Origin of the sequence: Veillonella sp. DNF00869 (assembly GCF_001553345.1) — a bacterium.
Taxonomy (GTDB): Bacteria; Bacillota; Negativicutes; order Veillonellales; family Veillonellaceae; genus F0422.
Genome location: NZ_KQ960758.1, coordinates 1,744 through 54,673 on the forward strand (window position 1 = coordinate 1,744; position 52,930 = coordinate 54,673).

General features: G+C 37.3%; 48 protein-coding genes, 3 tRNA genes and 1 riboswitch. Of the genes, 6 read left to right on the plus strand and 45 right to left on the minus strand.

The window, feature by feature from the left end; genetic code table 11:
• The 8 genes from HMPREF3032_RS01425 to HMPREF3032_RS01460 form a co-directional block, all read right to left on the minus strand.
• A partial coding sequence (locus HMPREF3032_RS01425; RefSeq protein ID WP_062401274.1) for an ESPR-type extended signal peptide-containing protein occupies positions 1–4,999 on the minus strand: 4,999 nt, incomplete at its 3' end.
• Positions 5,000–6,699: 1,700 nt separating this feature from the next.
• Positions 6,700–8,100, minus strand: a complete 1,401-nt coding sequence (locus HMPREF3032_RS01430; RefSeq protein WP_062401276.1) for a hypothetical protein — start codon at positions 8,098–8,100, stop codon at positions 6,700–6,702.
• A 1-nt stretch (position 8,101) separates the two neighbouring features.
• Positions 8,102–8,665, minus strand: a complete 564-nt coding sequence (locus tag HMPREF3032_RS01435; protein WP_062401278.1) for a super-infection exclusion protein B — start codon at positions 8,663–8,665, stop codon at positions 8,102–8,104.
• A 218-nt stretch (positions 8,666–8,883) separates the two neighbouring features.
• Positions 8,884–9,753: a GIY-YIG nuclease family protein gene (locus HMPREF3032_RS01440; RefSeq protein ID WP_062401280.1), complete on the minus strand. Its 870-nt coding sequence runs from the start codon at positions 9,751–9,753 to the stop codon at positions 8,884–8,886.
• Complete coding sequence (locus tag HMPREF3032_RS01445; RefSeq protein WP_062401282.1) at positions 9,743–10,036, minus strand: hypothetical protein; 294 nt, start codon at positions 10,034–10,036, stop codon at positions 9,743–9,745. Before HMPREF3032_RS01445 ends, HMPREF3032_RS01440 begins: the two co-directional genes overlap by 11 nt.
• Positions 10,033–11,952 (minus strand): DEAD/DEAH box helicase, encoded by a 1,920-nt coding sequence (locus tag HMPREF3032_RS01450; protein WP_062401284.1) that lies wholly within the window; start codon positions 11,950–11,952, stop codon positions 10,033–10,035. Before HMPREF3032_RS01450 ends, HMPREF3032_RS01445 begins: the two co-directional genes overlap by 4 nt.
• Complete coding sequence (locus HMPREF3032_RS01455; protein ID WP_062401286.1) at positions 11,945–14,659, minus strand: class I SAM-dependent DNA methyltransferase; 2,715 nt, start codon at positions 14,657–14,659, stop codon at positions 11,945–11,947. Before HMPREF3032_RS01455 ends, HMPREF3032_RS01450 begins: the two co-directional genes overlap by 8 nt.
• Positions 14,660–14,708: 49 nt before the next feature.
• Entirely contained in the window at positions 14,709–15,548 is an 840-nt protein-coding gene (locus tag HMPREF3032_RS01460; RefSeq protein ID WP_231723393.1) for a helix-turn-helix domain-containing protein, read from the minus strand.
• 205 nt (positions 15,549–15,753) lie between these two features.
• Here HMPREF3032_RS01460 and HMPREF3032_RS01465 point away from each other — a divergent pair, with 205 nt between their 5' ends.
• The 5 genes from HMPREF3032_RS01465 (at position 15,754) to xerC (ending at position 22,364) form a co-directional block, all read left to right on the plus strand.
• Positions 15,754–15,945, plus strand: coding sequence for a helix-turn-helix domain-containing protein (locus tag HMPREF3032_RS01465; RefSeq protein WP_062401292.1), 192 nt, complete (start codon positions 15,754–15,756; stop codon positions 15,943–15,945).
• Positions 15,946–16,414: 469 nt separating this feature from the next.
• Positions 16,415–16,735, plus strand: a complete 321-nt coding sequence (locus tag HMPREF3032_RS01470; RefSeq protein ID WP_062401294.1) for a hypothetical protein — start codon at positions 16,415–16,417, stop codon at positions 16,733–16,735.
• Positions 16,728–18,581, plus strand: coding sequence for a type IV secretory system conjugative DNA transfer family protein (locus tag HMPREF3032_RS01475; RefSeq protein WP_062401296.1), 1,854 nt, complete (start codon positions 16,728–16,730; stop codon positions 18,579–18,581). The genes HMPREF3032_RS01470 and HMPREF3032_RS01475 overlap by 8 nt, the downstream gene beginning before the upstream one ends.
• A 17-nt stretch (positions 18,582–18,598) precedes the next feature.
• Positions 18,599–21,184: a MobF family relaxase gene (gene mobF, locus HMPREF3032_RS01480; protein ID WP_062401298.1), complete on the plus strand. Its 2,586-nt coding sequence runs from the start codon at positions 18,599–18,601 to the stop codon at positions 21,182–21,184.
• Positions 21,153–22,364 (plus strand): site-specific integrase, encoded by a 1,212-nt coding sequence (gene xerC, locus HMPREF3032_RS01485; RefSeq protein WP_062401300.1) that lies wholly within the window; start codon positions 21,153–21,155, stop codon positions 22,362–22,364. Before mobF ends, xerC begins: the two co-directional genes overlap by 32 nt.
• Positions 22,365–22,381: 17 nt before the next feature.
• Here the strand turns inward: xerC and HMPREF3032_RS01490 are convergent, their stop codons facing one another.
• From HMPREF3032_RS01490 to dat, 37 genes are all read right to left on the minus strand, one after another.
• Positions 22,382–23,482 carry a hypothetical protein gene (locus HMPREF3032_RS01490; RefSeq protein ID WP_231723394.1) on the minus strand — a complete coding sequence of 367 codons (1,101 nt, stop codon included), beginning with the start codon at positions 23,480–23,482 and terminating at the stop codon, positions 22,382–22,384.
• Entirely contained in the window at positions 23,457–24,947 is a 1,491-nt protein-coding gene (locus tag HMPREF3032_RS01495) for a DUF5677 domain-containing protein (protein WP_062401302.1), read from the minus strand. Before HMPREF3032_RS01495 ends, HMPREF3032_RS01490 begins: the two co-directional genes overlap by 26 nt.
• An 86-nt stretch (positions 24,948–25,033) precedes the next feature.
• Positions 25,034–25,110: transfer RNA gene (locus tag HMPREF3032_RS01500), tRNA-Arg, on the minus strand.
• Between the two features lie 106 nt (positions 25,111–25,216).
• A tRNA-Gly gene (locus tag HMPREF3032_RS01505) sits at positions 25,217–25,290 on the minus strand.
• An 11-nt stretch (positions 25,291–25,301) separates the two neighbouring features.
• Positions 25,302–25,378, minus strand: a tRNA-Pro gene (locus tag HMPREF3032_RS01510).
• A gap of 276 nt (positions 25,379–25,654) precedes the next feature.
• Entirely contained in the window at positions 25,655–27,739 is a 2,085-nt protein-coding gene (locus tag HMPREF3032_RS01515; RefSeq protein WP_062401303.1) for a DUF4261 domain-containing protein, read from the minus strand.
• A 78-nt stretch (positions 27,740–27,817) separates the two neighbouring features.
• On the minus strand, positions 27,818–28,042 hold the full coding sequence (locus tag HMPREF3032_RS01520; protein ID WP_062401305.1) for a DUF4911 domain-containing protein: 225 nt from the start codon (positions 28,040–28,042) through the stop codon (positions 27,818–27,820).
• A 27-nt stretch (positions 28,043–28,069) separates the two neighbouring features.
• On the minus strand, positions 28,070–29,302 hold the full coding sequence (locus HMPREF3032_RS01525; protein ID WP_062401307.1) for a peptidase U32 family protein: 1,233 nt from the start codon (positions 29,300–29,302) through the stop codon (positions 28,070–28,072).
• Between the two features lie 3 nt (positions 29,303–29,305).
• The gene (locus tag HMPREF3032_RS01530) at positions 29,306–29,902 is read right to left on the minus strand and encodes an O-methyltransferase (RefSeq protein ID WP_062401309.1); all 597 of its coding nucleotides are present in this window, start codon (positions 29,900–29,902) and stop codon (positions 29,306–29,308) included.
• On the minus strand, positions 29,892–30,899 hold the full coding sequence (gene mltG / locus HMPREF3032_RS01535; RefSeq protein ID WP_009352937.1) for an endolytic transglycosylase MltG: 1,008 nt from the start codon (positions 30,897–30,899) through the stop codon (positions 29,892–29,894). The genes HMPREF3032_RS01530 and mltG overlap by 11 nt, the downstream gene beginning before the upstream one ends.
• Positions 30,900–31,132: 233 nt before the next feature.
• Complete coding sequence (locus HMPREF3032_RS01540) at positions 31,133–31,405, minus strand: DUF1292 domain-containing protein (RefSeq protein WP_009352989.1); 273 nt, start codon at positions 31,403–31,405, stop codon at positions 31,133–31,135.
• 10 nt (positions 31,406–31,415) lie between these two features.
• The gene (gene ruvX, locus HMPREF3032_RS01545) at positions 31,416–31,826 is read right to left on the minus strand and encodes a Holliday junction resolvase RuvX (protein WP_009352972.1); all 411 of its coding nucleotides are present in this window, start codon (positions 31,824–31,826) and stop codon (positions 31,416–31,418) included.
• Complete coding sequence (locus HMPREF3032_RS01550) at positions 31,826–32,086, minus strand: IreB family regulatory phosphoprotein (RefSeq protein WP_009352873.1); 261 nt, start codon at positions 32,084–32,086, stop codon at positions 31,826–31,828. Before HMPREF3032_RS01550 ends, ruvX begins: the two co-directional genes overlap by 1 nt.
• 53 nt (positions 32,087–32,139) lie before the next feature.
• Entirely contained in the window at positions 32,140–34,749 is a 2,610-nt protein-coding gene (gene alaS, locus HMPREF3032_RS01555; RefSeq protein WP_062401311.1) for an alanine--tRNA ligase, read from the minus strand.
• 127 nt (positions 34,750–34,876) lie between these two features.
• Positions 34,877–35,680, minus strand: coding sequence for a metal ABC transporter permease (locus tag HMPREF3032_RS01560; RefSeq protein WP_062401313.1), 804 nt, complete (start codon positions 35,678–35,680; stop codon positions 34,877–34,879).
• A 1-nt stretch (position 35,681) separates the two neighbouring features.
• Positions 35,682–36,392 (minus strand): metal ABC transporter ATP-binding protein, encoded by a 711-nt coding sequence (locus HMPREF3032_RS01565; protein WP_009352919.1) that lies wholly within the window; start codon positions 36,390–36,392, stop codon positions 35,682–35,684.
• Between the two features lie 75 nt (positions 36,393–36,467).
• Positions 36,468–37,316 (minus strand): C40 family peptidase, encoded by an 849-nt coding sequence (locus tag HMPREF3032_RS01570; protein WP_062401315.1) that lies wholly within the window; start codon positions 37,314–37,316, stop codon positions 36,468–36,470.
• Positions 37,317–37,338: 22 nt separating this feature from the next.
• Positions 37,339–38,277, minus strand: a complete 939-nt coding sequence (locus tag HMPREF3032_RS01575; RefSeq protein ID WP_062401317.1) for a glycosyltransferase family 2 protein — start codon at positions 38,275–38,277, stop codon at positions 37,339–37,341.
• Positions 38,278–38,308: 31 nt separating this feature from the next.
• On the minus strand, positions 38,309–39,136 hold the full coding sequence (locus tag HMPREF3032_RS01580; RefSeq protein WP_062401318.1) for a thiamine phosphate synthase: 828 nt from the start codon (positions 39,134–39,136) through the stop codon (positions 38,309–38,311).
• A complete protein-coding gene (thiH, locus tag HMPREF3032_RS01585; protein ID WP_038144363.1) occupies positions 39,123–40,319 on the minus strand; it encodes a 2-iminoacetate synthase ThiH in 1,197 nt (398 codons plus the stop codon). The genes HMPREF3032_RS01580 and thiH overlap by 14 nt, the downstream gene beginning before the upstream one ends.
• Positions 40,320–40,335: 16 nt before the next feature.
• A complete protein-coding gene (locus HMPREF3032_RS01590) occupies positions 40,336–41,127 on the minus strand; it encodes a thiazole synthase (protein ID WP_369813338.1) in 792 nt (263 codons plus the stop codon).
• Between the two features lie 10 nt (positions 41,128–41,137).
• The gene (gene thiF / locus HMPREF3032_RS01595; RefSeq protein ID WP_062401320.1) at positions 41,138–41,713 is read right to left on the minus strand and encodes a sulfur carrier protein ThiS adenylyltransferase ThiF; all 576 of its coding nucleotides are present in this window, start codon (positions 41,711–41,713) and stop codon (positions 41,138–41,140) included.
• Positions 41,714–41,905: a sulfur carrier protein ThiS gene (thiS, locus tag HMPREF3032_RS01600; protein WP_009352953.1), complete on the minus strand. Its 192-nt coding sequence runs from the start codon at positions 41,903–41,905 to the stop codon at positions 41,714–41,716.
• 272 nt (positions 41,906–42,177) lie between these two features.
• A riboswitch (TPP riboswitch) is annotated at positions 42,178–42,277 on the minus strand.
• Between the two features lie 50 nt (positions 42,278–42,327).
• The gene (locus tag HMPREF3032_RS01605) at positions 42,328–42,984 is read right to left on the minus strand and encodes a coenzyme F420-0:L-glutamate ligase (RefSeq protein ID WP_009352865.1); all 657 of its coding nucleotides are present in this window, start codon (positions 42,982–42,984) and stop codon (positions 42,328–42,330) included.
• Between the two features lie 10 nt (positions 42,985–42,994).
• The gene (locus HMPREF3032_RS01610) at positions 42,995–43,534 is read right to left on the minus strand and encodes a hypothetical protein (RefSeq protein ID WP_009352952.1); all 540 of its coding nucleotides are present in this window, start codon (positions 43,532–43,534) and stop codon (positions 42,995–42,997) included.
• Between the two features lie 8 nt (positions 43,535–43,542).
• Positions 43,543–44,361: a glutamate racemase gene (gene murI / locus HMPREF3032_RS01615; RefSeq protein WP_062401321.1), complete on the minus strand. Its 819-nt coding sequence runs from the start codon at positions 44,359–44,361 to the stop codon at positions 43,543–43,545.
• Between the two features lie 3 nt (positions 44,362–44,364).
• Positions 44,365–44,775 (minus strand): acyl-CoA thioesterase, encoded by a 411-nt coding sequence (locus HMPREF3032_RS01620; protein WP_062401323.1) that lies wholly within the window; start codon positions 44,773–44,775, stop codon positions 44,365–44,367.
• Between the two features lie 52 nt (positions 44,776–44,827).
• Positions 44,828–45,172, minus strand: a complete 345-nt coding sequence (locus HMPREF3032_RS01625; RefSeq protein WP_009352977.1) for a YkvA family protein — start codon at positions 45,170–45,172, stop codon at positions 44,828–44,830.
• Positions 45,173–45,189: 17 nt separating this feature from the next.
• Positions 45,190–46,365, minus strand: coding sequence for a hypothetical protein (locus tag HMPREF3032_RS01630; protein WP_062401325.1), 1,176 nt, complete (start codon positions 46,363–46,365; stop codon positions 45,190–45,192).
• Between the two features lie 78 nt (positions 46,366–46,443).
• Positions 46,444–47,214 carry an SDR family NAD(P)-dependent oxidoreductase gene (locus tag HMPREF3032_RS01635; protein WP_009352933.1) on the minus strand — a complete coding sequence of 257 codons (771 nt, stop codon included), beginning with the start codon at positions 47,212–47,214 and terminating at the stop codon, positions 46,444–46,446.
• Between the two features lie 11 nt (positions 47,215–47,225).
• A complete protein-coding gene (locus HMPREF3032_RS01640) occupies positions 47,226–48,002 on the minus strand; it encodes a TSUP family transporter (protein WP_062401327.1) in 777 nt (258 codons plus the stop codon).
• Positions 48,003–48,054: 52 nt separating this feature from the next.
• Positions 48,055–48,318, minus strand: a complete 264-nt coding sequence (locus HMPREF3032_RS01645) for a YerC/YecD family TrpR-related protein (RefSeq protein WP_062401329.1) — start codon at positions 48,316–48,318, stop codon at positions 48,055–48,057.
• Between the two features lie 198 nt (positions 48,319–48,516).
• Entirely contained in the window at positions 48,517–49,326 is an 810-nt protein-coding gene (locus tag HMPREF3032_RS01650) for a MetQ/NlpA family ABC transporter substrate-binding protein (RefSeq protein ID WP_062401331.1), read from the minus strand.
• 10 nt (positions 49,327–49,336) lie between these two features.
• Positions 49,337–49,990, minus strand: a complete 654-nt coding sequence (locus HMPREF3032_RS01655; protein ID WP_062401332.1) for a methionine ABC transporter permease — start codon at positions 49,988–49,990, stop codon at positions 49,337–49,339.
• Positions 49,971–51,017, minus strand: a complete 1,047-nt coding sequence (locus HMPREF3032_RS01660) for a methionine ABC transporter ATP-binding protein (RefSeq protein WP_062401334.1) — start codon at positions 51,015–51,017, stop codon at positions 49,971–49,973. Before HMPREF3032_RS01660 ends, HMPREF3032_RS01655 begins: the two co-directional genes overlap by 20 nt.
• A gap of 282 nt (positions 51,018–51,299) precedes the next feature.
• Positions 51,300–51,821: an ECF transporter S component gene (locus tag HMPREF3032_RS01665; protein WP_009352874.1), complete on the minus strand. Its 522-nt coding sequence runs from the start codon at positions 51,819–51,821 to the stop codon at positions 51,300–51,302.
• On the minus strand, positions 51,821–52,675 hold the full coding sequence (gene dat, locus HMPREF3032_RS01670) for a D-amino-acid transaminase (RefSeq protein WP_009352893.1): 855 nt from the start codon (positions 52,673–52,675) through the stop codon (positions 51,821–51,823). Before dat ends, HMPREF3032_RS01665 begins: the two co-directional genes overlap by 1 nt.
• A 42-nt stretch (positions 52,676–52,717) precedes the next feature.
• On the opposite strand from dat, the gene HMPREF3032_RS07750 reads away from it, so the two are divergent.
• Complete coding sequence (locus HMPREF3032_RS07750; protein ID WP_369813339.1) at positions 52,718–52,888, plus strand: hypothetical protein; 171 nt, start codon at positions 52,718–52,720, stop codon at positions 52,886–52,888.
• The last annotated feature ends 42 nt before the right edge of the window (positions 52,889–52,930 follow it).

Below are 52,930 nucleotides of genomic sequence, written 5' to 3' on the forward strand. Positions count from 1 at the left end.
CATTTAAGCCGTCTTTACCAGTTAAGCCTTTCGGACCAGATGTACCATCTTTGCCATCACGACCATTAGATGCAGTATCACCTACTTTCGCTAATTGAGCTTTTACAGTTTCAGCTAATCCAACTGTAATTGTATCTCCTTTTGCTGTCGTAGTGATTTCGTTATTAGCACCATTCACATGTAATGTACCTGTTGCCAAGGATAATCCTACTTTAGCTGTATTTTGATCCTGCGCATCTTTTGTTACATTACCAGCAAAGTTTAATGTAGCATTACCAGATACAATATTTCCTAAATTAGTAATTGCATCATCTACATATTTTTTATTCGCTGCATCGCCATTATCTTTAGCTTCTCCTACATTAGTGATTTTCATGCCACCGGCATTGATACCATCTTTACCGATTGTAACAGTTTTAGTTTCACCCGCTGCTCCACCTTGGCCTGCTGCAGTATTAGCGATAGATACACCATCTGCATCTAATGTAACTGTAGAGCCTGTTGTACCATTTCCACTGCTGATAGATGTGATATTTTTCAATTCACTAGCAAGTTTTACATTTAATGTGTCTGCTGCAGTACCATCTTTTTTCACAGTAATATTATTTTGACCGTGGATGTTTAAAGTTTCTCCTAATTTACGAGTTACTTTATCTGCTGCTGCATCATCACCAGCAAATACCATACCTTTTTCAACGATACCATCTACTTTTCCTTCTAAAGTTGTTACTTTTCCTGCTGTTTCAGAGATTTTTGTATTTTGTCCAGCATTTGTAGCGTTCAACTTATCAATAGCATCTTTTAAGGTATTTGCCGTTTCATTTGTGCCATCTGCTTTTGTAATACTGAAAGTTGGTCCTACTACTGTGCCATCTGCATTGACTGTAGTGCCACCGATTACATTTGTAGCTAAATTTCCTACAGCTGCTAATTTACCTTTTGTAGCTGCAGATAAATCTAAGGAATATTTACGTACTTTATCTGTACCTAAATCTCCACCAGTAATCGCAAGTCCATCACCTGTTACCGCTACTGTAGTATCGTTAGCATTTACTTTGTATGTCGTTACACCTGCAGTTGCTGTATCTTTTTCAACAGTGGTATTAATACCGTCTGCTACTTTCACAGCATCTTGTGCTGCGCCTTTTGCCAATTCTTTAACTGTAGTTTTTCCTGTATCAGATAAATTGCTTAAGTTTTTATCTGCTGCATTATCAATAGTGCTACGAGTCGCTTTATCTAAACCAAATGTAACTACACCATTATCACCTGTTGTGATTGCTAATCCAGATTTTGGTACATTTGTATCTGCTGCTGTATCTGTAGCTGCAGTGAAGTTAAATCCATCTTGTAATTTAACTGTTTTCTTAGTATCTCCATTACCTGCTTTATAAGCAATACTTGCATCTAAGTTCTTAGCAATTACTTTCGCATCACCAAAGTCGACTGTACCTTTGTCTCCATTAGCTGGAGCTTTTACAGTGACTGTAGTATTGCCATTTTTGATTACTAAATCTTGCGAACCAGTGCCAGCGATTTCTTTCATGCCAGATAGTTTATCAGACAATTTAACAAGTAGACCATTGGCACCATTAGCAGCATCTTTTTCTACACGAATGTTAGTATTCGGCGTGGTAGATGTGTAATTCGCACCACCTTTGACAGTTAATGTTGTATCTAAAGTACGTGCTACACCTTGAGTATCGTCACCAGTGAAAGTAATCGCTTTCGTTTTGAAAGTATTATAATCGGACTGCAAAGTATCTACGACAGATTTTTTAGCAATATCTTTAATGGTAACGCGAGTGGTTTGATCTTGGTTATTACCATTTTGTTGAATCAAAGAAGCTGTACCATCAGTAGTTACTGTATACTCACCTGATTTGATGTGCATCTCAGCTGTTTTATCAATTTTATTATCAAGAGCTGTTTTTACTTTGCCTGAGGTAACAAGTTTGTTATCCTCATTCGCTGCTCCTACAGAACTAGCAACATTCGGTGTAATCGTAACAGCACCATTATTATTATTTACTGTTAAAGCAGCTGCATTCCCGCTAGTTACTGTTTTTACAACATTTGTTACATTCAACGTAACAACACCATTGGAATTAGAAATGCCAATATTGTCGCCTGCTTTTAAAGTGACACGTTTTTTAGTTTGATTATTCACAGTTTGAGGCGCCACATCAGTTGGGTTAGCATCTCCCGCATTTTGTGTACGTAATAACCACTCATTGGATTCTAATGCTTTTAACTGTTTTAAATTAACCGCATCATAATCTCCGATTGCACCAGCAACACCAGTCAAACGACGAGCAAATCCTGAGCCACCAGAAGTCCGTTTTGTACCGATGGCCACAATACCATTACCTTTATCATTGGAGTTATCTTCTCCGATATTATCTAGCAAATATGGTGATACACGAGTTGCTCCTGGATCTGTACTGGAGTTCACTACGTCACTTGCATTAACCTCTGTAGACCACCCAAGAGCTACACTACCTTGGCCCGCCAATACTTTTGCATTCGTGCCAATCGCGACTCCATGTTTTGCATCCACAGCCGCTGTAGTTACACGTCCATTTGTATCTTTTACTTCAGCTACACCCACTACAGCATTGTCACCAAGAGCAATACCAGAAGTGCCATGTGACTGTGCAGATGTACCAATAGCAATCGCATTTTTAGTAGAAGCGATGACATTTTTTGTATCATCACTAGATCCAATACCGATTGCATTTTTACCAGATATATTAACAAAATATCCTAATGCAGTACCATATCCTGCTCCCGCTTCTACTAAATTTCGAGCACCCACACTAATCGCTTGATTCGCATTGACTGTAGAAGTATAACCAATATTTGTACTTCCAGAATTTGTAATAGATAAATCATAACCTACAGCTGTAGATTTTTCTGCTGTTACTACTGCGTTTCTACCAATCGCAACAGCTCCTAATGCTCGTGATTTTGATAGATAACCTACAGAAACACCATCTGCTGTTGTTGATTCTGTATCAATACCAACAGAAACTGCACGCTTCCCTCCTGCTGAAGCACGTAAACCTACCGCTACAGTTTCTATTTCAGAAGCTGTCGTGTTCGTACCTATAGCTACGCCATTATCCTTTAATGCTGATGCACTATTACCAACAGCAATAGCGGAGCTACCTATTGCTTGAGCCCCTACACCCGCTGCAAAAGCATGTGAATTCGTGGCTTTTGCCCCATTACCAATAGCGGTAGAGGCTTCTCCCGTTCCTTGTGCAGAAGTACCCAATGCGATGGCATCGGTATGACTTGCTACAGCTTCTTTACCAATAGCTGTTGCGCCTGATGCCTTACCTTGTGCTCTTGTACCAATGGCAATGGAGCTTTCACCTGTAGCCATTAACTTTTTATCATCAGCAATGCCGTCATCACTGGAACCAATCCCAATAGCATTTTTTCCACTTACACTTAGAGTATAACCAATAGCTGTGGAATATTGACCTCCTGCTTCAGTTTTAACAGTAGAACCAATATTGACAGACTGATTAGCTTTTGTATACGAGTTATAACCTAGAATCGTACTAGCAGAAGCATTATCACTAGCGGTGATATTCATACCAACTGCGGTGGTATATTTCTCCAAAGCCTGTACATTTCTACCCAAGGCTACAGACCCAGCACCTTTAGACTGTGCAGCGGCACCAATGGCAATAGAAGCTTCGCCAGTCGCTTGATTCGTTATATTATTAAATGTACTACCAATACTAATAGAGTTTTTACCAGAAGCTAAGCTTTCACTACCTGCTGCAAATGCATTACTCTCTGTTGCTTTCACTAGGTGACCGATTGCTGTAGAAGACGCTCCTGTGCCTTCCGCAGATGTGCCAATTGCAACCGCATGGTTACTACTTGCTAAAGCCAAATTACCAATCGCTGTGGATCCTAAATTGTTAGCTTGTGCTGCTGTACCAATAGAAATGGCATTTTCACCTGCTGAATTTAATTTTCTACTACTATTTTCACCGCTAGAACCGATGGCAACTGCATTTTTACCCACCGCTCGCACTTCATAACCGATAGCTGTAGCTCTAGCTTGAGTCGCCTGAGCATCTGTACCTATAGATGTAGCATTTTTATCAGATGCTAAGGCTTTATAACCAATGGCTACTGCTTTTTCTGCTGTGGCTTTAGTTTTTTCTTTATTATCGGAAGCTGTATTACCTGCAGGTGTTGGTTCACCACCATCACCGCCACCGATGGCGATAGCATTAGCTGCACTAGCTGTAGCACCACGACCTAAGGCAGTAGCATTACCACCTGTAGCAATAGTACGGACACCAATGGCAACATCGCCCCATTTATCATAATCATTAATAGTTTTACCATTATCAGTATTGATATCATTATTGGGCACACCATTTTCATTATATACATTAGCGCCCGCTAACGACTGCCACCCTACAGCTATGGCACCATTACCATAACCACGAGAACTAACACCGAATGATGTAGCCCCTGTTTTCTTAGCTCGTGATTGTTCACCCATAGCAATGCCATGAAGGTCTGCCTGTGTATTATATCCTACACTTACCCCATAATCGTCTGTAGCTTGAGCAGTACGTCCAATTGCAACGCCAAAAGAATGACCTATGATCTGAGCTCCCTGCCCCATTACTATATTTGAGTTTCCTTGCGCTTTTGCATCTACACCAATAGCAATCCCTGGCTCAACTCTCCTAGCTCCATCGCCTCCAATAGCTGTTCCATCAGAATAGCTGCCTGAGCCGATTGCAATAGTCCCATCGGTTACAGTATTACCTCCAGCCAACGATACTGATGCTCTTGCTGCTGATACATCCGTTACCAAAGCGTCAGACCCCACAGCCATAGCTGCCAAGATACTAGCCACAACGATTTTCTTTTTACCAGAATGGTTCTTTGCCATTTCAGATACAACAATATAACATTGTTTTGACTTACTCCAAATTACCTTAAAAATTTTGTTCATACTAAACTCCTATACACATATGTTGACAACATTTATATAACAAACTAGTGATGCTCACTTACCATACATACTGCTAAGCTGAGCATTTATGGCACAAAAAAAATTGAATGCTTACGTATTTCATAATCAACTTATTAAAATAGATAAACATTCATTATTATTTTATATATATTTACACACCATCCTTTGGGGACACCTCCTCCAGTCTCTCTTTTCACACTAAAAGCCTAACACAAACTACTTTATTAAAAAAATAATTTTTCCATTCTATTATATACTAATTCGGTGCACATTGGAATAGTTTTTTTACAAAATTTATTCTCTTTAGCCAAATTTACAGCTAAAATATCGATGTACCAACATTTTTTGCATCTACTCTTGTAAAAATATAGTAAAACTACATAACCATATCGAATTAATTGGAAATAGATATTTTTTCTCCTCCTACTTTTATAGGTAATTCTATTTCTCAATTATTCTAATTACATATATACGCCTTTATAAGCTTAACTATACCAATACAAGAACATATCACTTACCTTGTATAAAAATTCAATACAAAACTACCAAACTATCTTCAAATACAAAAATTTCAACTATCTTGGACACCTGTTTCTTTTCATTCACCAAGTTTTGCCAATACCGTCAAAGTCAAAGTTCATGACTGCGTCATAAGCATCCTAGATATCTCACCAATAGAACCCTCTAGCCTTATTCGCCACGGAAATAGAGTAGCATTTTTTCTTACACTATGCTATACTACAGGTACAGACAAGAAGAGCCATCAACGTGTGAACGGCGTTAGGCTCATCTCAATGGCAAAAAGAAATGGACCTAACGTGTGAGGTGATCAGACCTCTTTTACGTTAGGCCATTTTATTATTTATTTCAATAAATCAATAAAATGAATTAGTAATTCCAAAGCTAAAATGATCAAATAGAACTTTTCAAACTCGGTCATACTATCACCTCCTCCTATTATAGGAAGAGATGAGCCCAACTCACGTTGATGACTCTTTAATTTTTATTATAGCATAAATCGTGCATACTGTTGATAACATTTAATACTACTTACAATTATAAACAGAAACAAAAGCACCTTGTCGAAACAAAGTGCCAATCTTGGTGATCCAGGAGGGATAGCGGCAAGCTTAGACCTTTAGGAGCCACAGACGACGAGAAGGTCTTAGCGATAGCATCCCTCCCACACAAAAAGGATCCTACATCAAGTAGAATCCTTCGTACTCTGGTGATCCAGGAGGGATACGTAATCGACTTAGTGTGCTAGGAGCATAGCGACGACGCACGCTTAGTCGATACGATGTTCACCCCGAAGCGTAGCGAAGGGCCCTCCAAATGAAAAAGCACCTTGCCGAAGCAAAGTGCTAATACTTGGTGATCCAGGAGGAATAGCGGTAAGCTTAGACCTTTAGGAGCCATAGGCGACGCGAAGGTCTTAGCGATAGCATCCCTCCCACACAAAAAGGATCCTACTTCAAGTAGAATCCTTAGTACTCTGGTGATCCAGGAGGGATTCGAACCCCCGACCCACGGCTTAGAAGAATTAAAGATGAGTTTATATACAATATAAGGGCCATTTGTTGTATATAGTTTACAAATAAACATTATATTAAGTATATATATTCCATCGACTATAAATAGGATATATTTTATTGCAAGCACAACTACATAATTTTCCTTTAAAAAATCCTAAAAAATCCATCTCTAATACATTCTGTTGCCTTATCCTGATCAATTCCCGCTCGATTAAAAATTGAAAAATAAACGATTATCATTAGATGCGTAAAAATATCTGTTCCATCTTCCCACTTAAACTGGTGATGTGTAGCCATATTACGCATATTTTTAAATGATTTTAATTTTTTTAAAAAATCTTCTTTATCATAAGCTTCAAGGCTACCTGGACGATCTTTAGCCACACACTCTAATCCATCTTTATACTTATAATACAAAATCTCCATAATTTCTCTAAAAGATGGCTTGTAATTATTTAGGTTCGACTGAATAATGCTTATAACCTTGTCTTTTATTTTTGCATCAACATCATCTTGATTAATAAATTGCACTAACTTCTTAGCAAATTTTTTAGACTCTTTCTTTAGTTTCTCATTGTCTTCACCTTTATCAGATTGATGATATTCCCATTCGATAGATGCACTGATATCTGTTATTTGAGTATATTTAATATATTTTTTCTCATCACTATTTTCTGACAAAAAACGAAGCTGAGGTGCTTTATTTACATCATTTAACAATGCAAATAAAGATGGAAATTCTTCTTCAATCCTATCTATCTTTATTACATCATAAGCCTCTAATGGTTTAATTTCTGACACTATACGACCCTTATTTACATAGACCTCTGCAATCGCTTTTCTCCAATTATCTCCATTTACATTATACTCATTTGTTAATTGAATTTTATACTCATGAAAGTGTTTTCTAGTTAAAAATGTTAATAATGTTTCCATATAATCATAATACTGAGGTATATTAACGAATTCTTCTTTTTCATTAAACCTATAAATAATTCGGCTATTTATGTTATTTTTTAAATCAGGAATTCCTTTAAAGACAATCTCGCGCTTTACCAATATATCATTAATTACTTGAAACTTCATTCCATTAACTTCTACATCCCAACTTTTTCTATATTCCTCAGGTGAATCATAACTAATGCCTTTAAAGTCCTGATTAATAGCTTTAGCTACGGGATTAATTAGATTAACTTCTCCTCCCCAAAAAATAAGTTCATCAAACTTTAGATTTGTAAATGCTCCAAATTCTTTACTTTCTATAATAAAGCGAGAGGTAAACTTAATTGCACCAATATCGTAGCTTGACATTAATGTATATGAAATTCCTCCTGTTAATTCTATAAAAAGATTCGTTCCATCATCAGTAATACCATTTAACCACTCTGGCATCCCCTGTTGGGGAAAATCTTCAGCCCACTCTTTTAATTTACATATATCTGTTTGTTCCTTAGGAATCAAAGTTATGACAAATCCTCGAGTTGAAAAATAGCACTCTATATTTAATGATGGTATTACAGTAATCCCTGAAAAATATTTTTCCATTTTATCCCTCTATAATATTATGTATCGTAGCTTCTTTCTCAAAATAACTTTCTTCTAAGTTTATTAATACTTTAGAATTACTATTTATAAGTTTAATCACCCACGATTGTAACACATGTGGAACTAACAGCCTATCCATCTCTAATGCATCTGTTAAATAGTATCCATAAATAACCGTTATAATATTTTCATCTTTAAGGCGAACTACTGCCCCATCACCCAATCTCAGTTTTAAAGTATAATTCTCAGATGTATACATCATAAATAGGATCGCCTTTTCATAAGTTGATAAATCTAATATAGTATGCTTGTCCTTATAATATATATTATAAATTAATTTCATTTTTTTATAAAAATATTTTAAAATTAATCCAACTCCTGATATTAAAGAAACTATAAAAATTAGGCCTAGAATATATCCGTACTCTTCTCTAATATTGAAAAGGTATATTTTTTGAAGTATTTCATCTGATAAAAATAATAAACTACCCGAACTAGCACAGATTATATATATAATCCAGTTAGGTAACTTAAATAAATCTTCTAATGAGATATTAAAGTTCATTCTTTCTCCTATTGGCTATTATTATAACTCAGCTATTGTTACTATTAACTAATTATGTTTACATAATTTTTTATACTTAGAAGAATTAAAAATAAGTCTATATACAATACAATAGTTGTTTTTTGTATATAACTTACAAATAAGTACTCCATTAAGTATATATATTCCATAATATATAAGTAGAATATATTTTATTGCAAATGCAACTACATACCGAATCACACTTGTAAATCAATTACCATCTTATTAATAATATCTTGGATACTCTCTAAGTCTATCAGAAACCATTCTTTTATTGTCATTTGACGGCCATTAGGGGCTACTACAGATAAATCCAGTCTTTTATCTGCTAGCACATGATGAATATATTTTTCTACTTTTCTAACATCTATATTTTGAATTTCAAACTGGCATACAAGTTCTACTGGTGCAAACAAATATGTTGATTCATTCGCCGTATTATCTAGCCTTTTTTTTATATTCTTTGCACAACCAATCTTATATAGATCTTTCATGTTTAGAAATTGAGGGTCCTCTCCTGCATATCTTACAACATATATAAATCCTGTAGTAATACTTTTATCAGCTCCCTCCATTGAATTATTATTCGCCTCTGTTACAAAACGACCATTGCGTTTTTTATCATAAAGAGAAGAAATTAAGCTTAATAACTTTACATCATTCTCAGTCCCATTGTCATAAACAATATGAATTTTATCATTCCGATTAGTTGAACTTTCTTTACTATCACCTGTTTTAGGGTCGTAAATCCTGTCAATATAAAGCATTATTCCATTATCAATATAAAAAGAGCCTTGTTTAATTGGATTCGCCTTACTAATTTTATCTCCTGTATGAATATCATCAAATGATTTAATCTGTCTATACCCTCTAGCTACCTCATCTCGAACTTGTGCGAACCTCCATTTATACTCATTAAAGCCCTCACTCATTCTTTTACGTTGGCTAGAACTTGCTTTAACAGCCACTGTTCGTCTATAACGCTCATTACTGAAAAGATTTTGATCCATCTCTAAGTCTGTAAACAAGCTTTCATCTGATAATATATCATCTAAATCATCGTGCATCTTCCTCACCACCTAAGAGATTAAAAATATCATATTCTTTATATTTCATCCATTTATCTGGATTATTCCTGATTCCTTTAAGTCTTGAGTACAACTTACGTTCTTTCATGACTTTTGATTGTGTAGGTTCCGTTCCATGTTCCTTCATCCAATCAATAATTTCTTGAAACTTTTCAATCTCCCCATCTATTACTATATTTTTTTTAGGTTTAATATCTTCAACTAATAAATCAAAAAGGTCATCCTTGAAAATATCTTCTAAAGTCGCAAAGTTTTCAATCATACATTACGCTCCTGTTTTAATTGCGCAAGTTTAGCAAGCGCATAATATAGTCTTACTTCCTCAAGATTCTTACTATCTCGTCTAGGAGACCTTCCATACTCTTGTTGAAAGGATTTTATTTGTGGATACAGTATTCTAAGTTCATCATTAGTGAATTCGAACTTTTTAGCATCAAAAGCACGTGAAATTAACTGTAAAGTTTTTGAGTCCACATCTCTAGAAATAACCTCGTAAGCTGATTGAAAAGGATTGACAGAGTCAATAAGATCAATACTTAAATCTTCAATATTAACAAATTTGTCTGCCATTTTTAGTAGCTGTTTATTATCTTTATCTCTCTCAGCATTAGTTAAGGTAAGATCTACAACAGTATACTGACGAACCTCTTCAACTTCCTGTTGTGTCAAATCGGGATATTTTGTAGCAATCACTCTCGGAATTAGCTGTTTAGTAATAACTTTTGCATCAGCACCTGTTGAAATAGCGGTTTGAAGAAGTTCATCTTGTAATATTGAAGCTTTTATTTCGACTAAATCTTGCTCTATTATCTTTTTGACACGTTCAGTAGAAATCCTTGGTAGTCCACGAATAGATATAACTGGTTTATCTATATTCGGATTTGGTTGATCTTTAGGCTTAAATTTAATAACCGGAGATAAAACACTTTCCATTAATAAACTTGCTGTAATTGCCTTCATGATATTATTAACAGCATACTGCACTTCCTCATTATCTGCATCAGGTTCTGCTATGAGATTAGTAAACATCGCTTCCGTTTTATTAAATGAATCTCTTGTAACACGTCCAATAATTTGTACTACCTCTGTTAAACTTGAACGATATCCAATTGTTAAAGCATACTCTGCGAATGGCCAGTCAAATCCTTCTTTAGCCATCCCTAAGGCAATAATCATATCTAAATCTTCAACTTTATCCATTTGCGCCAAATATCCAGCTACTTTCTCTCTTCCATCCTCTGTAACCAAATCAGCAACTTTAAGGATTCTTCCAGTCTTCGTTTTAATATAGGTAATACCTCGCTCATCCTTTTGTAAGTATGTGCCGAGTACATCCAAAATCTGATCCACTTCTCCATATTTATCTTTAGTTGACTCCCCAGAGTTTACATTAGGAATATGGATAATAGTTTTTTTATCTATAAACTCATCCTTTAGTTCTTCTAAAGCATCTATATATCGACCTCTATAAAACTTATAAGACATAGCAAATGATTTTAAATATTTATAACCTTCTAATTGCTCATAGTAAGTATATGTCACTCTATCAAAAAGTTGCTCATCTGAAGGCTCTAAAATTGGAACTGAGTCACCACGAAAATACGATCCAGTCATAGCAAAAACGTGCGCACTCGAATTTTTAAGAATGTCACGTAATGCAGCCCCTAACACTGAGTTATCTTCCTGGGAAACATGATGAAACTCATCGATAGCAAGTAAACATGAGTCAAAGTCTCCAGCATCTAACTTTTCAGAAGCAAAACGTAATGTTGCATGAGTCGAAATAAGAATATCATCTGACGGGTCTGAAGACTTCATAAAATTGATAAAAGCATCAACTTTGCTCTTTGACGTACCACCTGTTGTTAAATTATTTTCATCTTTCACAATCCAATCCCAGTAGTATCCATATTCAGAAAGATTCGTTGATTTAAAAGACTTTCCTATAGATTTTTCAGGCACTGCAATAATAACCTTTTTTAAACCTTGATTTCTTAATTTATCTAACGCAACAAACATAAGTGCACGAGATTTCCCTGAAGCTGGTGGCGCTTTTACCAGCAAATGCTGTGAATTTCTTTTTTCATACACACGTGCTTGCATATCTCGCATCCCTAAACTATCTGTATTTACGGATGTTTGTTTTTGACCATATGTCACTTCAAATAACTTACTCATTAATTATCTCCTTATAACATTTAAGCAAATAACTTAATCTTTCCTCATCTGATTTGAATGGAGTATCTCTATATGCTCGTTCAACAATCTCATCAAGCTTATGATGTGCATTACGAAGTTCTTCTGGCATTGTATCTCTATGATATAACTCTGCTAGACTTCCACCCAATTCTTCTCTCAAATCAAGAATATTAAAAATTTGTTCCTCTATCATACTCTTACGCTTAGCTGATAATTCTGGAACCGGAAATGTATTGTACACTAAACCTGTTGAATAGCGATAATCCGTTTTTAACTTTCCTCCAACAGCACATACCCAAATCATATGCATCTTTGATTGTAATAAGCCTAATAGCCAAACAGGAGCTCCATAAATCGTTATTACCGCATCTGAAACCATCGCATTATCATCATCTAAAAAATCCATGGGAATATACTCCCTATGTTCAGAAGAAACTCTAGGTATTAAAATTGCTTGTCCAAAAAAATCTTTCGTTTCACCAAATCTCCACGGCATTTTAGCTAGTTCTTGGGTTGGCTTAGATTTAGATGTTAATCTATATGTTTTAACTCGTTCTACCCGTTTCGAAACAATCGGATTGCGTGAAAAAAACTTATAATCTTTTTCGGACATATAAAGAGCATATCTATAGGTGCCACGAATAAATTCCTGACCATTTATATATTTTTTAAATAATGGCTTAATATCTGGGAATAAGGCTATAGCTTCTTCATATTCAGCTATTTCAAAAATTAAGGCCCCCCCATCATAACCACCATTGCCCCTGCTCATCTTAGGTAGACCCGCCAATGAATTTCTACTATTTCGAACTAAAATATTTTCTCCATTCGTTAAATATGGACTAATATTATTCACTATAACTCTTTTATTATTCGCATCAAATAGTTGCTTCTCACTTTTAGCATTCGATAAATTTGATAATCCAACGATGGCTATTGTTACACCCGCATTATTAGCTGCCGAATTCCCCCACTTAAAAGATGTATAAGCAAAGTTTATTGAGGCTTTTGTTAACAATGGTTCCCATATTATAGCAACTTGCTCGCCCTGAAAAATGGAGTTCGTCGTAACAAATGCCAGTTTAGCATTAGCTGAATTAATGAAGTCTACACCTTTAAAAAACCAACCAGCAATATAATCCATTTTGCCAAACCCATCAGCCTCTTTGGTCGCCAACTTAACATCTAATTTTTGATTTTTTGACTGTAAACTTGATCCAATATATGGCGGATTACCTATCAGATAAATTTCACTTGTATCATCGTGATTTACTATTTCATCCCAATCTAAAAGCATTGCATTCCCTTGTGTTATATTACCAACATCTTTTAAAGGGAGGAATGCTGGTTTCCACAAAATTTCTCGTTCAGCCTCTACATTCATCTGGTATTCTGCAATCCATAAGGATAATCTAGCTACTTCATGCGCAAAATCATCTAACTCTATACCATAAAAGTTACTAAGATTAATCTTAGAAGCTTGGAACATATCAAATTCATAATTTTTTTGAAGTTGACGTATAGACTTTAATAGTTTGATTTCTAATCTTCGAATAGATTTATATGTAATAATCAAAAAATTACCTGATCCACATGCGGGATCAAAAAATTTTATTTTTGAAATTCTATCATATAAGTTAATCAAGGCATTCAAATAAATATTTTTATTCTCCCGTCGTGTTCGTTCAGTTATATTTTTTTCTTCATTTTCATTAATTTTAGCAATAATATCCAGATAATCTTTTTCTAGTTCATCTAAAAAAAGAGGTCGTATCACCTTCATGATGTTCTCAACACTAGTATAATGCATTCCAGATACAGATCTTTGCTCTTTGCTAGCCACTGTTTGTATCATGGCACCTAATATATCTGGATTTATCTCATTCCAATTTAATAATTCACCAGCTTCTATAATTAACTTCCTTGTTTGTTTATCAAAAAGCAAAGCCGTATGTGCCTGAGTAAATAGTTTGCCATTTACATAAGGGAATTCTCTCAGCCATTTATCTTGACTCTCTCTATCAGGAATATCCAGACTAGCAAAGATTGTGTTAAATACCTCATTTAAATCTGTTCCATCTTCCTTAGACCTCATTTTTATGGCATTTGTTAAAACACCTTTAGACATAATACCCGTATCTTCAGCAAATAATAAAAAAAGAAGTCGAATCAAAAAAAGATTAAATTCTTTTTCTTTTACAGTTTGATCTTCAAATTGATTTATTTTTCTTAATTCATCATATAATCGTGTAAATCTTTCCGCAGCTTTAATATCTGCTGGGCTCTCTTTTGCGTAATCAGCTTTTTCAATACCATTCCATGGTAAGAAAAATTCAACATATAAAAATAACTCGCTAAAAGCAATGCTTAAAGTATCATTTGTCACCAAATCTTTAGCTGCTAATTCTTTATAGTCTGTAGCGATAATAAAACGAGGCTTAGAATTTCTATTTGTAAGATTGCTCTCAACTTCTACCACTTTAGCAACAGGTGATTGTCCATCTTGTATTACATTGAATGAAACTTTATTTTTTACTTCAAATTCTTTGTTATTCTTAATTCTAGTCAAAGTAGACTTTGGAAAATTATATAAAGCAAGAAAATCATAAAAAAAAGTATTCTTATCTAAAGTATTTATTAATTCCTTTGTCCGATCCTCTATCGTTACAATATCAAACTGTGCCATCATTTTCCCCTAAAATACACCCTATTATAAATTTTCTATTATAGCAATATTATTTGAAATTACTTTTTATACGTCGTAAACGCCTCATTAATAAGCTGCTCCGTTCTTCATCTGATAAATTCAACCATGTGGTTAGATGAGGCATTGCCCCACTAGTTGAACTATAATTTAATCTAACCTTCTCATTAGAAATCGGTTTCCATAGATTCGTCAAATACTGTGGGTCCATACATGGCAAAGCTCCTATAGGTGGCTTAATACTCTCTTCATTCCAGATTAATAAATTAACAAGATACTGTGATTGCATGGCCATCGCACCTACATATTCTTTCATAAATGGAAGTCCTAGTTTCTGCTGCATTTCAAATAAAAATTCTTTCACACTTAATTCATCTGTTAAGAAAAGACATTCATATAATCGTTGATTACTTTTTTCTTTAGAAAATTTAAAGCATAAGAATTGATTTAAAGCATCCTCATCTTTGGGCAAATCCATATTCCAAATTGTTAAGCCAAAAATATAATCTAACCAACCTTCTAATCGCTCTTCCTCTTGATTTTTATTAATAAAAACAAAGCTATAATTAATCATTCCAATTGGACAAAAATAAACGAAATCTTTTTCTAAAAATGGTTTATCGGTTCTGCCTAATAAGAAGTCTATAGTTACATTGAAGTATCCAGCAATAGCTACTAAAGCATCAAAAGAAGGCATTGAAACTCCTTTTGTATACTTAGTTATCGCAACTGGCGCCATACCTAAATTATTTGCTAATTCTTTCTTTTGGAGTCCAAACTCTTTTATTAGCATCTCCAATCTATTAGAAAATTCAGTTTTTGCAGATATATTTACGCTACGAAAATTCATTAAACTATCAAAAAACTTCATAATTTCCCCTTTCTCTTCTATTGCTTTTTTATTTTATATATATTATAATATCCTCAATAAATCTATAATTGCTTATTTGGCAATTAATTTTTATTTTTGTTTTGATTTATTATTTTTAACTTGCCATCTAAAACAGCTAGCATTTATTTTTCTATTATTATATTATATCAAATTTGCAATGTTGATACAACGAAAGGAGGATATCATGAATCTTTATACTGTTCGAGAAGCATCAGAACTTTACTTCAACAAAAATATTAGTGTCAGCCATATCTACAATTTAATTAGAAGTAAAAGTCTAAATTGCATCTATATTGGTCATAAAATTTTAATCCCAGAAGAAGCTTTAGAGAATTACTGCAAAGCAAACTTTAATATTAAACAGGAGAATTTATAATGAAAAGTAACAAACCAACTTACAAAAAGCAACGTGATTATTATGCTATTACACTCCCCAACGGAGAAATTAAATATGTCCGAGACCGTATTAAATATCGGAACAAAATATCACAAAATAAAATTTCTGATCTATGCTGCGAGAGGCGCTAGAGTCTATTACTTTAAATAGTCTTTAGCGCTTTTTATTATCTCTATTTTAACTATATATTCAAACTATTTCCAGAATTCAATGGGAACATAGATACATCACTCCCATCCAACCATATAGTATCTAGCTTTATAGCGGTAACATACCTAAATAAATTTGCCCTATATCTCCACTTGTCGAAAAGTGTGTTCCCATAATAACTTTAGTAACCAAGCTATTTTCTAACTTTATATCCCCTCGCATGCAGTGCGTATGGTGTATGAATGGATTAGCTTGCTATCTATTCGCATTTCTAGTTTACAAACTGTAGGAGGTTAGTATGACCACAGGACGAGCAAATGACTCTATTAAAATATATTGTGATAGCACGTTAAAAAAGCAAATTAAAAATACAGCAAACTTAGAAAATAAAACCACCTCTAATCTAATAAGACAAATTATAGATGAATACTTTCAGCAAAAAGTTTTTCATAAGCCTAATGCTGATACAAATTCATTAAACAAAGATATCTCTAGATTAGAACTCTTTATAACCATGTGTTTTAAAGATTTATTCTATGCTCTAGGTAAAGCTGAAGCATTTGAAGGCATCTGTAAACATGTATATACAGATAAGAAAGGCGGTGAAATCCATGAATAATGTAAATAATCACATTGCCTTTAAGGAGATCCAAAAAGGCAAATTAGTATTAAGCCTTATCAAAAAATACTTATTAAAAGCTATTGGCTTTACCATACTTCTAGAGTTGGTCATTTCTGTATTCTTACTTTCAGCATTCTTAAAAAAATCAGAAACTATTGTTTCCATTCAAAATATTCCTATAACTAGAGTAGTAGCTTTGGAATATATTAATCCGTTAAATACGGATACCACCAATATATCCACAGGAAGCTTTATATCTAGCCATAAATTTGATATTACACTAGATCCACATCAAAAAATTAAATTCAAACTCTACAAAGATATCATTAATGAACTTACAAATAATAGGCTCTTTAATCTAAAAGAACGCTATACTCTATACCTTTGGCTTAGTTTATTAGTTAGTGTATCTAGCTCTATATACTTAGCTTATTATCAATACAAAAAAGATGTTCAAATTTCAAAAAAGGAGATACATATGCGAGGCATGCAGTTATTAACTCAAAATCAAATTGAAACTATATTAAAAGATAAACCACATGTTTTATCTATCGGAAATATTCATATCCCCACAGATACAGAATGTAAACATATCCTCGTCTTCGGTGCTAGCGGATCTGGTAAATCGGTTTTATTAAGCCAGTTCCTGCATCAAATCAATGACTATAGTAGTAAACACCAAGATAAGCGGCATTATATCTTAGTTGATGTTAAACCTGAATTTGTAAGTAAGTTCTCTACACCAGATGACTTTATCTTTTGTCCGTTTGATAAACGATCATTAAATTGGACTATCTTTAATGATATAGATGATATTTCAGATTATGACACTTTCGCTTCTCTGTTATTTGAAAATAAAAATGCCAAAGACCCTTATTGGGGCTTGGCTTCTGCTGCTATATTTGCTGATGGATTAAAATATCTAGCTTTTCAGGGTAAAACTAAAAATAAAAATATTATTGATTTCTTCAATCAACCTATCGAAGATATTAAAGAAAAAATCAATACCTTACCTAGTGAATTAATCACTTCCAATCAGCATTTAAACTCTGCCGAAGGTACTATCAGTTCAATCATATCTACCCTAGTGGCTGGATTACTGCCATTTAAACATTTAAAAGATAAACATGATGGTACCCCAGAGTTCTCTTTTAAGCGTTATATTCGAGAAGAATACAAACGCAGTAATGGAACTATTCCCAATCTATATTTCCTTGTACCTTCCAACAGACAACAAATTATGGCTCCTCTGTTAGCTTTAGCCATGGATATTATGATTAATGAAGCCCTAACATTACCAGAAAGTAAATCTTGTCGTTTATATTTTATAATCGATGAAATTGGCAGTGTAAATAAAATTCAACTACTACCTGATTTAGTCACTAAAGGACGTAGTTATGGCATCAGTATACTAGCACTTACACAAGACCCCGGCTTACTACGAGATAAATATGGACCTCAGGTTATGCTATCCTTCTTAAATAACTTTGGTACGCAGATTGTTTTACGTATCAACGATTCTAGTACCGCTAAAGAGTTGTCAGAGAATTTTGGCTCAGAAGAAAAGTTGGAATATAAAGCCTCTATCCAACTACAAGAAGATGGCAAAAAAACACCTTCCTACTCTAAAGATACCGTTACAAGCGCTTTAATTCTCCCTAGCGAACTCCAAAATTTAAAACCTTTCGAAGGGTATGGGAAAATTGTAGGATTCAATCCGTTTAAACTACTCGTACCTAAAGTTTTCTTTAATCAGAAACATGTAGAAAACTTCATCCCTATAGATAAGGAAACTATTGAAGACTATAACTTAGCCTCAAAGTTCCACAAAATTAAGAAATAAAAGGAGAGTGCTGTAATATGTTGACTACCTCAAATATATCTATGATTCAATCAGGTGAATATTATGGAAAGGATGACTATTACAGTCGAACCTTAACAAAAGAAGATTTCTGGTATGGACATGGCTTATTATCACCATTAGGCGAAGATATTCCAAATCCATACCAGGATATCTCTACCCCTCTTACTCATGCAGATTACGAACAAAAAAGAAACTCCCTGAAAAAAGAGTTTCCACCAGATTCAAAAAAGTTAGCTATTGATCTAACCTTTTCTCCACCTAAATCAATATCTATTGCTATGCTAGATCCAACTTTAAAATATCAACTAATAGAAGCTCATAATCAAGCAGTTAAAAACGTACTTGCTTATGTAGAGTCAAATTACATTATCTGGAGAAAACATACTAACAAAGACAACAAAACAAAGCATATAAAAACACAAAATGCTTTATTTGCTTGTCTACAACATCGTGTATCACGTGAACAAGACCCACAATTACATACTCATTGTTTATTATTCAGAAAAACTATGGTAGATGGAAAAATTATGACCATAGAAGACCGCTTTATCCACTCCAATCAGTACCTTCTATCTCTAATGTATGACAATGAACTATCTAAAGCCCTTCAAGAACGTAGGATACCTCTCCGTGAGTCTAATAGTCTTGATCAAAAAAATAAACATTTTGAGATAGATGGTATCAATGATACTTTAATTGACCACTTCTCTAAAAGGAAAAATCAAATTCAACAATACCAAGAAACATATGGATTTTCTGATAGTTGGGAAGGTTCACACGCCGCTGGCTTAGCTTCACGAAAAACTAAGTCTGCCGAAAATTTGCAAGACTTAGAAAAAATGTGGCTCCAAGATATTAGTGATCTAGGTGGATTTGTAGTGGAAAAGACTCCAGAAACATCTAATTCTACAAGACTACTGGAGATAGACACTATAGTTAAAAACTCTATTACTTTACTTCAAGAAAAGTCCTACGCCTTCTCTAAAGCCGATCTTATGATAGAGGTATATAAAGAAGGTATGATGATGGGTATAACGCTTCCAGAGTTTGAAAAGTCATTTGACACACATCTACAGATAGACCTAATTAAAGCTGGTTTTAGAACCCTTAATAATGAGGTATATTATACTACACCTAAAAATATCGCACGTAAAAAATATATAGATTCTATTCTCTTACAAGAGCGCATAGAAAACTATGCAACTCTTTCTGATAAAAGTGCTATAGATAAAATAAATACCATTTCAAATGACCTTAAAGCTAATTATGGTTGGGAGCTTACTAAAGGACAAAAAGAGGGTGTAACTAAAATGTTATCAACCTCTGAGAAATATATAGCAATTGAAGGAATTGCTGGTTCTGGAAAGACTACCATGTTAGAACAAGCTAAAAAATTATATCAGGATCAAGGAGTTAAAGTTATTGGTATGGCCTTCACTGGTAAAGCAGCCGAAGCTATGGAAACAGAAGCTGCCATTCCTTCCCAAACAATTCATAGGTATCTTAATCAACTATCGCCTTCCACACCTCATGATACGTGGGATTTTTCATCTGTAAAGAAAGCTGATAATCCAGAAGTATGGATTGTGGATGAAAGTTCCATGCTAACAGACCATTTACTAAGCAACATACTCAAAGCCTCCGAGCAAAGAAATGCTAAAGTAGTATTCTTAGGCGATCCAAATCAACTACTCCCTATTGGTACTGGTAATGCTTTTGCTAGAATGACTCGAGAAGGGGATGAACAAGTACCTACTGTACGTATGCGTGAAATCAATCGTCAAGAGGAAGGATCTAATTTAAAGAAAGCTGTAGAAGCATTATCTGGCAAGTTTGATGATATCGACTCTAATTCACCCTTATCATATATTAAGAATAATATTGTGGAAATACCTCAACGTCTATATCGACTAAACTCAGTTATTCATGAATACTGTACTTATGACACCTCAACACAAGATAAAACTGCCATTTTAGTAGCACTCAATAAGGATAGAAATGATATAAATTCAGCTATACACAAGAAGTTAGTACACAAAAATAATTTAAACTCTGAGCAGATATTGCCTAGTATTACCCAAAGTGGACTTGAAGAATCAAAGCTCTATGCAATCGGCGAAAAAATAATATTCACTAAAAATGATTATAGAATAAAAGATACCGAAGGTAATCGCGTAGGAGTTAAAAATGGACAGCTTGGCAAAATCACCAACATCGAGGGCCATACAGTCACAGTAGAAACAAACTCAAAACAAACCGTCATCTTTGATACCCGAGAATACAAGCATTTCGATTACGGCTATGCTATAACTACCTTCAAGGCACAAGGAATAACCACAGACAATGCATTAATTGTACATGATAGTACCCAAAAAGGTTCTAATACAAGGAACAAAATATATGTGGATGTAAGCAGAGCCAAAAAGTCCGTTAAAATATTTACAGATGATCGAGAAGCCCTTGCAGAGCAAGCTAAACGATATCATAAAAAGATTACCGCTGAAACCTTCTCTCATCATTCTACTAGCAATAAGGAAAGGAATAAGAATCATGTCAAAGAAAACAAAACTAAGACGCTCTAACGGTGAAGGTACCTTTCGTCAAAGTAATGGAAAATGGTATGGTCAATTTAGTATTTCCAAAAACAATAAACTAATCCGTCGTTCTTTTTCTGGAGATACTAAACTGGATGTATATAAAAAAGGACAACAATGGATAGAACTTGAAAGCTTAAACTCCTCAAATTTTTCATCCAAAAATACCAAATTAAATGAACTTTGTTTGTATTGGCTAGATGAAATAAAACGAGTTAGTGTGAAGCCAAAAACCTTTATAAAGTATACCTCTACTTTGCTTCTTTATATTCTCCCCTATTTAGGGCAAAGAAAAGTATCGTCAATTTCTCCTCAAGATATACAGGAACTCCTTAACCAGTGGAATGATGGAACTCTAAAAGGAAAAAAAGGACATGTTATCTCATCTAGCACAATACGCTGCACTAGACGGTACTTATCTGAACTATTTGAATATGCTGTAAATATAGGATTAGTATTAAAAAATCCAGTCAAGCTGACGAAGCCTCCTAGATTAATAACTACAGAGATTCATACATTATCCATCGAGGAAATCCATCGATTATCCTCTGCAATGAAAACTCAACTCATGGATCATATAGATTCGCCATATAGAATTAACTACTATGCTTCTTATATAGCAGTAAAAATAGCTTTAGGCACTGGTATGAGACTAGGAGAAGTGTTTGGTTTATGCTGGGATTGTGTTGACTTAATACATGGACATATATCAGTACGACGAACAATACAAACAGGTACTAAAGGACAAATATTTCAAGATACAAAGACAAAAACTTCTCGTCGTTGTATCCCTATCAGCCAAGAATTACAAACTGAATTGAATACTTATAAAGAATTCCAATCCAATTATGTCAAAGAATTAGGAGATAAATGGACTGATTCCTATGGAGTTGTTATCTCAGGTACCTTTGGAAAAATTCTATCAACAAGCAATTTCAAATCTAGATATTTTATACCAATATTAAAACAACTAAACTTAGACCATATAACATTTCATGATCTCCGTCATACCCATGCTACACTTCTACTGTCTCAGAAAATAAACCCTAAGATAGTGCAAGAGAGACTAGGTCATTCTACAATTACACTAACATTAGATACATATTCGCACCTAGTACCTGACATCCAAAAAGAAGCAGTTAATGCTTTAGATAGTTTAGGCATATAACCCTTCCCTTTCAAAAATTAATTAGCCTCTTCATTAATTTTTGAATATAAAGTTGCTAGATTATTATCCACTACTTTTTTTATATCTTTCAAGTCCATCATCTCCATCAAATCAATATTTATGTCTAGCGTACTTATAATATCTAAGTATTGTTTTAAAGAGATTTTTTCTACAATCGATCTATCAAATGCCAAATAGATTAAATGACAATAAATTGCATGTTTAAAAAGTATTTTATCTGCACTGATTTCATTTTCCAAATGTTGATAGCAAAGCCAACTGTAGTAATAAAATGCGGACTTTGACCTTATGTAAGGTATAACTTTATATTCTTCTGATAGTAAAAAAATATCAATTGCCTGTATCAAATAGCCTATTATTGATAATAAAAATACAGAGTTATAATCTTTAACTTCACAAAAATATCTTAGGAAGGGTACTTTGGTGCTATGACTAATAAGTCCTTCCATTCGCGCTTCAAATGTATCCTCCTGTACATCCTCATTAAATAAAAGAATTCCATCTATCGATTCAGGTCTTAGATGGTTCTTTATGTCTACAATTGTACAACATGTTTTCTTATATGCTTCAATTGATTCTATATCCATAAATAAATTCAAGAATAATTGTTCTGCTAATGAATTAATTTCACTAGATTCCTCTGTCCTATTATTTCCCCTAACAGGTAATAACCAAATGGGCCGTTCTTCCAATTCTAATAATTTGATGTTATCACTGATAAGAAATGAAACATGCTCAATCATAGCTTGAGTATTAATTTTCTCATGACTAGACAGTCTTAGAGTCGTATCGCACATTTTAGCTAAAGGATCATCCATTATATGAATTTTTCCTTGAGCTAAAAAAGGATAGTGTTCAAGACCATCAATATCTAAATAATCTGCTGCAGTATAAAGATAGGCACTATACCTTTTAAGTTGATAGTTTAAAAAAATATCTACTAGAGTTTCATGTTTCTTCCAAAATATGAGAACAGAATCTAAAATATTTTCTACATAATCCGGATTCCTCGTAAGAGAATCCTCAATTTTAAGTAATAATATCTTATATTCATCCTGAATTTGATTAAGCCTATCCATTAACTGATTTTGGATCAAATTTATTCACCTCAACTAACAATTTATCAGGAATTCCATATTCTTCATTAAGAACATTCACAATATGATGCATTAGCAATACACAATCACTCCATACAGATGTTAAGTTATCATGTTGCTCTATAGAAGGTATACAGTGATATTGATGTGCAGGATTATCACATTTCACAAAAGAGCTTTCTCTAACACTCCCCCAAAAGCCATGCTCATAAGATGTAAGATATTCATAATAAGTGGCATAAAGATCTGCCAAACCCGTGATTTCTGCCTTCTTCCTAATATTATTATCGTCAAAATACTTTGTATTTATATCTAAAAACTCAGGTCTAAAAAACTCTTCAACTAGAATATTTAAATACTTTAAAGGAATATGAGTACCTTCACCTTCTGGCATATTGATTTTATCTTTATTTAATTCACATACTAGTTTATACTTTCCTAAACCATATAACTGGTAATCCTTCCAGATATTATCGTGATTATTCTCCTCATGAATTAAATACTTCATTATGATAAGTATTTCAAATAATCCCCGAACTGAACTTCTTCCAGATATGCTATTATCTAAATCATGTTTATATACCTCATAAAATCGATTATATGCAAATACAGCTAACCCCAAAAGCACTGTCATTTTTTCATCTAAAATTAGAACATCTTGTTTGATTGAAATAAAGTAATCAAAGATATTTTGAAATGCCACAACACACTGGTCTTTATTCAAATTCTGCTCATCTACTTCGCTAAGATTAACTGAAAATAACTTGCATGCAGACATACAACTTAAATCCTCCCAAAATTTATTCAAATATACTAAATTACTTTTATCCATAGATTGAATAGCACCAAATATCGAACGAACAAGAGGTCGAATTGTGTGCATTTTTTCATTCTCATGAGGCAATCTCGCATAATCGTTCAAATCATCAATTATATATTTCTGCCTCTTCATGAACTTAATTTTATTACATATTGAGTGGAAAAATAATACAATATATTTTATATCAGTAGTCATATTAGTTTGACTCCCCATACATTCTTGCATTATTTGTTCTATTTTTGATAAGCGTTTCTCAGAACTCATCTTATTATAAAAATTACCATTAAACGTTGGATACTCATGTATATCAAAAATGAGCGTTAATGGCTCAAGTGTATTATCACCAACAAATAATCGAATATAACTGAATAATTTCTGCTGATTTTCTACTGATTCAGCAAGAAGTGTAGAAAACCTACAATCTTCAATTTTAGGGTTTATCTCTTTCCAATATTTCAAAATTTTAACAGATTGATTAATTCCCTCTATTCGCCCTAATTTATCAAGAATTAAAGCTAACCAAATATATTCAGGGAGTTGTCCATATGTCCAACTTTTTTCATTTTCTAGCGGATTAGCAATTTCATTCCATATAGATTGAAAAATTCCTTTTTTCCATGTATGTCCAGATAACTTAGGTTTCATGATTCTTCACCACCAAAACTACTAAAAAAACTACTGAATTTTACAAAAAAGCGGATAGCTCAATCTGAACTATCCGCCTATTTACTTGGTGATCCAGGAGGGATTCGAACCCCCGACCCACGGCTTAGAAGGCCGTTGCTCTATCCAACTGAGCTACTGAACCATATGTAATTACAATCACATCCAATTTACCCATACATAATAAAATAACCCATCACATAGACATTGTCTCTGTATGGGAGCGTATTGAATACAATCACATGTATAAGTGGAGCGGGTGAAGGGAATCGAACCCTCGCAACCAGCTTGGAAGGCTGGGGCTCTACCATTGAGCTACACCCGCACATAAGAAAATGGTCGGAGCAGCAGGATTCGAACCTGCGACCCCCTGGTCCCAAGCCAGGTGCGCTACCAAACTGCGCTATGCCCCGATATCTTCTATCCATAGTAGTGATTCATCTTAACTGTCCTTGGGAAACACTGTTTCACTACCGTTTGCTACTTGCTGTAACAACAAATATATAATATCATATCCATTACATCTATGCAAGTATTTTTTTATAATTTATTTAACTTTTTTCTAACCGTACATGGCAAGTGGAAGTGGAAATGGAACACGGTACTCCCTACTCATAGCACCAATGATTCCATATATAACTAAAAGAAACGGGTGCGCTAGTATTCCAACGCACCCTTTCATCTTGTATTTATTCTTCACTTTCAGTAAAGAAAACTTGTATGCTTTGTTTTCCATCTGCATGGACCGGCTCATTGATATGAACCGTTAATTGTTCTTCCTCTGTTCTACCAACGGAATCTCCATCTTCTACCTGCTTACCAGATGTCAAGATATAATCCGCTACACTTAGGATATAGTTCCAAGCTTTCTCTGGATCCCATGGACAATGAAGGAACTCCACATTTAATTGGTTGAACAGTTCCATCCCACTCGTAGATAAGGAGATGGTGCCATCCTCTTCAAAATCCATATCTACCCATATCATATTCGCCATAGGCAACATATCATCTCGTAAGTTTTCCGTTTCTTCATGGAATTTATCAGCTTCATATAGCACGCCATTCGTGTACACTGCACTAGCTCCCTCTTGCTCTGTAGCCACTGCAAGTAGCTTGGCTAGCAACATGCCTTCTTCCAAAGGATTACCCGGACCTTCCACAATGCTAATCGCCACATGGTAAGTATGTCGTGTTCCTATCTCTACAGCAGATTCCCAAAGGTAATTTCTCATGCCACCTTGTTCTACCGCCTGTAGTGGCATAGGAAAGGAGAACGGGGCAACTACCACTTTATAGCCATCAATCACTAAGAAATGAGCTTCTTCCATGTCATCTTCTTCTACTGAATCCACATCCACTGTCGCAATAGCAGCTCGAACTTTCATCCCTTCCGGACTGGTAATCGAATCAATATCCCATCTTGCAAGCAGGTCCTTCTTAAATCGATTCACATCAAATACTGTATCTTCCAGCAAGACCATCCCCATAAAACCACGTTTACCTATCATAGGTCCCATATCGCCTATACTGTCTAAGATCCTTTCAGATAAATTCCGCATAGCTTCAAACAAGAGTTGGTTTTCCGCACTTTGTACATCCATGGTATCTACATCCAAACTCATAGTTTTTTCCATGATAGATTGAATCAGATAATCTCCAGATCCATGAGAAGCTTCTTTCATTAGCATTAACAATACATTACTAAAAGATGGCCCTAGCAATGTCAACGTTTTCGTTTCACCGTTAAAGTATAATACTTGTCCTACTGTACCAGATTTGGTTGGATTAAAGTCAAGGTATAACCTAGATGCACTTTCCCCTTCACCAGTCGCCGCAAATAAGCATAGATCCCAGCTAGCAGGGGTAGCACGCACTTGTGATGGTCTATCCACAGAACCCTGAATATCCTGTTTTCTTGTACTAAGTCCCTCCCGATCAAATGTTAACATTTGACGAGCCGACAACAAATAAAATTGTTTATTATCATGGATAAATAATGGAAATGTTACATGTAAAGAAGTATATTTTTTTTGGTATGTTCCATTTTCCACATTCAGCAAGAAACTAAGCCCTTCTGGTGTCTTAGGATATCGTTTTAATAGGTGCATCCATTCTTGCGGTGATATCCCTTTCCATTCACCTTGAATGACGTTCCATACATCGGGAACTAACCCACGATATACGCGAGATATATCTGACATATACCGTTCATGAATGGTCAGCCCTGAATCGATGACATCAATGGTAGCACCTACCCCTAAGTCACTCCTACGAAGATAGGTATTGATGACTTCCACCGCTAACTCTTTATCTGCTACATAATACACAAATCTTGCCATTCCTTTAGGAATATCGATACATGTTGTACTTACAATACTATTTTCTTCCAATGCCGCTGTAATTTTAGCATCCAATCGTTTGAATTTTTTTGTATCCCCTAAAGAAGCATCCAGCATCACATGTACATGATGCAAATTGCCTAATTCTGCAATGACCTTTCCATTTTGATACAACTTCGCACCATAAGGAATCCCTAATTCATCCAAGGAGATAAGCATTTCCTCTACTAACTCAGAACCTTCATCCATAGAAAACCGAACTACACAATGGTCAATTTCACCATTCTCTTTATACACCGATTCCCCCTCATGAACCTCTCCTACATCCGCCAACTTATGTTCTATCAATATTTCTAAAGAACCTCGACAAGATTCATCAAATTGAGCTGGAATATATAGTTCATATTGCATCCGTTTCTTATTGTCTGCTGTCATATCTCTTAGATCTCCACTTTCAATCACCAATACTTACTACCAGTACAACTCATGTGGTGTCGCTCTGTTACAATTCACTCACTCCAAGAGAGTCACAGAAATCGGTAGAGATTGTAAAATTTCTTTTGCCAATTCACGTGTTGATTCTGTAGTACGAACCATACACAATCCCTCCGCATTCACCGTTGTCATGACCCCTACGTATTCATAGCCTTCTAAAATCCGATTCACATAATTTGTATATGTCCGTTCAATTTGAAAGTACACATACTCTGGATCATACACAATCTCTTGTTCTTGCATCTTGGCCCTCCCCTATGTCGTAAGGAATTATTTTTGTTTCGTTTCACGACGCATCATGGAGTATTCCTCCAATGGCGTATCAATGTACAAACGCAATTTCATTTGTGCATGTTTTGCCACATCAATGTCATTGCCATCTTCATCGGTGATACGTGTAATCACATGTTTCACCAATGGTCCATGAGGTTGGCAAAACTCTACTTCTTCCCCTACTTTAAAGTTGTTACGTTGTTCCATGTAGGCATAGCCTTCTTCTGCATTGTACCCTTCTACTAATCCAATGAAATCATGGGTTTGCGTATTGGAAGATTTACCATAGTTTTGCGCTTCTTCCCCTGGTTTTTCCATGGCAAAAGCCTCTGTGTATGGACGGTGAGAAATTTTTTCTAATTCTGCATACCATTCATCACGTACATACCAGTCATCTCCTTCTTCTAGGAATTTATCGATGGCTTCACGGTATACTTTGGATACAGTAGCTGCATAGTGTACAGACTTCATGCGACCTTCAATTTTTAAACTATCTACACCCGCTTTATAGAGCTCAGGAATATATTTTAATAGACATAAATCTTTAGAGTTAAAGATATATGTACCATGTTCATCTTCTTCAATTGGATAGTATTCGCCAGGGCGGTTTTCTTCTACTAAATTATATTTCCAACGGCATGCTTGCGTGCAAGCCCCACGATTTGCATCACGATTTGTCATGTAATTACTCAACAAACAACGACCAGAGTAGGAAATACACATAGCTCCATGTACGAAGGCTTCAATTTCTACATCTGCTTTCTCACGCATGGTTTTGATATCTTCAATGCTGACTTCACGAGCTACTACTACACGAGCAGCCCCTTGTTCTTTCCAGAACTCTGTAGTCAAATAGTTCGTGGTATTTGCTTGTGTACTCACATGCAATTCTAAGCCTGGAGCCACACGCTTTGCCAACAAGAAAATACCCAAGTCCGCTACGATAATTGCATCAACCTTGATACTTTCCAAAAATTGTAAATACTCTTCTAAGCCAGTTAAGTCTTCATTATGCGGAATAATGTTACAAGTGACATAGATTTTTTTACCATGGCTGTGTACAAATTCTACAGCCTCTTTCAATTGATCATTGTCAAAGTTAGAGCTAGCTGCGCGTAAGCCAAAGGCACGACCTGCACAATATACAGCATCCGCACCGTAGCGAATGGCCATTTTCAATTTATCCATATTACCAGCTGGCGCTAGTAATTCCATATGTCGTTTCTTCATAATCTATCCTTTCCATATACTGACACTCATGCCATCTCCCATAGGGTAAATGGTGGTGTTGTAGTGTTCTTTTTGTTCTACATAATTTAAGTAATCTTGCAAGCGTTTCACAATGGTTTTAAAGCGGCGTGGTGGTTCTTTGTCTCCCCGCACATATCCACGGAACAGTACATTATCTGCTAGCACTACGGCATTTTCGGCTAGTTTCGGTTCAATCAGCTCCAGTTGCTTTAAGTACTGCCCTTTCGGACCATCTAAAAATACCAAGTCAAATGGACCTTCCACTGTATCTAGTAACTCAGTGGCATCGCCTTTCAGCAATGTGATTTTCTCTGCATAGTCTGATTGTGAAATGAAATGGGTCGCCATACCATGACGCACATCATCTAATTCTATGGTGATGAGCTGACCTTCTTTATCCATATGTTTTGCCAATAACAAGGAAGAATACCCGATAGCAGTGCCCACTTCTAAGACACGTTTTGGCTTATATAAACTGATTAAGTCTTCAAAGAGTTCTACTTCTGACTCTCGTAAAATTGGCACATCATGCAAAAGCGCATAAATACGTTGTTCATTTAAAATATCTTTAATTTTCATAAATTTGATCCACTATTTTCAAATGTTCATCATAGGTTTTCGTAAAATGATGATGTCCTTCTTTGTCAGCTACAAAGAATAAATACTCCGTTGGTGGCGCATACAAAACTGCCTCCATGGATTTGATGCCTGGGTTTGCAATAGGTCCTGGTGGCAACCCTTTATGAAGGTATGTATTGTACGGACTTTCCAATTTTGTATCCTCAATACTAATCAAGGGCTTAGGATACCCTAAAATATATTGAATACTAGCACATGATTCTAAGGGCATGCCAGTTTTTAAGCGTTGACGAAAAACTGCGGCAATGATCGGTCTATCTTCATCAAACTTCGCTTCTTTTTCCACCAAGGATGCTAAGGTAATAAATTCAAATATAGTCATTCCTTGCGCTTCAATATCTTGGCGCATTTTTGGTGTTAATTGGCGATTCATTTCGTCCGCCATGATGGCCATCACATCTTCTGCTTTGCTACCTACAGGAATTTCATAGGTGCTAGGGAATAGAAATCCTTCCACCCGATAGGTAACAGGCTTCGTTCCCACCATATACTCATAAGGTGTATAGGTCTTTCCTTTTTCCATGAATGCATACTGCGTATCGATGCCTTGTTCTTCAATGCGTTTGCCAATTTCACCAATGGTAAATCCTTCTGGAATGGTCAATTTCACCGTTTGTAATCTACCTTGTTGGAGCAAGCCAATAATCTCACTTAAACTAGAATGGTGTGGAATCTGATAATATCCATGTTGTAACTTATCCATGGTTCCCGTTAAGCGTAGAGCACCACGGAACACAGCAGGTGACGTGATCAGTCCTCTTTCATAGAGTACATCCCCAATCTGTGCACCAGTTTGATTTTCACTGATAACAACTGTTTCTACATCTTCCTTTGAACCACCAGTCCAAGGAATATAATATATACCTGCTAAGATTCCAAGCAAAATTACGATTAGAATTGCTACACATCTATAGATATAGTTTGCATATTGTTTCATAGCACACTCCTTTTTCAACGAATACTATATTATACCATTTTAGCAGTATATATAGCAATTTTTCTATATAGTATAGGTCAATCTATCATCGATACACTCACCTAGACCATATATCGTAACGCCTTTAGGTACAATACTTTTTCACCTAGCATGTATGTAATCCATCTTCTCTTATACAGAAAAGGCTGTAACCATACTGTCTTTCGACAGTCTGTTACAGCCTTGACTAACGATTAGTCCATTTCTTCGTATAATTTAATGACTGCATCGAATTCTTCATCAGTAGGAGCTACGTAAACTTGTTCTCCTTCTTCTTCATCAATGCGCGCAATAATCACTTCTGGTTCATCATGTTCAGTGTCTTCTTCTGGAGGAAGAGATACTAAAATCGCAAATGCTTTTCCATCATGTTGAATTAGCATTTCTTCTTCATAATACATTTCTTCTCCATTTTCGTCTTCAATGACAATCACAGATACTTCACCTTCATAACCTTGTTCGATCATGGTAACCTCCTTATGAACGACTATCTAAATAGCCTTGTAAAATGACAACTGCTGCCATTTTATCAATGACTTCTTTCCGTTTTTTACGACTTACATCAGCGGCAATTAAAGATTTTTCTGCCATCACTGTAGATAGACGTTCATCCCAAAATACAACTGGCGTGGAGATGACTTCTTGCATCTTTTCCACAAAGGCTTCCGTTTTTTCAGCCCGGTCTCCTTTGGTGCCATTCATATTTTTGGGCATGCCTACCACAATAGTGTCTACCTCGTATTCACGGATTAACTCCGCAATGCGCTGAAAGTCTTTTTCATGAGATGTGCGACGAATAGTTTCGATGCCTTGCGCTGTAATATACAGCGCATCACTGCATGCTACGCCTATGGTCCGACTTCCCACATCTAGTGCCATAATTCGCATTATAATTGTTTCGCTTTCACATATTCTTTCACAAGTTCTTCAATAAGCTCATCTCGTTCGATGCTACGAATATCACTACGAGCATTATTATAACTTGTAATATACGTTGGATCTCCAGAAATGAGATATCCTGTGATTTGACTAATTGGGTTATACCCTTTTTCCGCCAAGGCTTGGAACACATGTTGGAATACTTCTTCTGGTGTTAACGGTGTTGTTTGTACCGGTTTAATCACCATTGTTTTATCTGAAAGATTCATATAATCCCTCCTTATCATGAGTTTTCTAGTGAAAATCTCATCTATGAGTAAACTTATCCAACCATGGATTGGATTGCCTCTTTACCTGCTGTTAAGGCTTGGTCCATCGCTGCTGGATCTTTACCACCAGCTTGTGCCATATCTGGACGGCCACCGCCATTACCACCAGCCGCTTGAGCTGCTACTTTTACGATGTTACCGCAGTGGATACCTTTGCCAACTACGTCTTTTGTAGCCATGCAAACGAAATTCACTTTATCGCCACCAACTGCACCTAATAATACTACGCCAGAGCCAATTTTATCACGAACCATATCCGCCATGTCACGCAATTCGCCCATATCAGATACTGGTACGGAGGCTACTACTGCTGTTACATCGCCTACTGTAAATTGACCAGCTAAGACACCATCAAGGTTACCGCTGTTCAATTCTTTTTTCACTTGATCTAGCTCACGTTCTACAGCTTTTGCATGGTCTAATACTTGTTGTACTTTACCTACTACTTCTTGTGGTTTTCCTTTCACAAGAGAAGCTACTGCTTTTAACGTTTGTTCTTCTTGTTGTGCTAACACAAGTGCTGCTTTACCTGTCACCGCTTCGATACGGCGCACCCCAGAACCAATACCACCTTCGGAAGTGATACGGAATTGACCGATGAAACCAGTATTTTCTACGTGAGAACCGCCACACAATTCGATGGAGAATTCTGGCACAGATACAACTCGTACTTCGGAACCATATTTTTCACCGAACAACGCCATAGCGCCTTTTGCTTTCGCCGCATCAATGGACATAGTTTCTACTTCCAATGTAGAAGCACGAAGAATTTGTTCGTTTACCATGTTCGTAATGATTTGTAATTCTTCCACTGTTACTGGAGAGAAATGTGTAAAGTCAAAACGCAAGTAATCAGGCGTTACTAAGGAACCCGCTTGGTTCACATGCGTGCCCAATACGGAACGCAATGCAGCATGCAATAAATGCGTTGCTGTATGGTTACGAGCCATATGTTGACGACGTTCTACATCTACTTCAAAAGTGACTTCATCATTCACAGAAATGCTACCTTCTACCACGGTACCTACATGGTAGGTAGTGCCTTCTGGTAATTTTTTCGCTGTATGCACTTCTACTTTGCCCAATGGACCTACTATGAAACCAGTGTCACCTAATTGTCCGCCTCCTTCTGCGTGGAATGGAGTCGTTTTTACGATGATCGTCACATCCTGTCCATCTTCAGCACGTTCAATGGCTTTTGCCCCTTCACCGATTAACAATACTGTGGATGCTGTGGCACTTTCATCGTCAGAAATATGTTCGCCAGATAAATGGGTAATATCTGGAGTAGCTACTTTTGCGTCTACGTCTTCACGAGCTTCACGAGCACGAGTACGTTGTTCATTCATAGCACTTTCAAAACCAGCTTGGTCGATAGTGAAACCAGCTTCAGAAGCGATTTCTTCTGTCAATTCCCAAGGGAATCCGTAAGTATCATACAATTTGAATACGTCTTGACCTGGTACTGTCGTAGCACCCTCAGCTTTCAATGTATCCAATAATTGGCTCAACATGTCTAGGCCAGATGCCAATGTTTGGTTAAAACGTTCTTCTTCGTTCGCCACCACTCGTTTTACGAAGTCTTGTTTCTCCACGATATTCGTGATAGCTCCGCCCAAGATATCTACAACGATATCTACTAATGGTACCAAAAATGGTCCTTGAATACCTAATAGACGCCCATGACGAACAGCACGGCGCAATATACGGCGAAGCACATAGCCACGGCCTTCATTAGATGGTAATACACCATCTGCAATCAATGCCACAATAGCACGAATATGGTCGGCAATAACTTTCAAAGAAACATCTGTATTCGCATCTGTATGATACGTAACACCTGCTTTTTTCGCTGTAGCCTCAATGATTGGGAAAATCAAATCTGTTTCAAAGTTGCTTTCTTTATTTTGTAGTACAGATGCCAAACGCTCTAAACCAGCGCCAGTATCAATATTTTTCTTAGCCAATGGCTCGTAAGTACCTTCTGCAGTGCGGTTGAATTGCGTGAACACAAGGTTCCAAATTTCAAGAAAACGGTCACAATCACAACCTGGTGCACAGTTTGGATCATCGCAGCCACGCTCTGGTCCTAAGTCGAAGAAAATCTCGCTATCTGGACCACATGGACCTTCGCCAATTTCCCAGAAATTATCTTCCAAACGGCTGATATGGTCTTCTGGTAAGCCAATTTCATTATGCCAAGTGTCATAGGCTTCTTGATCATCCGGATATACAGTAACATACAATTTTTCTTTATCTAATTTGATGACTTCTGTTAAGAATTCCCATGCCCAATGGATGGCTTCTTTTTTGAAATAATCGCCAAAAGAGAAGTTACCCAACATTTCAAAGAATGTATGGTGACGCGCTGTACGTCCTACGTTTTCAATATCACCTGTACGAATTGACTTTTGGCTCGTCGTAATACGTGTACAAGGTGGCACTAATTTACCCGTAAAAAATGGTTTCAACGGCGCCATACCAGCCCCGATCAATAACAAAGATGGGTCGTTATCTGGAACAAGAGAATAACTCTCTTGCTTTAAATGTCCTTTACTTTCAAAAAAATTCAAATACGCTTGGCGTAATTCATTTCCTGTCATGGTTTCCCTCCTAAAATTGTCTATTGCCTTTATTATACCACAGATTTTGATGAAAGTATGCATTTAGGTGAGGTCATTGACTTATATAGGATGATGATACTTTCCATACTAATTTTATATTTTAGAGCTACCTACACTTCACCAAATTCACTAAGAATGTCACCACATAGAGTCCAATAGCTGTCAGCACAATGGTCCCCCCTGGTGCAAAGTCCAACCAAAAGGCGCTGCACAGTCCGCCGATGACGGATATTACGGAATAGACGGTAGCAACACCCCAGGTTTCTTTGAAGCCCCGTTTCCATAAATGAGCAGATGCAACAGGAACTATCATCAACGCACTGATCAATAGAATCCCTACTACGGTCATCCCCATCACAACTACAAGGGCTGTTAAGATGGCAAAAATCATATTCACACGATTCACATTGATACCTACAGTGCGAGCAATTTCCTCGTCAAAGGAGGTAAGCATTAAGGAGTGATATACAAATTTCATGATAATACCCACTACGACAGCTACCGCACCGATACCATAAATATCCGTCATGGTTACCGTCAAGATACTACCAAATAAAAAGTTCAATAGTCCAGTGCTAGGCATTTTTACCATTGTAGAAAATACGATAGCCAGCGCTAAGCCTGCATAAAAGAATAATGCCATTATCATATCTGCATATTGTTTTTGGTAGCGACGCACGAGTTCTATACCCATAGCGGAAAGTACGGTCAATATAACAGCACCTAATGGAGGGTATACTTTCAGTAAGGATGCCCCCGTCACACCAGCAAAGGCAATATGTCCTAATCCATCGCCGAGCATGGATTGCCGTTTAATGACAATGAACATACCAATTAGGGGGCACATGAGAGCCACGATGAGGCCCGCTAAAAAGGCACGTTGCATAAATGTATAGGATAAAATATCCATCTTAACCTCCTAAATGCCATGCCAAACGAGAGCCTTGATGACTTTCCATAAAGCCTTTACAAGGTCCATAGTAACAAGCATGTCCATCCACACATAAAATTGTATCTGCTACTTCCATAGCTTCTGTCACATCATGAGTGACCATAATAACAGTGATGTTTTCTTCTTTTAAAGAGCGCAATACTTCGTATATTTTTTTGCTTGTTTCAAAGTCAATACCACTGGTGGGCTCATCCAGCAAAATATAGTTCGGTTTCCGTGCTAAGGCCTGTGCTAACATGACACGTTGTTGTTGACCACCGCTGAGTTCTCCAATACGGCGTTTCAAGAAATCTTGCATGCCCACCAATTCCAAAGCATCCAAAATGCGGCCTTTTCTATCTTCCTTCGGTACGTGAAATAAAGCGAGTCCCACTACCTCTTCTACGGTAGCTGGAAATTGGGCTGCATTCTTGTTATAAATTTGTGGCACTAAGTGAATGAGTCCTTTCATTTGTGCTTCTTTCGGACTAATGCCGTCTAAACAAAGATGTCCGGCTGTGGGTTCTAATAGTCCTGCTACCATACGAAGCCAGGTGGTTTTACCAGATCCATTTGGTCCCACCACCAGTACAAACTCACCTTTTGGAATGGTGATCGTCATATTATGGATAACTGTCTGAGATCCATAGGAAAATTGTACATCTTGTATGTGAATGCCTGCGTGCGTCATAGTTAACTCCTTTATGTTTCTAGTTATCGCATATATGGCAAAAGCTGTAATGACATCATCATTACAGCTTGTGTGTTATAGTACGCGTTTTGCCCCTACATAGCGTGGTCCCCAGTAGCTATCATCAATATCTGCTACGGCTACACCACTGCTAGATGTGGCACTGATGAATTGTCCATCGCCGATATAAATACCAGAATGGGAAATCCCTGGTTCATAGGTTTCAAAGAACACTAAATCACCCGGTTGTAGATTACTTTTCTCTACTTTTTTACCTACTGTGTACTGTTCGTCAGCTTGGCGTGGCATATCAAAGCCTATCTTTTGGAACACATAGCGAATGTATCCAGAGCAATCAAACCCTGCTGGTGTAGTGCCTCCAAATTTATAAGGTACTCCCGTAAACGTATTGGCATAGGTCAAAACCTCTTTCACATTTCCAGATATAGGTTGATGTCCAATCTCTAAGCCTTTGTATGTTTTGCCTTTCTTTTTGAAAGTCAGCCCTTGTGGGGCAGAGCTTTTGTCTTTTTTATGCTTTAACGTAGATGTGATAGCTGTGGATTCTCTATTTGGATCGATATGGGCTAATAATTTAGCATCTTTTTCAGAAATTTCTTTTTTCTTTGACACTGTATTAGTTGTGGCGGGCAGTGGTTTACCCATCAACTTTTTATAGGTCACTGCTCCCAATATTCCGTCCACTGTTAATCCATTATCTTTTTGGAACAATCTAACAGCCCACTTTGTGTTTGCATCATATTCGCTAGTTTCCCTAGCTTTATAACCAGCAGCGATGAGTTTCTTTTGAATACCAAGAATTTCATTGCCTGTATCACCATATTGGTAAGCTCCTTGTACACTAGTACCTAAAAAGCCTACTAATAGAGCGACTGCCAGGTATTGTTTCTTTTTACTCGTCATAGGACTCCTCTCTTATATACGATTATTTGTCTTGTATGTGACAGTTTATGGCATCTTTCACCCAATATAACGGTCGTTGTTTGACTTCTTCAAAAATTCGTCCCACATATTCTCCGATGATACCAATACCTACCAGTTGTACGCCACCTAGGAAGAAGATAGCCACCCCTAGGGTAGACCAACCACTGATAACATTGTCAGAGAAGAAGTGAACAAACAATATGTGTCCGATCATAATCAGGCTTAATAGTCCGCATAGCAAGCCGATATATAAGGCTAAACGCAAGGGTACTCTAGAAAATGCTGTAATGCCGTCTAAAGCAAAGCGCATCATTTTTTTTACACTAAATTTAGAAGTACCTGCAAAACGTGGGGGTGCTACGAAGTGAAATTCATGTTGTACGAACCCCAAGTCACCTACAATGCCCCGCAAAAATCTACCATGTTCACGGAAGTTTTTCAATGTTTCTAAGGATTTTCGATTCATCAAACGAAAATCGGAACCACCTTCCACGATAGGAACATTGGCTAATTTATTAAGCACTTTGTAATAGTATTTCGAGGTAAAAGCTTTTGCCCAACTAGCATCTTCTGTGGAATCGCGAATGGTACGTACTACATCTGCACCTGCTTCCCAATGTTTGACTAGTTCTGGAATCAATTCTGGTGGATGTTGCATATCTCCATCCATAGTGATTACCGCATCACCTTGGGCGTAATCTAATCCACAGGTCAAGGCTAATTGATGACCGAAGTTTCTTGCCAATAACAGCACTTTTACTTTTGGATCTTGATTACCAATATATCGTAGCATGCCTGCACTATCATCACTGGACCCATCATCGACGAAAATAATTTCATGGTCATAGTCAAGTGTTTGCAATACATCTTTGACTGTAGTATAAAATTTTTGAATATTATCTTCCTCATTAAATACGGGAACAACAATTGACAGTAACATAGCTCCTCCTTATGATCTTTACCTATCTATTTTACAGGATTGAGGCTTGTTTTGCAAACTCCATGAAATCAGACATAATAGCTACACCAGTGAAGGAATGTTGCAAGCATTGTTGGTAACTGTGCTCGTGGATGCCACCCAAAGCAATACCTTGTACTTGTGGGTAATGAGTCTGAATTTGTTTCAACAGCTCCTTTCCCCTCTTAACGCCAATGCCAGGGTGTCCTGTTTTGCATGGTGTGGGAAAGATGGGACTGATTAAGACGTACTCCAAATTAGGGATTCCTAGGGATGCTAACAACTTGATGTCATCTTGGTTGTGGACAGTACTCCACATAGTTATGTCCTGAAAATGTTGTTGCAAGGTAATCCATAGTTCTTCTTGTTCAGATTGCCAATAGCGTATTAGATTAGTGGGTAGATGGATTCGTTTTGCTGTTGCCAAAACGATAGCTAATTGCTCTCGATTCGTAATAACTTTTCCATGGTGCACTACGGTATCCCCGATGGTATCGCAGAGTTGGAGATACTCCTCAAAGGGTAAATCAGTGTCACGGCACAGGGTGTACAGACTACTGTGATTTCTCATCCAGTTGTCTGGTTCAGCACTATCTGCCCTCGCATCAGGCAATCTAGTACTATGAAGATTCGCTTTTACTGTAGATCTATATGCTCTACGTATATTATATGGTAAACTGCTTTCTTCTGTATGATTAATACAATGTTTACCATACTTTTGTAGTCTTTCTATCCCTCTAGACAGTGCTGCACCATATGTTACTAAACTTATGTCATCTTTCAGTAGCTGGCGATTTGTAATCAACACTAAGGTGTCTATAGATGGGCTATTTTTCTTCATAGAGCACATCGATATAATCACTCATCACCACTTGCATGCCTAAGGCTTTTACATCTTCCATCGCTTCCGCTACGGTTCTACTGTCAGCAATTTCAAATTGTGCATCCCCTTCTTCTTGTTTCTTTTCTTCTGAGGAATGTTCACCAATACCTGTGCTGACACCTGCTGAAAGTTTCGTCGCTGCTAATGGTAGGACGCCGTTGCGGAACCTGGCTGTTTCTCTAGTGGAAATCGTAATATTTGCATAAGGTAGGAATAAGCGATATGCCAAGATGACTTGCAATAATTGAGCTTCTCCTACGTCCCCTGCATTGATGGTATCATCATTGACGATAGGCCGCAGGCGTGGGCAGGAAATGCTAATTTCTCCATGCGGATACGCACGTTGTAACATATGGGCATGCAAAGCAGTGGCAAAGGCATCTTTTCGGAAATCATCCAATCCCAATAAGGCTGCTAACCCTACTCCACGCATTCCTCCTCGTAAAGCTCGTTCTTGCGTTTCAAGTCGATAGGGAAATACGCTTTTATTTCCTAACAAATGTAATGTTTTATAGTTTTCCCAATTATAGGTTTCTTGGAATACGGTCACATAATCACAACCGCATTCTCGTAGGTACGCATAATCGTCTACATTGGCAGGGTAAATTTCTACGCCTACTACTTTGAAATATTTTTTTGCTAATTCACAGGCACGCCCAATGTAAGAAATTGGGCTATGGCGTTCACTTTCCCCAGTCAAAATTAAAATATCTTGTAATCCTGTTTTGGCAATATTTTTTAATTCTTCTTCAATTCCTGCTTCATCTAACTTCGCCCGATGGATCTGATTTTTACAGTTGAAGCCACAATACACGCATAGGTTATCGCAATAATTTGAAATATATAACGGTGTAAATAAATATACAGAATTGCCAAAATATCGCGTTCGTACAGCCTTTGCTTTTTCCGCTAGTTCTTCCAAAAATGGTTCTGCTGCAGGAGATAATAAAATTTTTAGTCCTTCTACATCAATGGTATCTTCTTGCAATACACGGCGCACATCATCTGCTGTATATTGATCGTACGTATATTGCTCACGTTCTCGCAATACCGTTTCTAAAATGGGACTTTCAATTTGATCCATGTGGGAGCGATACTTCCAACATGGATCGTCTATATGGTATCTGGTGGTACTAGACATGGCTATTCCTTTCCTATTATCTCAAAAATCCAGTCAACGGAGATGAAGCGCTACCACCGGTTTCAAGAGTAGGCCCTAATTTTGACAAATAGGCCAATCGTCCTGCTTGGATGGCTAAACCAAATGCTTTCGCCATACCTCGAATATGGCCCGCAGAAGCTACGGCTGTATTTGCCATGATCGCAGCTACGCCCATTTCCATAGCTTCTGCTGCTTGGGATGGAGCTCCGATGCCTGCATCTACGATGATAGGCAAGTCAATTTCGTTCACTAAAATTTTGATAAATTCCTTCGTCTGCAATCCCCGATTAGATCCAATTGGCGCCGCCAAAGGCATCACTGCTGCGGCCCCAGCATTCACCAAATCACGAGCCACTTCTAAATCTGGATACATGTATGGCATAACGATGAATCCTTCTTTTGCCAATATCTCTGTAGCTTTAATGGTCTCCCCATTATGTGGCAATAAATATTTTGAATCTTTCATAATTTCTACTTTTACAAAATCTCCACAACCTGTAGCTCTGGATAATCTTGCAATACGCACCGCTTCTTCAGCATCTCTGGCACCGCTTGTATTAGGAATTAAGATGGTATCCTTTGGGATAGCATCTAAAATATTTTCCACTTCTCCACCTACCGCACGACGTAGAGCTAAGGTAATCATTTCTGCGCCCGCTTCTTCTAGGACAGCCTCGATTAAGTCGATAGAAAATTTTCCAGACCCCAAGATAAATCGAGAATGCAATGTATGTCCCCCTAAGGTCCATGTATCTTGTGTTTCCATATCTTTCACTGAAAGTGTCATAGGTTCCTCCTTAATCAATATCTTCTCCATGTAATAGTTGAATCACAGCATTTGCCATATGTCCGGCACAAACCATGACACGAGCGGCAGTAATTTTTCCGATAGAATCGATATCGCTCACTCCATCGCCACATAGATACCAACGATGATGTCTTCGTTCACGGCGGATACCATTACTATCCCCCCAACCTGCCATACCTGAACAGCCTACTAATAATGGCTCTGCTGGATGGGTCAAAATAACTTCTGTCATCCACGCTTTTGTGACAGCCTTGTCCACTGCTTCTACAACCATATCATAGCCATCGATTAATTCAGATAATCTTTCTGGTGTGAGGCATTCATTATGAACGATAACTTCACAGTTTGGATTCATCCGATTGAGATGGCCTTTCATAGCCTCCACTTTTAAAACTCCTACATCATTCACCTCATAATATTGACGGCCTAACTTACTTTCATCCACAACGTCAAAGTCTACGATTTCTAACTGACCAATTCCAGCACGGCACAATGCCACTGCCACATGGGATCCAACACCGCCTACACCGATGAGCAGAACTTTTTTATCTTGTAAAGATACCATTTAGCCACCTCCTACAAAGGTTACTACTTCCATTGTGTCTGCAGGACTCACACGAGTCGATTCCCAGTCTGCTTTAGAAAGAATCTTCCCATTATATTCCACTACGATGCGATCCATTCGAAACGCTAGGGCTGCCAGTACTTCTTGCACTGTTTGCCCCTCATAATGATACGTTGCTCCATTTACTTTCATCATATCCTCCTAACTATAGCGTATGCTATATACCTATTTCAAACTAGTATCATACCAATTATCCGTCATGGCTCCTTCACCACATACTAGTATAAAAAAACAGCACGAAAAACCATACCCGCGGTGGTATGCCCCTTCATGCTGTAGCACTCTATCGTCTCACTATTCTGTTCCCCTTGTACATCCACTTAGATACACCTTCCATGCATACTCATATACGATATACCATCCTATAAAAGCACAAAAAAGGACATCCTGTTGGATGTCCTCAGTATGACGAATCAAACTTATCCTACGTTGGCATTATCCAAATCAGGTTATGGGTCAAAACTTTCGTTTACTCTCAGCCACTAGGCTCCCCAAAGTTCTCTTTCAGTATACGCTGATACGCCTCAATTTGCAAGTCTAAGTATCAACAATTTTTATCGTCTCCGTGCAGACACAGAGGCATAATTTTTAATCACAACGATAGGTGTCATTTGGCTATCATTGCCAAATGGATTATCGATTAAAATTTGTGCAATTTGCTGCGGTTTCAATCCACGACTATGTCCTAAGATAGCCGCTCGTTTTAAATCATTCACGTCCGCTACACAAGCCCCATAGGCACCTGTTGCTTTCATAATAGCATCGGCTACTGCATGTGGTTGTTTTGGTCCATATACAATGCATTTATCAAATGGAGGCATAGTCCCTGTCACATCATCTGTTAAGGATGCAGTCCGTGCCATTTGATAGAACACACCAGATTTTTTAAACACTTTAGCTACGGCTCCACAGAGGAAGGCAAACATCATTTTCCATTCCCCTTCTTTATCCATAGCTGCTTGCATACCATACACAGATGCCATAGAACCATCAGGATGGATAAAGCGATTTAAAAATTTAGCTTGCCAAGATACTTTTAAATCTTCTGGTCGTGTAAACTCCCCTTGCGTGATAGCCACGACGGATTCTGCTACGCACACAATATCTTCTGGTCCAATATAAGGACCTGCAAATTCTACGATAGCCTCTACGATATCATCTTTGTTCGTTAAAATGCGCGTAGGGATTGGTAATAGTTCTAATTCTGCCATGATGTACCTCCTATTTACGCATTGCTACTTCTAACTCTTCTGCAGTTAGAGTAATTCTAGTTTTTGAAATACGGTATGCCTCACGACCTACTACTTGATGGTAGATATCGATAGGCATGTCTGGGAATCCCACTAAGTCTTTACGAATATTACCACTATTAGCCGTCATCACTAGACGCAAACGAATGGTACTGCCTTGTCGTTGTTTATAGACTAACGCTTCCCAATAGCCATCATGACGTTCTGCCTTTGCATCGGTTAACCACGATTGAATTCGCACATTGTCAAATTGTTCTTGTGGTAATAAATGACGAGGGAACATATCCATGATGGTTCCGTATTGTTTACCTCTGTTCACAAATGGAATATCCGTAGATAACACTACTTGATCAAAACTAATGTCTTCTACCACAAATGGAGTGCGACGTTTCACCATGATCACAATGTCTTCATTGCCTTGGCGCCATGCAAATATGCGGTAGGCAATATAAATGATAGCAATGATACAGGCTATCCACACTAGGGTATCTATTAATGTGTAAATATACATAGTTCCTCCTATAGAGTAATGAGCTTAGCTGTTAAGCTAGTATCCTTGAAAATATCTTGTACGATAGACGTTACTCGATCCGCATGGCTAGTAACACAAACTTGTATAGAACCTTTTCTACCTGATGTCTGCTCCAAATCTTCTCCGTACAAAATAGCTCCTACAGCATCAGATGTTTCCCACGCAGGGTCTACAAAGCAAATTTGTTCTTTAGCCAACTCACGCAGTATGGGTTCTACTAAGGGATAGTGGGTACATCCTAAAATGGCCACTTCCACATTTGCCTCTACCAAAGGCTGTACATATTCTTTTGCACAATGTCGTAAAACTGCATCATCTAAATGACCTTCTTCAATACAGGCCGCCAAATCTTTACAGCCTTGTTCTACTACTTTTACATGAGGCTTCAAGGTATGGACTGCATCCATATGTTTATGACTATTAATAGTCGCTACCGTAGCCATAATGCCTAAAGGTCCTTTACGTTTCTGTTTAACCTTAATACGCAGAGCATCATGAATCCCCTGTGCCATCCCCACAATAGGTACATCAAATTGTTTGGATAGTTTGTCCAAGGCTACCACAGAAAATGTATTGCAAGCGATGACTATTAGTTTCACTGGTTGGGCCACTAAAAACTCTGCAATTTTCGTAGCAATGCCTTCAATTTCCTCAATCGGCCTATTGCCTACTGGATTGTTTGCACTATCTCCAACATAAATAAAATCTTCTTCCGGAAATTCTTGTGCTAGCACAGATAATACAGACAATCCACCGATTCCAGAGTCGAATACTCCAATAGGTAATTCCTTCTGTATGGGCGTCATTCCCTACTCCTCCTCTGCTACGGCTTTCATGGGTTTAAAAAATATATCTGGCAAGCGAATAATTTTACCTGTTTCTTTAGCAGTAAACACATTTTGCGTTTCCCCTGTACAGATCAATGCATTATCACTGTCACGGATAATCCGATATGTGAAAGTACATTGAGCCCGCGACAAAGAGGCTACTGTTAATTCCACCCTCAATACATCATCAAAGCGTGCCACTTCCTTATACTCACAGCTCACTTTTGTAATAGGAAAGACGATGCCCTCTTGCATCATGTCCCATAGACTAATACCACAGCGGCGAAAATATTCAATTCTCCCCATTTCAAACCACCGTAAATGATTCGTATGATGGGCAATCTCCATCATATCCGTTTCATAAAATCGGACACGTAAAGATGTAGAAATCATCGTATACTACCTTTCCTATGCAATAAGAGGCTCCAAAGAGCCCCTTTACTGATTAATCAATTGATCCGATAGGCACAAATTTTTGTGCTTTTTCCTTATGGGAAGCCTTAATATAGCGATTCGCTACTTTCATAGCAATTGCTAATACTGCCACATCATCCACCCAGCCAAGACCTGGTACGCTATCTGGGATAAAATCAATAGGCAATATTAAGTATCCTAAAGCGCCTGCAATAACAGCCTTTACAAATGCTGGTGTATCTGTATCACGTAAACAATAATATAACATAACAGCTTTTCGTGCAAACATAATATTGCGACCCATGCGATTCACAGTAGACATAAAGGCATCAGATGTAAAGGTTTTTCCATACTTAAGGATTTGTAAGATATTCATAGTTATAACCTCTCTGATTATTGTTTGAACTTGTCTTTTGCTTGTTCTGCTAAGTCAATGGCTTTTTCTTTTGTTTGTTCTGCCAATTCCACTGCTGTTTCCTTCACAACTTCCGCTTTTTCACGAATGTCTTGCACCGCTTCTTGTGCGTGGTCAATCGCTTTGGCTGTCAATTCAGAAGCTTTTTCTTCTACTTGCTGTAATGTCGGCTCTACCACCTCTTTTACCTGTTGAAGTTTTGGTTCTACCTTTTCTTTCACTTGTTGTAATTTTGGTTCTACCACTTCTTTTACATCTTGCATAACAGCTGTGGCTTTTTCCACCACTGGTTCTACTTTAGTTTGTAAGGAATCATTTAATGTTTGTCGCACCGTATCTGCTTTTTCATAAGCGGCTTTTGTATATACGCTTGCTTTAGATGCTGATGTACTTGCTACGGCACCAGTTAAAGATAATGCTTCAGTTGCTAAAATTTTAAGCAAAGAGCCTACTCCTTTTGCAGCATGACGAGCATTATCTAGTAATTCTTCATTACCACTTTTCTCTAATGTGTCTTTCACCGTAGCTGCCAAGATGGATACGGCTCCTACTGCTAGATCTTTTACAGCACTTACATTAGCCAACAAATCAGCTCCAACAAAAGAACCTGCAAAGCCTTTGGCACTTGCTAAGTAATCATTACCAGACACCTGTACATCATCTAAGAAATCTACAGTTTCATTACCCAACGGCTTATCCCGAAGTGGTGTATTCGCCAATGTGATAACTGTTTCTTTATTATGTTCATAAATATCTACTAAACGTTGACGATATTCTTCATAGTTCGGACATGCTGGCATACCATCTTCAATCCATTTTGCAGCCATTTTACCAACACCATAGGTAATAGCCGCTGCCACTGGAACGCGAAGAATCACTGTTGGTACGACTGTACATACTAACGCTGCTACAGCACTACCACCAAGACCGACTAAAAATCCAGTCACCCCTTCTTTAGCAGGGCATACACCATATACTTGAGCAATGCGTGATACCATGTACACATCATTAGCCAATAAACCTACATAATTAAATTTTGGTAATGCCGCGATACCAGCTGCACGAGCTGCTGCCCAACGGCAAATCATTTCTACTTCTTCTTGTACATTCGTTGCTTGAGGAAGTGTTGCATTATTGTATTCCAACTGCTCCATATTTGTCTCCTATACTGACCACAAAACATTAAGTGTAAATGTACTTATTACCCTTATTGTATCAAATTTCTCAATGAATTACCAACTTGTTAGTCCACCGTCTACAGTCCAAGCTGCACCCGTTACGAAAGATGCTTTCTCACTGATAAGAAACGCAATGACTTCGCCTACTTCTCGCGGTTGAGCAATCCGTCCTAATGGATAGTGTAAAGCCATTTCTTCCTTAGCTTTCACAATATCCCCCGATGGTTCATTGGCTAATTGTTTTGCCACTAATGAAGTGTCTACATCACCAGGACATACACAATTAACGCGAACACGATGAGGTGCCATTTCTAAGGACAGTGATTTCGTAAAACTCACTACAGCCCCTTTGGATGCTCCGTACACAGTGCACGCCACATTACCTTGTAGTCCTGCATCACTTGATATGGTCACAATACTACCATGCACTTGTTTCAAGTACGGTGCTGCGGCTTGGCATAAAAAAACGGTACCTTTTACATTGGTTCCAAACATCTCATCAAAGTTTTGCTCATCCACATCTTCCAATAGTCGCTCTTCATAATACCCAGCTGCCGTTACTAAGGCATTTAAATTGCCAAACAAACGAATCGTATCTTCCACAATACGACGGCAATTCATAACCTTACTTACATCTCCTTGCACAAATCGTACTTTCGAGGAAATACGGCGCAATTTTACCACCGCTTCTTGTCCATCCCATTCATTGCGGCCGTTAATCACCACACACCAGCCTTGCTTTAACAACAATTCTGCAGTAGCAAAGCCTATGCCCGATGTGCCACCGCTAATTAATGCTACTTGATTATCACTAAATTTTTGCATAGTTACTCCTACTATATAATTCCCTGTGAAAGTAAATAGTCATAGGACAATTTCATTAACATTGTCAGAGACATAGCGATAAACAAAAATCTCACTAGTCCTGCGCCTTTCACCATGGCTAACTTTGATCCCGCAGTAGCGCCAATAATTTGTCCCGCTGCAACTGCTAAACCATAACCATAGTTCACTTGATCCATATAGATGAACACCATCAAGGACCCAAAGTTACTCACTGTATTTAATACTTTGGCATTTCCTGATGCGCCTAAGAAATCATAGCCCATAAACAAGAAATAAAATATTAAAAACATCCCTGTGCCAGGGCCAAGAAATCCATCATATAAGCCGATAACGATAGCCACTGCTACATAAGCAAGTAATTTCCATCCTGATTTACGTTCCACTTGTGCTATGGTACCCCAATCTTTTTTGGTAAGCACCACAATGAATACTGCCAACAATAATACAATAATCAGGGGTTTTAAAAATGTGCCTGGCACATACACTGCTATATAGGCGCCTACCATGGAGATAAGCAGAGTGAATGGCATGATCCATTTCACGAATGTCCAATCTACCAATTTGTTTCTGGCGAAGTTAATCATTGCTGTGCCAGATCCAAAGACACTAGATAATTTATTGGTCCCTAAGCACATGGCCACCGGCATATTCGTCAGCATCAAAGCGGGTAACGAAATCAACCCACCTCCACCTACAATGGAATCAATAAACCCCGCTAGGGCTCCTGCAAAAAATAGTATGATACCTATGAGTAAATCACCTTCCATAGTGTGAGCCCTCCTCTCTTATATACATCACGTTGATGTCTTATTGTATCCTCTAGTCCTCAATACGAGGCAAAATTTTATTATATCCATCGGCACCATAATTTAAGCACCGTTTCACACGGCTTATGGTCGCCGTACTAGCTCCTGTTAATTCTACAATTTGCTCATACCCTGTACCTGCTTTTAACAGTCGTGCCACTTCTAAGCGTTGAGAGATAGATTTTAATTCTCCAATGGTACAAATATCTTCAAAAAATTCATAACATTCTTCTAGTGTTCCCAACGACAAGACTGCCCGAAATAACTGGTCATGCATTGGATTCTTAAGTTTTTGATTCAACCTTCTACTCCTTCATAATTCTATTTAGAATGTACTTTACTTCACTACCATTATACCATAGGAAATATCATACATATATCATTAATTCATTGTTCTTGTACAAAAAACAGAGGGCAGTTGATACTCCTATATCAACTACCCTCTATTGTATAATTGTTTGCTGATTCTTTTCACTTAGAACGCTGGGATAATGGATCCTTTGAATTCTTCTTGAATGAATTTACGTACTGGTTCAGATTGGTAAATGGACAATAATTTTTTATATGTTTCATTATTTACATCTTCTGTGCGAACAGCAATTACATTAGCATATGGAGAATCTGTGCTTTCCACTACAACAGCATCTTTTTGTGGGTTCAAACCTGCTGGAATTGCATAGTTTGTATTCACTGCTGCTACATCAACATCATTTAGGGAACGAGCAATTTGTGCCGCTTCTAATTCACGAATATCAATGTTTTTAGGATTGCTTGTAATATCTGCTACGGAAGATTTTACAGTGCCACCGTCTTTTAATGTAATCAAACCTGCTTGTTGTAATAATAACAAGGCACGACCACCATTGGTAGGATCGTTAGGAATCGCTACAGTAGCGCCATTTGGTACATCTTTTAAATCTTTATATTTGTTAGAGTAAATTGCCATTGGTAACAAAATAGTTTTGCCGATAGATTGAATTTTCAAGCCTTTATCTTTTACTGTGTTATCCAAGAATGGTTGATGTTGGAAAGAGTTCACATTCAATTCTTTTTGATCTAAGGCAATATTCGGTTGAATATAATCGCTGAACTCAACGATTTCGATGTTCAATCCTTGTTTTGCTGCTTCACCTTTTACAAATTCCATAACTTTTGCATGAGGACCTGCTGTTACACCTACTTTGATCGGTGCATCTGCTGTTGGTTTCGCTTCTTCTTTACCGCATCCTGCTAATAGTAACACTAAAGATGCAATGGCTAATAAGCCGACTAAAATACGCTTCATAGTATCTCCTTTATTTTTTATTCACTTTACGGGATAAATAGTCACCTACACTTTGGATGACTTGTACTAATACAATTAAGATGATGATAGTGGCTAACATCACATCTCCTTGGAAACGTTGGTATCCATAGCGAATCGCAATATCCCCAAGACCGCCACCACCAATAGCACCTGCCATAGCAGAATAGCTAATTAAGTTAACGATTAAGACTGTAATATTATCGATTAATGTTGGTAACGCTTCTGGCAACAACACTTTCCAAATAATCTGCAATGGTGTAGCCCCCATGGATTGAGCTGCCTCGATAACACCTCCATTCACTTCTTTGATCGCTGTTTCTACCAAACGAGCCAAGAATGGAATGGCTGCTAAGGTCAATGGCACGCAAGCTGCAGTCGTACCAATAGATGTACCTGCTACTAATCGAGTAAATGGAATGATGGCTACCATTAAAATGATGAACGGAATGGAACGTGTGGCATTTACGATAGCACCTAGCACTTTATTCACCGATTCATTTTGCATGATATGACCACGGCTGGTGATAACTAAAATTACGCCCAATGGAACCCCTAACAGAACGGCTACTACAGTGGAAATCACCGTCATTTGTACAGTTTCTAAGAAACCTTGTAGCAATAAATTAATGATTTGCTGTGACATAACCGATCACCTCGCTTCCAATTGGTAAATTATGTAAGTAGTCGATAGCCGCTTCTGATTTAGCGCGCTCCCCTTTTAATTCTACGATCAAATGACCAAAGCTCATATCTTGAATATAATCTACACCGCCAAACAAGATACTTACATCTGTATCAAATTTACGGATAATGCTTGCCACTACAGGTTCATCTGTTACATTGCCTTTGAAAGTCAATCGTACAATCGGATTAGCCCCTTCTACCCAAGTTTCATTCAATGTTAAATGAGCAATGGCATCTTCTGGCAAGTCATGACGGATGATGGCAGACACGAATTCTTTCGTTGTGGCTTCTTTTGGTTCTGTAAATACATCCACTACAGGACCTTCTTCAATAATCGTACCACCTTCAATAACAGCTACACGATCACAAATCTCTTTAATAACATTCATTTCATGAGTAATCAAGACAATGGTCAAGTTTAATCGACGATTGATGTCTTTCAACAAGGCTAAAATAGATTTTGTTGTTTGTGGGTCAAGAGCTGACGTAGCTTCATCGCATAATAACACTTTTGGATTGCTGGCTAAGGCACGGGCAATACCAACACGTTGTTTTTGACCACCGGATAATTGGGACGGATAGTTGTCTAAACGATCCGACAGTTTCACGATGTCTAGAATTGGTAAAATACGTTCTCTAATTTCTTCTTTTGACAATCCTTGCAATTCCAATGGAAATGCTACATTGTCGTATACTGTGCGGGATGAAAGTAAATTAAAGTGTTGGAAAATCATACCAATGTGTTTACGTTCTTCACGTAATTCTACTGTGTTCAACTTCGTTAAATCTACACCGTCCACAATAACGGATCCAGATGTAGGACGTTCCAACATATTGATACAACGAATCAAGGTAGATTTACCGGCCCCAGATTGACCAATAACGCCAAAAATTTCGCCTTCTTCTATAGTTACATTAATTTCTTTCAAGGCTTCCACGCGGACAGCACCTTCATAGACTTTTCGAATCTGTTTAAGTTCTATCATGAAATCCTCTCCTTTTCAAACTAAATAAAAAAGAGCCCTCAGTTACCTAAGAGCTCTCGGGTATGCATAAATTGTACAATGTGAGTAGACAGACTGTCAATAATTCCCACTATACTACTTGCCTATCGTCTTTTATAACTTAAATCTATAACTCCATATTCAGAGGTGCTTACTCTTTATAACAAACGTGCTCCCGCCTAGGTAGGGGCCCCTATGTTAACTCACTATATACTTATTATATAATGATGAAATACACTCCCTTACATACAATTCACATACTAGCTAGTCTTGTTTCTGTAGCTTAATACCACCACGTTTTGCAATAAATGCAGCTAAGAAAATACCACAACTACCAGTAATCAGCTGTGGCCAGCCCATGCTGAACAAGATGCCTTTTTGCATCGCTTCAGGAATGCCCGGCATCAATTGGAATAGTGCCAAGAATAAACCATAAAGAACTACACTTTTTACGATAGCCCCTGTAATAGCTGTCATCCATACACGTTTTGTTCCTAATACCTTTACAGTAATTGCATATGCCATGCTACCAATAGCCACCACAGGCACAAATAAAGGTATGGTCAACATACCTTGTAAAAATGCCATGAGGGGCGTTACACAAGCTACAACGAATCCACTCCACAAACCATAGCGCCAGGTAGCTAGTGCCGTACAAGCACCTACGATGGAGCCCACTAAAAATTGCACCAAACCGTGCATAGGAATAATCATGCGAAGAAATCCTTGGCTTAGCAAAGCAATTGCTAAGAGTAAGGCACTTCCTGTTATCGTTTTGACTGACATTATGCTAACCCTTCTTCCATTAAATGTTGTAATTGTTCAGCTAATACTTTTGCTGCTTTACCTGGTTTACCATCACCTACAGGTTCACGATTCAAGGTGGTAATCGGAATAATGCCACCAATGGTATCGGTGAAGAAGATTTCGTCTGCATCTTTTAGGAAAGCTTCATCAAATTCACGCTCAATAATCGTAATCCCTGCTGTTGGTGCTACACGAGTTACCACTAACTGACGGGTGATACCCTTTAAAATATGATGGTTGGCTGGATGCGTATAACACACACCATCTTTCATCACAAATACATTAGATGTAGCCCCTTCTGTAACAATGCCATCACGCACTAAAATAGCTGTATAAGCACCTTTTTTCTCGGCTTTTGTTTGTGCCAAAATATTAGGAATTAAGTTTAGTGTTTTGATGTCTACACGAGCCCACCGTTCATCAGGCAAGGTAATGGCTTTTACACCTTCTTGCAAGGCCCCTAAATCCGTTGTAATCGGTTTAATAAACATATACATTTGCGGTTCTAATTTAGAACGCTCAAACGCATGATGACGTGGTGTTACCCCACGAGTAATCTGTAAGTAAATATATCCATCAGTAATTTCACTTTGTTCAATCATGATTTCGTGCAACTCTTGCAACTCATCAGGTGGCATGCGCACAGGAATGTCCATTTCACGCATCGAACGATACAAGCGATCTTGATGGTAGGAAAAGGCAAAAGCGCGACCATTATACACCCGCACTACCTCGTATACACCATCACCAAAACAATATCCTCTATCATCAAGACTAACCACCTTGGCGCCAGACTCTACCATCTCGCCATTAAAATATGTTAATTCTTTCATAGTAACACCTCATAGTATACATACGAATCAAGTATTATCTTCATTATAGTACAGACAACTATAAAATTCTACACCTTTTACATCAAATCTCCTGTAGAAGCAAACAATCTACCACTAACGCAAACTAAGCAACGCGCAAGTTTGCAAATAACGTCCCTCCACCTGAGGAACGCGGTTACGAGTAATAGCCTTGTGGCGTTCCTCATCACCTAAATCATACAAACACAAGAAGAGCACGACATGTTCCGGAGCAAA

Bases quoted from the DNA above. Each gene is read 5' to 3' on its own strand.
- HMPREF3032_RS01565 (WP_009352919.1), bottom strand. From the start codon at position 36,392: ATGACGCACGCAGGCATTCACATACAAGATGTACAATTTTCCTATGGA.
- murI (WP_062401321.1), bottom strand. From the start codon at position 44,361: ATGACGCCCATACAGAAGGAATTACCTATTGGAGTATTCGACTCTGGA.
- thiS (WP_009352953.1), bottom strand. From the start codon at position 41,905: ATGAAAGTAAATGGAGCAACGTATCATTATGAGGGGCAAACAGTGCAA.
- HMPREF3032_RS01525 (WP_062401307.1), bottom strand. From the start codon at position 29,302: ATGAAGAAACGACATATGGAATTACTAGCGCCAGCTGGTAATATGGAT.
- HMPREF3032_RS01560 (WP_062401313.1), bottom strand. From the start codon at position 35,680: ATGGATATTTTATCCTATACATTTATGCAACGTGCCTTTTTAGCGGGC.
- HMPREF3032_RS01625 (WP_009352977.1), bottom strand. From the start codon at position 45,172: ATGAATATCTTACAAATCCTTAAGTATGGAAAAACCTTTACATCTGAT.
- HMPREF3032_RS01635 (WP_009352933.1), bottom strand. From the start codon at position 47,214: ATGCAAAAATTTAGTGATAATCAAGTAGCATTAATTAGCGGTGGCACA.
- HMPREF3032_RS01630 (WP_062401325.1), bottom strand. From the start codon at position 46,365: ATGGAGCAGTTGGAATACAATAATGCAACACTTCCTCAAGCAACGAAT.
- HMPREF3032_RS01640 (WP_062401327.1), bottom strand. From the start codon at position 48,002: ATGGAAGGTGATTTACTCATAGGTATCATACTATTTTTTGCAGGAGCC.
- HMPREF3032_RS01655 (WP_062401332.1), bottom strand. From the start codon at position 49,990: ATGTCACAGCAAATCATTAATTTATTGCTACAAGGTTTCTTAGAAACT.
- HMPREF3032_RS01455 (WP_062401286.1), bottom strand. From the start codon at position 14,659: ATGGCACAGTTTGATATTGTAACGATAGAGGATCGGACAAAGGAATTA.
- HMPREF3032_RS01430 (WP_062401276.1), bottom strand. From the start codon at position 8,100: ATGGAAAAATATTTTTCAGGGATTACTGTAATACCATCATTAAATATA.
- HMPREF3032_RS01665 (WP_009352874.1), bottom strand. From the start codon at position 51,821: ATGTCAGTCAAAACGATAACAGGAAGTGCCTTACTCTTAGCAATTGCT.
- HMPREF3032_RS01470 (WP_062401294.1), top strand. From the start codon at position 16,415: ATGACCACAGGACGAGCAAATGACTCTATTAAAATATATTGTGATAGC.
- HMPREF3032_RS01440 (WP_062401280.1), bottom strand. From the start codon at position 9,753: ATGCACGATGATTTAGATGATATATTATCAGATGAAAGCTTGTTTACA.
- HMPREF3032_RS01520 (WP_062401305.1), bottom strand. From the start codon at position 28,042: ATGCAAGAACAAGAGATTGTGTATGATCCAGAGTATGTGTACTTTCAA.
- HMPREF3032_RS01450 (WP_062401284.1), bottom strand. From the start codon at position 11,952: ATGAGTAAGTTATTTGAAGTGACATATGGTCAAAAACAAACATCCGTA.
- HMPREF3032_RS01650 (WP_062401331.1), bottom strand. From the start codon at position 49,326: ATGAAGCGTATTTTAGTCGGCTTATTAGCCATTGCATCTTTAGTGTTA.
- HMPREF3032_RS01620 (WP_062401323.1), bottom strand. From the start codon at position 44,775: ATGATTTCTACATCTTTACGTGTCCGATTTTATGAAACGGATATGATG.
- HMPREF3032_RS01645 (WP_062401329.1), bottom strand. From the start codon at position 48,318: ATGCATGACCAGTTATTTCGGGCAGTCTTGTCGTTGGGAACACTAGAA.
- HMPREF3032_RS01605 (WP_009352865.1), bottom strand. From the start codon at position 42,984: ATGGCAGAATTAGAACTATTACCAATCCCTACGCGCATTTTAACGAAC.
- HMPREF3032_RS01465 (WP_062401292.1), top strand. From the start codon at position 15,754: ATGAATCTTTATACTGTTCGAGAAGCATCAGAACTTTACTTCAACAAA.
- HMPREF3032_RS01580 (WP_062401318.1), bottom strand. From the start codon at position 39,136: ATGAAGAAAAATAGCCCATCTATAGACACCTTAGTGTTGATTACAAAT.
- HMPREF3032_RS01435 (WP_062401278.1), bottom strand. From the start codon at position 8,665: ATGAACTTTAATATCTCATTAGAAGATTTATTTAAGTTACCTAACTGG.
- HMPREF3032_RS01530 (WP_062401309.1), bottom strand. From the start codon at position 29,902: ATGAAAATTAAAGATATTTTAAATGAACAACGTATTTATGCGCTTTTG.
- HMPREF3032_RS01590 (WP_369813338.1), bottom strand. From the start codon at position 41,127: ATGACACTTTCAGTGAAAGATATGGAAACACAAGATACATGGACCTTA.
- HMPREF3032_RS01570 (WP_062401315.1), bottom strand. From the start codon at position 37,316: ATGACGAGTAAAAAGAAACAATACCTGGCAGTCGCTCTATTAGTAGGC.
- HMPREF3032_RS01445 (WP_062401282.1), bottom strand. From the start codon at position 10,036: ATGATTGAAAACTTTGCGACTTTAGAAGATATTTTCAAGGATGACCTT.
- HMPREF3032_RS01610 (WP_009352952.1), bottom strand. From the start codon at position 43,534: ATGTATATTTACACATTAATAGATACCCTAGTGTGGATAGCCTGTATC.
- mltG (WP_009352937.1), bottom strand. From the start codon at position 30,899: ATGAAACAATATGCAAACTATATCTATAGATGTGTAGCAATTCTAATC.
- HMPREF3032_RS01575 (WP_062401317.1), bottom strand. From the start codon at position 38,277: ATGTTACTGTCAATTGTTGTTCCCGTATTTAATGAGGAAGATAATATT.
- HMPREF3032_RS01515 (WP_062401303.1), bottom strand. From the start codon at position 27,739: ATGACAGCAGACAATAAGAAACGGATGCAATATGAACTATATATTCCA.
- xerC (WP_062401300.1), top strand. From the start codon at position 21,153: ATGTCAAAGAAAACAAAACTAAGACGCTCTAACGGTGAAGGTACCTTT.
- thiF (WP_062401320.1), bottom strand. From the start codon at position 41,713: ATGGTATCTTTACAAGATAAAAAAGTTCTGCTCATCGGTGTAGGCGGT.
- HMPREF3032_RS01460 (WP_231723393.1), bottom strand. From the start codon at position 15,548: ATGAAGTTTTTTGATAGTTTAATGAATTTTCGTAGCGTAAATATATCT.
- mobF (WP_062401298.1), top strand. From the start codon at position 18,599: ATGTTGACTACCTCAAATATATCTATGATTCAATCAGGTGAATATTAT.
- alaS (WP_062401311.1), bottom strand. From the start codon at position 34,749: ATGACAGGAAATGAATTACGCCAAGCGTATTTGAATTTTTTTGAAAGT.
- HMPREF3032_RS01475 (WP_062401296.1), top strand. From the start codon at position 16,728: ATGAATAATGTAAATAATCACATTGCCTTTAAGGAGATCCAAAAAGGC.
- HMPREF3032_RS01550 (WP_009352873.1), bottom strand. From the start codon at position 32,086: ATGAATCTTTCAGATAAAACAATGGTGATTAAACCGGTACAAACAACA.
- ruvX (WP_009352972.1), bottom strand. From the start codon at position 31,826: ATGCGAATTATGGCACTAGATGTGGGAAGTCGGACCATAGGCGTAGCA.
- dat (WP_009352893.1), bottom strand. From the start codon at position 52,675: ATGAAAGAATTAACATATTTTAATGGCGAGATGGTAGAGTCTGGCGCC.
- HMPREF3032_RS01540 (WP_009352989.1), bottom strand. From the start codon at position 31,405: ATGATCGAACAAGGTTATGAAGGTGAAGTATCTGTGATTGTCATTGAA.
- HMPREF3032_RS01660 (WP_062401334.1), bottom strand. From the start codon at position 51,017: ATGATAGAACTTAAACAGATTCGAAAAGTCTATGAAGGTGCTGTCCGC.
- thiH (WP_038144363.1), bottom strand. From the start codon at position 40,319: ATGTCTAGTACCACCAGATACCATATAGACGATCCATGTTGGAAGTAT.
- HMPREF3032_RS01495 (WP_062401302.1), bottom strand. From the start codon at position 24,947: ATGAAACCTAAGTTATCTGGACATACATGGAAAAAAGGAATTTTTCAA.